This is a genomic window from Niastella sp. OAS944, assembly GCA_024809215.1.
Classification (GTDB): Bacteria; Bacteroidota; Bacteroidia; order Chitinophagales; family Chitinophagaceae; genus Niastella.
This window is the reverse complement of sequence record JANUBW010000001.1, coordinates 115344-173014: the sequence shown is the minus strand read 5'-3', so window position 1 is coordinate 173014 and position 57671 is coordinate 115344. Positions and strand designations below refer to the sequence as shown.

The 57671-nt window shown below is 42.1% G+C and carries 46 protein-coding genes (2 of these 46 cut by a window edge); 21 read left to right on the top strand and 25 right to left on the bottom strand.

Annotated elements, in window-relative coordinates; genetic code table 11:
• The 8 genes from GGD38_RS00710 to GGD38_RS00675 all read right to left on the bottom strand — a co-directional run.
• Positions 1 to 484: the 5' portion of an SDR family oxidoreductase gene (locus GGD38_RS00710; RefSeq protein ID WP_375299953.1), read on the bottom strand. Its footprint begins 332 nt before the window's first position; the window shows 484 of its 816 coding nt (coding positions 1-484); its start codon is at positions 482 to 484; the stop codon falls past the left edge of the window.
• 133 nt (positions 485 to 617) lie between these two features.
• On the bottom strand, positions 618 to 2366 hold the full coding sequence (locus GGD38_RS00705) for a patatin-like phospholipase family protein (RefSeq protein WP_375299954.1): 1749 nt from the start codon (positions 2364 to 2366) through the stop codon (positions 618 to 620).
• Positions 2367 to 2748: 382 nt separating this feature from the next.
• Complete coding sequence (locus GGD38_RS00700; protein WP_375303805.1) at positions 2749 to 3735, bottom strand: DNA polymerase; 987 nt, start codon at positions 3733 to 3735, stop codon at positions 2749 to 2751.
• An 86-nt stretch (positions 3736 to 3821) separates the two neighbouring features.
• Positions 3822 to 4175 carry a hypothetical protein gene (locus tag GGD38_RS00695; RefSeq protein WP_375299955.1) on the bottom strand — a complete coding sequence of 118 codons (354 nt, stop codon included), beginning with the start codon at positions 4173 to 4175 and terminating at the stop codon, positions 3822 to 3824.
• Between the two features lie 3 nt (positions 4176 to 4178).
• On the bottom strand, positions 4179 to 4616 hold the full coding sequence (locus GGD38_RS00690; RefSeq protein WP_375299956.1) for a hypothetical protein: 438 nt from the start codon (positions 4614 to 4616) through the stop codon (positions 4179 to 4181).
• A 116-nt stretch (positions 4617 to 4732) separates the two neighbouring features.
• Positions 4733 to 6571 carry an RNA-directed DNA polymerase gene (locus tag GGD38_RS00685; RefSeq protein WP_375299957.1) on the bottom strand — a complete coding sequence of 613 codons (1839 nt, stop codon included), beginning with the start codon at positions 6569 to 6571 and terminating at the stop codon, positions 4733 to 4735.
• Complete coding sequence (locus tag GGD38_RS00680) at positions 6546 to 7559, bottom strand: ComEC/Rec2 family competence protein (protein ID WP_375299958.1); 1014 nt, start codon at positions 7557 to 7559, stop codon at positions 6546 to 6548. Before GGD38_RS00680 ends, GGD38_RS00685 begins: the two co-directional genes overlap by 26 nt.
• A 437-nt stretch (positions 7560 to 7996) precedes the next feature.
• Positions 7997 to 8608, bottom strand: coding sequence for a fibronectin type III domain-containing protein (locus tag GGD38_RS00675; protein WP_375299959.1), 612 nt, complete (start codon positions 8606 to 8608; stop codon positions 7997 to 7999).
• Between the two features lie 1312 nt (positions 8609 to 9920).
• On the opposite strand from GGD38_RS00675, the gene GGD38_RS00670 reads away from it, so the two are divergent.
• Positions 9921 to 10274: a DUF5763 domain-containing protein gene (locus GGD38_RS00670; protein WP_375299960.1), complete on the top strand. Its 354-nt coding sequence runs from the start codon at positions 9921 to 9923 to the stop codon at positions 10272 to 10274.
• A 6-nt stretch (positions 10275 to 10280) separates the two neighbouring features.
• Here the strand turns inward: GGD38_RS00670 and GGD38_RS00665 are convergent, their stop codons facing one another.
• From GGD38_RS00665 to GGD38_RS00655, 3 genes are all read right to left on the bottom strand, one after another.
• A complete protein-coding gene (locus GGD38_RS00665) occupies positions 10281 to 10634 on the bottom strand; it encodes a DUF1801 domain-containing protein (protein WP_375299961.1) in 354 nt (117 codons plus the stop codon).
• A 10-nt stretch (positions 10635 to 10644) separates the two neighbouring features.
• Positions 10645 to 11055: a VOC family protein gene (locus tag GGD38_RS00660; RefSeq protein WP_375299962.1), complete on the bottom strand. Its 411-nt coding sequence runs from the start codon at positions 11053 to 11055 to the stop codon at positions 10645 to 10647.
• Positions 11056 to 11141: 86 nt separating this feature from the next.
• Positions 11142 to 11720, bottom strand: coding sequence for a Crp/Fnr family transcriptional regulator (locus GGD38_RS00655; protein ID WP_375299963.1), 579 nt, complete (start codon positions 11718 to 11720; stop codon positions 11142 to 11144).
• Positions 11721 to 11844: 124 nt separating this feature from the next.
• Between GGD38_RS00655 and trxA the strand changes: the two genes are divergently transcribed.
• The gene (gene trxA / locus GGD38_RS00650) at positions 11845 to 12144 is read left to right on the top strand and encodes a thioredoxin (RefSeq protein WP_375299964.1); all 300 of its coding nucleotides are present in this window, start codon (positions 11845 to 11847) and stop codon (positions 12142 to 12144) included.
• Between the two features lie 116 nt (positions 12145 to 12260).
• Positions 12261 to 13493 (top strand): PQQ-dependent sugar dehydrogenase, encoded by a 1233-nt coding sequence (locus GGD38_RS00645; RefSeq protein ID WP_375299965.1) that lies wholly within the window; start codon positions 12261 to 12263, stop codon positions 13491 to 13493.
• An 83-nt stretch (positions 13494 to 13576) separates the two neighbouring features.
• Here the strand turns inward: GGD38_RS00645 and GGD38_RS00640 are convergent, their stop codons facing one another.
• Entirely contained in the window at positions 13577 to 14473 is an 897-nt protein-coding gene (locus GGD38_RS00640; protein ID WP_375299966.1) for an OmpA family protein, read from the bottom strand.
• A 186-nt stretch (positions 14474 to 14659) separates the two neighbouring features.
• Positions 14660 to 18139: a cache domain-containing protein gene (locus tag GGD38_RS00635; protein ID WP_375299967.1), complete on the bottom strand. Its 3480-nt coding sequence runs from the start codon at positions 18137 to 18139 to the stop codon at positions 14660 to 14662.
• A gap of 174 nt (positions 18140 to 18313) precedes the next feature.
• On the opposite strand from GGD38_RS00635, the gene GGD38_RS00630 reads away from it, so the two are divergent.
• Both GGD38_RS00630 and GGD38_RS00625 read left to right on the top strand, forming a co-directional pair.
• A complete protein-coding gene (locus GGD38_RS00630) occupies positions 18314 to 18652 on the top strand; it encodes a hypothetical protein (protein ID WP_375299968.1) in 339 nt (112 codons plus the stop codon).
• A gap of 153 nt (positions 18653 to 18805) precedes the next feature.
• Complete coding sequence (locus GGD38_RS00625; RefSeq protein WP_375299969.1) at positions 18806 to 19675, top strand: bestrophin family protein; 870 nt, start codon at positions 18806 to 18808, stop codon at positions 19673 to 19675.
• Positions 19676 to 19867: 192 nt separating this feature from the next.
• On the opposite strand, the gene GGD38_RS00620 is transcribed toward GGD38_RS00625, so the two are convergent.
• Positions 19868 to 20785 carry a VOC family protein gene (locus tag GGD38_RS00620; RefSeq protein ID WP_375299970.1) on the bottom strand — a complete coding sequence of 306 codons (918 nt, stop codon included), beginning with the start codon at positions 20783 to 20785 and terminating at the stop codon, positions 19868 to 19870.
• A 99-nt stretch (positions 20786 to 20884) separates the two neighbouring features.
• Complete coding sequence (locus GGD38_RS00615; RefSeq protein WP_375299971.1) at positions 20885 to 22414, bottom strand: lipase maturation factor family protein; 1530 nt, start codon at positions 22412 to 22414, stop codon at positions 20885 to 20887.
• Between the two features lie 183 nt (positions 22415 to 22597).
• On the opposite strand from GGD38_RS00615, the gene GGD38_RS00610 reads away from it, so the two are divergent.
• Positions 22598 to 26380 carry a PA14 domain-containing protein gene (locus tag GGD38_RS00610; protein ID WP_375299972.1) on the top strand — a complete coding sequence of 1261 codons (3783 nt, stop codon included), beginning with the start codon at positions 22598 to 22600 and terminating at the stop codon, positions 26378 to 26380.
• A 75-nt stretch (positions 26381 to 26455) separates the two neighbouring features.
• Here the strand turns inward: GGD38_RS00610 and GGD38_RS00605 are convergent, their stop codons facing one another.
• Positions 26456 to 28144 (bottom strand): S41 family peptidase, encoded by a 1689-nt coding sequence (locus tag GGD38_RS00605; RefSeq protein ID WP_375299973.1) that lies wholly within the window; start codon positions 28142 to 28144, stop codon positions 26456 to 26458.
• Between the two features lie 86 nt (positions 28145 to 28230).
• Between GGD38_RS00605 and GGD38_RS00600 the strand changes: the two genes are divergently transcribed.
• Positions 28231 to 28746 carry a GNAT family N-acetyltransferase gene (locus GGD38_RS00600; protein ID WP_375299974.1) on the top strand — a complete coding sequence of 172 codons (516 nt, stop codon included), beginning with the start codon at positions 28231 to 28233 and terminating at the stop codon, positions 28744 to 28746.
• 5 nt (positions 28747 to 28751) lie between these two features.
• Here GGD38_RS00600 and GGD38_RS00595 read toward each other — a convergent pair whose 3' ends face one another.
• The 4 genes from GGD38_RS00595 to GGD38_RS00580 form a co-directional block, all read right to left on the bottom strand.
• Positions 28752 to 30668 (bottom strand): FG-GAP-like repeat-containing protein, encoded by a 1917-nt coding sequence (locus tag GGD38_RS00595; protein WP_375299975.1) that lies wholly within the window; start codon positions 30666 to 30668, stop codon positions 28752 to 28754.
• A 69-nt stretch (positions 30669 to 30737) separates the two neighbouring features.
• On the bottom strand, positions 30738 to 34160 hold the full coding sequence (locus GGD38_RS00590) for a response regulator (RefSeq protein WP_375299976.1): 3423 nt from the start codon (positions 34158 to 34160) through the stop codon (positions 30738 to 30740).
• A 154-nt stretch (positions 34161 to 34314) separates the two neighbouring features.
• Entirely contained in the window at positions 34315 to 35007 is a 693-nt protein-coding gene (locus GGD38_RS00585; RefSeq protein ID WP_375299977.1) for a DUF434 domain-containing protein, read from the bottom strand.
• Positions 35008 to 35350: 343 nt separating this feature from the next.
• Positions 35351 to 35689 carry a hypothetical protein gene (locus tag GGD38_RS00580; RefSeq protein ID WP_375299978.1) on the bottom strand — a complete coding sequence of 113 codons (339 nt, stop codon included), beginning with the start codon at positions 35687 to 35689 and terminating at the stop codon, positions 35351 to 35353.
• Positions 35690 to 35879: 190 nt separating this feature from the next.
• On the opposite strand from GGD38_RS00580, the gene GGD38_RS00575 reads away from it, so the two are divergent.
• The 3 genes from GGD38_RS00575 to GGD38_RS00565 all read left to right on the top strand — a co-directional run bounded on the left by GGD38_RS00575 (position 35880) and on the right by GGD38_RS00565 (position 39544).
• A complete protein-coding gene (locus GGD38_RS00575; RefSeq protein WP_375299979.1) occupies positions 35880 to 37598 on the top strand; it encodes a pectinesterase family protein in 1719 nt (572 codons plus the stop codon).
• Between the two features lie 103 nt (positions 37599 to 37701).
• Positions 37702 to 38655, top strand: a complete 954-nt coding sequence (locus GGD38_RS00570; protein ID WP_375299980.1) for a S41 family peptidase — start codon at positions 37702 to 37704, stop codon at positions 38653 to 38655.
• Between the two features lie 97 nt (positions 38656 to 38752).
• Positions 38753 to 39544 (top strand): hypothetical protein, encoded by a 792-nt coding sequence (locus tag GGD38_RS00565; protein ID WP_375299981.1) that lies wholly within the window; start codon positions 38753 to 38755, stop codon positions 39542 to 39544.
• 82 nt (positions 39545 to 39626) lie between these two features.
• Here GGD38_RS00565 and GGD38_RS00560 read toward each other — a convergent pair whose 3' ends face one another.
• Positions 39627 to 40595 (bottom strand): TolB family protein, encoded by a 969-nt coding sequence (locus tag GGD38_RS00560; RefSeq protein WP_375299982.1) that lies wholly within the window; start codon positions 40593 to 40595, stop codon positions 39627 to 39629.
• 145 nt (positions 40596 to 40740) lie between these two features.
• On the opposite strand from GGD38_RS00560, the gene GGD38_RS00555 reads away from it, so the two are divergent.
• The 4 genes from GGD38_RS00555 (at position 40741) to GGD38_RS00540 (ending at position 45057) form a co-directional block, all read left to right on the top strand.
• Entirely contained in the window at positions 40741 to 42714 is a 1974-nt protein-coding gene (locus GGD38_RS00555) for a tetratricopeptide repeat protein (RefSeq protein WP_375299983.1), read from the top strand.
• Positions 42695 to 43336 (top strand): response regulator, encoded by a 642-nt coding sequence (locus tag GGD38_RS00550; protein ID WP_375299984.1) that lies wholly within the window; start codon positions 42695 to 42697, stop codon positions 43334 to 43336. Before GGD38_RS00555 ends, GGD38_RS00550 begins: the two co-directional genes overlap by 20 nt.
• A 19-nt stretch (positions 43337 to 43355) precedes the next feature.
• The gene (locus GGD38_RS00545; RefSeq protein WP_375299985.1) at positions 43356 to 44051 is read left to right on the top strand and encodes a hypothetical protein; all 696 of its coding nucleotides are present in this window, start codon (positions 43356 to 43358) and stop codon (positions 44049 to 44051) included.
• A 190-nt stretch (positions 44052 to 44241) separates the two neighbouring features.
• Positions 44242 to 45057 (top strand): universal stress protein, encoded by an 816-nt coding sequence (locus GGD38_RS00540; RefSeq protein WP_375299986.1) that lies wholly within the window; start codon positions 44242 to 44244, stop codon positions 45055 to 45057.
• 76 nt (positions 45058 to 45133) lie between these two features.
• Here the strand turns inward: GGD38_RS00540 and GGD38_RS00535 are convergent, their stop codons facing one another.
• Both GGD38_RS00535 and GGD38_RS00530 read right to left on the bottom strand, forming a co-directional pair.
• Positions 45134 to 45757 (bottom strand): methyltransferase, encoded by a 624-nt coding sequence (locus GGD38_RS00535; RefSeq protein ID WP_375299987.1) that lies wholly within the window; start codon positions 45755 to 45757, stop codon positions 45134 to 45136.
• Positions 45758 to 45964: 207 nt separating this feature from the next.
• Positions 45965 to 46894, bottom strand: coding sequence for a hypothetical protein (locus GGD38_RS00530; protein WP_375299988.1), 930 nt, complete (start codon positions 46892 to 46894; stop codon positions 45965 to 45967).
• A gap of 889 nt (positions 46895 to 47783) precedes the next feature.
• Here GGD38_RS00530 and GGD38_RS00525 point away from each other — a divergent pair.
• Together GGD38_RS00525 and GGD38_RS00520 are read left to right on the top strand one after the other, a co-directional pair.
• Positions 47784 to 49262: a serine hydrolase gene (locus GGD38_RS00525; protein ID WP_375299989.1), complete on the top strand. Its 1479-nt coding sequence runs from the start codon at positions 47784 to 47786 to the stop codon at positions 49260 to 49262.
• A 156-nt stretch (positions 49263 to 49418) separates the two neighbouring features.
• Positions 49419 to 49988 carry a carboxymuconolactone decarboxylase family protein gene (locus tag GGD38_RS00520; RefSeq protein WP_375299990.1) on the top strand — a complete coding sequence of 190 codons (570 nt, stop codon included), beginning with the start codon at positions 49419 to 49421 and terminating at the stop codon, positions 49986 to 49988.
• 5 nt (positions 49989 to 49993) lie between these two features.
• Here GGD38_RS00520 and GGD38_RS00515 read toward each other — a convergent pair whose 3' ends face one another.
• Entirely contained in the window at positions 49994 to 50842 is an 849-nt protein-coding gene (locus tag GGD38_RS00515; RefSeq protein ID WP_375299991.1) for a sigma factor, read from the bottom strand.
• Positions 50843 to 50943: 101 nt separating this feature from the next.
• Here GGD38_RS00515 and GGD38_RS00510 point away from each other — a divergent pair, with 101 nt between their 5' ends.
• The 3 genes from GGD38_RS00510 to GGD38_RS00500 all read left to right on the top strand — a co-directional run bounded on the left by GGD38_RS00510 (position 50944) and on the right by GGD38_RS00500 (position 55341).
• On the top strand, positions 50944 to 53154 hold the full coding sequence (locus GGD38_RS00510) for an outer membrane beta-barrel protein (RefSeq protein ID WP_375299992.1): 2211 nt from the start codon (positions 50944 to 50946) through the stop codon (positions 53152 to 53154).
• Positions 53155 to 53401: 247 nt separating this feature from the next.
• Positions 53402 to 54070, top strand: a complete 669-nt coding sequence (locus tag GGD38_RS00505; RefSeq protein WP_375299993.1) for a FadR/GntR family transcriptional regulator — start codon at positions 53402 to 53404, stop codon at positions 54068 to 54070.
• Between the two features lie 38 nt (positions 54071 to 54108).
• A complete protein-coding gene (locus GGD38_RS00500) occupies positions 54109 to 55341 on the top strand; it encodes an MFS transporter (RefSeq protein ID WP_375299994.1) in 1233 nt (410 codons plus the stop codon).
• Here GGD38_RS00500 and GGD38_RS00495 read toward each other — a convergent pair.
• The gene (locus tag GGD38_RS00495) at positions 55338 to 55730 is read right to left on the bottom strand and encodes a hypothetical protein (protein WP_375299995.1); all 393 of its coding nucleotides are present in this window, start codon (positions 55728 to 55730) and stop codon (positions 55338 to 55340) included. The genes GGD38_RS00500 and GGD38_RS00495 overlap by 4 nt on opposite strands.
• Positions 55731 to 55891: 161 nt before the next feature.
• Here GGD38_RS00495 and GGD38_RS00490 point away from each other — a divergent pair, with 161 nt between their 5' ends.
• Positions 55892 to 56044, top strand: a complete 153-nt coding sequence (locus GGD38_RS00490; RefSeq protein ID WP_375299996.1) for a hypothetical protein — start codon at positions 55892 to 55894, stop codon at positions 56042 to 56044.
• Between the two features lie 191 nt (positions 56045 to 56235).
• Positions 56236 to 57671: the start of a family 43 glycosylhydrolase gene (locus GGD38_RS00485; RefSeq protein ID WP_375299997.1), read on the top strand. Its footprint extends 1927 nt past the window's final position; only the first 1436 of its 3363 coding nucleotides appear in the window; it begins with the start codon at positions 56236 to 56238; its stop codon lies beyond the right edge, outside the window.

Genomic DNA, 57671 nt, shown 5'->3' with positions numbered 1-57671 from the left:
ACTGAAGGGACTCGGTAAGTCCCTCTACGGCAAACTTTGTAGCATGGTACAGAGTGCCAAATGGGAAAGTAAGCCTGCCGCCGACCGAAGAAACATTGACAATGACACCGCTTTTGCGTGCCCGCATGCCGGGCAGAACGGCCTTGGTAACTTCTATAAGCCCAAATAAATTGACCTCGAACTGCTGCCTTATCACATCCTCCGAGGCCGCCTCCAGGGCCCCAAACGCTCCATAGCCCGCATTGTTCACCAGTACGTCAATGGCGCCAAATTTACTGATCCCAGCTTCAACGGCTTTTTGGATGCTGCCCTTATCGGTAACATCGAGGCGGGTTACCAGTACGCCATCAATAACCGAAAGCTCCGTTTCCTTTTCAGGCGAACGCATGGATGCAATAACATTCCAACCCTTTTCAACAAAAAGTTTGACGGTCTCTCTGCCGAAACCAGAAGAGGCCCCTGTTATTAAAACTGTCTTTTTCATACAAATTTTGTGTTATTGTTTTATAACACAAAACTCGTAAGCGCAATAATGGAGTACTTATACGATTCTTCGAAACCCTTGAACATTTCTTAGATCAGGGGGGCAAGAGGCAGTGTAGATATCCTGATATGTTTTATGGCATCAATCTGTTTTCTTTCATCTCTTTCAACAGGAAAAGTGGTTCCTGCTTAAAGCGCGTCCAATCCTGAAGGCATTTTTCATGAATTTCTTTCAACGTCTTTTTCGTTGTATTATCCAGTTCGTCGTATCCATTGCCTGGTGTATACATTAGCGATTCAATATAATCGAGCATGTTATAACACATAGTAAACTGACCTGTTGCTATTAGTTTACCCAACATATCATCCAGCTGCTCTTTCTCGGTAAACCATAAGGTAGTACCGAAATCGGCAACTTCCTCTGCTATTATTTTTATTTTATCTCCAATCACTGCCTTGTAGGGGCCAGTCAACGTTTTCTTTACAGCTGTGCTTTGCGTTATTTCTTCAGAGAGATTGTTATCTGTTGGTTTATTAGGCTGTTTGACAGGCTTTGTAAAATCCTCTTCGGTGAGTTCGTGAATTAAATTACTTATGCGGCGATACTGCCATTTGTCGTTTTCGTATACCATCTTATAATTTAACCGGCGTACCACCTTTAAGAATACATTAAGCAGTAAAGAAAGGAGAGAATTAAACCGGTCGGCCAGTAGCGGTTCTATTCTGTGTATAGAGAGTTCTTCTATTTTCAATAAGGATAGTCGTTCATAATAAAAATCCAGCTTTTTGTTTTTTATCCAGGCCTCCAGATTTTCCAGTTGTTGACGGATAGTTTTCCTTACAGCAGCAAATGCCCATAGTTTTATGCTCCAGCAGGCTAGCAGGGTAAGGGATATGCCGAGTGATAAACCCGTAAGCCAGTGGTTGGTATATCCCTTGAGTAAGGGTAACAAAGCAAACAGAGTTATTAGTGCAATTATTACCCGGTTAACAAGCCGGTTGTAATGCATAATTTTTTGGCCAAACTCCCGAACGGTCATAGTGCGCCAACCTGTTTTAGGTTTCTCGGTTGCAGGTTTAAATCCATCCATATAGGGAGATGTGACGTCCGAAATGATGATAAGATCAAAATATGGCTGGTCGCTTTTCTTATACAACAAAATGCTGTCAATGCCCTGGTTATCATAAATGCCACCATCCATAAGACCAGCGGGTTTTAACGTATCCCGATTTTTCTTAAGTGTGTTGGCCTTATCGTGAACAAAATCTGCCGGCCACATAATTGGCTCAAAACCTCCAGGAAAGCAGGAAGAAGCGGCAATTGCATCAGCTAACTTAATTTCACCGGCCACGTCGGCAGGAACCCGGTTAAAATTATTGCCGATAATACCTGTGTTCTTGTTACGAAATCTGAAATTTATTGCATTGTTAAATTCTGTACTATTGAATGCCACTGCTTCGAGGTGGCTGTTCATGGAATCAAAAACAGCAAGGGTTTCACCTTCGGTAAAGTGCTCATCGTATAGCTCAGCAAACGCATTGATCAGGTTTTTTCTTTTATGAGTATTATGCCATTTACCGTTTGGGTTCAGTTTTTCAATCCCTAATTTCACGAGATCGAGTTTACTAAGCTGATCAAGCATGAAATGATATATCTCTTCAAAACTCTTTTTCCGTTGTTTGTGTAAAGCATAAACAACACCGGTAAAAGTACCTCCTGAAACGGTGGAGATCATTTTTACGTTTTCAAGCAGGGGCCTACCGTTGTATTGCAACCGATTCAGGTACGACATAGCGCCCAAATGAAAGCTGGCGGCCCGGTAGCCGCCGCCGGAACAACTTAATGCAATTTTTTCAAGCGGGCGTTCAGGTATTTTGGACATATTGTTTTTAATGGGCTTGGGATTAGGTTCCCTTGTGCTCTTTAAAACGCTGTCATTTTCCTGAGTATCCATAACACGGTATAATAGGTTAAAATATGATTGAAAGGAAAAGATAATAAGAATTAATAATGCCGGTAGCAGGTATTTTAACGGTATTTATTAAGTGGCTTTTTTGATTAATCGTCAAGGTGCTTAAATGCAAATTACAATAATGCCCAAAAGCATAGTAAACTTTGTTTTTTTGCAATTTTTTGGTATGGCGATGTGAGAATTGTGGGAGGGAGGGATCGCTTACGGTTATAAAACTGGCAACTTTGCTAAATGTCAAAGCTGCCAGTTGAGTTGTATGTCGCGACTTCTTTTTAATAGACTATCTGACGAGTTACTCGAAACTATCTTTGATTTTAACAATTGGATTTAATTGTGGACACATTTTTTTGAACTCATCTTTATAGATGGCTTCAATTTTGTTTTTTGATTCATCAAAATTAAATTGTTTTAATTGATAAACTGTGCCATCATGCATAGGAATTAAAAGCTGTGCAGTTTTGACTTCCTGATCCACTTTTATTAGAGCTGATTTGTAGATGTATGAAGCTGTAGATTGAATTACATGGCTAAGTGCCCAGGAAATGTCATTATCAAATGAACGCCTGTAATTACCATTAACGGTACCTACTTTATTATTCAATAATACTTTATTTTCAATAGACATTTTAAAATTTTGCAAGCCTTTGAACCTATGAAAATAATCAATTGCGTTTTTAGGTAGAGTTGTATCTCCATATATAAATCTATAAAAAATTATCTTTGCTTCATTCCTATCCTCTTTATTGTTTAAGACTTTTTCAGCTATATCGGAATATATATCCGAGTCATATAGCTTAATTAAATGTTTGTCATTGCTGAGCGAGGCAAGTATCCCTGCCTCAAATTGTCCATAGTCAATATAAATCAACTTTGTTCCAATATCCGGTATAATAAGGTCTCGATTTGACTTGCGTAAGTTTTGTAAAGATGGCTGCCGTAAAATAATTCTTGACGTAATTGTGCCAAACCCTAAATAAGTAGGGTGAGTACGGGTTTGTCCCCATCTAGATAGCATAAGTAATAAACTATCTAGGTCTCTTTGATTGCTCAATAGGTCATAAAATAAATTACATACAATGTCGCTCTTCCTTCTAATCTTAAAAGAATAAAGAAGTGATTCAACAATTGAATACGCTTTCTTTCTTAGGTAGTTTTTTTGTGTTTCGATGCAATCAGGAGTGAAAATTTCATGCTCCACCTGTAAGGTGTTTTTTATTTCGTATATATATGACTCAAGTTCTTCGCATCTTTTTTTAACAGTTTCAAGATCTACAGCAATTCCTAACTTTTGGGCTTTATATATAATGCTATTAATTTTAATTTCTATTTCTAGAAATCTTTTTACTTCGATTTCATCCCTGTCTATTAATTATAGTATAAAATAGCAATGTGTTCTAAGAATAATTTTATGTTTTCTTTTTTTAATTGAAATCCGGAATCAATTATTTTATGATGTTTAAGTCGATTGAGTAATTTCCAAAACTGGTAATTTCTTAAATCTTTGCCCTCTTGGGACATTTGTATATCTAGGGATTCCAGGTCGATAATTATAGGTAATACTTTCTCTTTTGAGTTTAAGTCTCTAATTAAATCGCTTGTTTGAAACGTAATTACAGTATCCTTAGATTGATATTCAATAGATGTAGCAAAGTTGTTCATGTCATCAATGTCGAGTGAATACCAAACGAGCTCAATGAATACTACTACAAATTTTTTCATTATTTATAAAGAATATAGTTGTTCAAAGTCAAAATCTTCTGTTTCTTCGTTATCCTCTTCGGAACCATAGATATACACTAGGTCTTTGTTTTTATATTTGTTTGTAAACTCTGGAGCGGTACTTAAAGATTCTACAATATTGTTGGTCGGGATTAGATTTGTATTAAAAGATCTTAATGCAATAAGGGCAATCCTGTTTTGAAAATATCTATTAGTAAATCCCTGTCCAAATTTTCTTAAAATCACTCTTTTGTAATCTTCATCGACAGAACAAACATAAATTATCATCGCTCCTATTACTGTCCTATTGGTTTCATCATTTCTTTCAATATTATCTACCGCAAACTTGATCAAGTCTTCGGATTTGTGTTTGTGTTTAGCAATCAATAACCAAATCTGATAAGTTTGATAAGAATAAGAGTTGAATTTTTCGTCTAACACAATTTCTTTAAGAATATTTGCAAATTCTGAATTAAACGTTTCTCTACTGAGTAAATTTAAAACTTTGCATATTTGGGCTGTGAGCCAGGGTTTATCTTTTAGGCTTTCCGTTGCAGTTAATAGAGTCGTAATAAATTGTTGGTTGTCATTGTAAAAACGAAGGTTTTTTTTCCAAGCAATTCTATAGTATTTAATGCGTAGTTTAGTTTTTGAGAAACAATATCTGTACTTTCAATGTCTTCTTGAATGTTTGCATCTAATAACTCAATACTTAAATGGAATGCTTGATTTAAATACGCATAGTTTTCTGACTTTCTTAATCTGGAGATTTTATTCAATTCTATGTCAAACAAATTATCATTAAAACTATTTCTAGTTACCTCGTCTTCGTTTTCTGTCTCATGATCAACGATGGTTCTTATTTTTGTTTTTTGAGAGTTTACTGAAAGGTCGCATCTTCTTAGTTCGAATTCAAATAATTGAAGAATCTTTCTTCCCTCGTATTTGTTTTTGCACAGAATTTTAATATCATCCATAAATCGGTAGTAACCGAATGTTCTATTGTACATATAGGTATCGACCTGATTTAGATAAAAAGATGCTAACAGTGAAGATGCATCACTATTTTGCGGAATTCCTAGGGCTTTTTCTGATAAACCCTGTAATATATTATTTAATAAGTCACAAGCATTTATTTCATTTTCAGTTGTGCATATCCTTTTAATTTTTTCTATGAGTAAAGTCTTGTTTATATTGTCATAGAAATTTAATAAATCAATTTCGATAATACATCCATACTGGTAAATGTCATTTGAATCTTTCAAATGTACTTTTTTGGCTAAAAAATATTTCATTTTCTTCCATTGTTCTACCCCATTAAGAATAAGTTGATTTTTTGAGAATCTATTATATCTTGCTGAATATACGGTAGGAATCATAGCACAGTCCATTTTATCTGCGAGCACACCTACAGCTGCCATATACATTATTCTATCAATGAATGGAGAGACTAACGCTTGTCTTAGGCTTAGTTTCTTTTTGGGTACATAAAATTGCTCTGCTATTTCCGTTTTGTATTTGTTTTCATTGAACAGTTCTTCAAATTGTTTGAATAAAAATTCTTGATTTAGAAGGTCAATGTACTTTAGTGGGTCATGAAACCAGTCATCTACAATATCCGTTTTGAGTCTTCGTCGTGACATTTCTAAGTTCAGACAAACATTGTTTATTGTGGCTTGGTGGATGTCAACAACAATGTTTTTTATTTCTCTTTTGTGTTTGTTAAATGTTGTATCTAGTGGTACTCTTTTAAGTGCGAGTAATCGCTTATTAATTGAATCAAAAGTAATGAGCGTACAATCAATTGTATCATTTTCTAGATTATCATTGGGGTACCTGCATATAATCCCATATAATACAAGTCTATTTTTAATAAAAACTCCTCCGCCTGAAATGCCTTGTATTGCGTCAGGTGAAGGGGGGGTAATTAGTTTAATTCTTTTGTTTTCAGAATCATTTCTTTTGAATTCGAAAAAGTGAAGTTCATTTTCATTTGCGCTAAATACTGCCCATGAGAAAAATTCTAAGTCATGTTCTTCTATTTTATCAGTCACAATTATCGGCTCAAAGCTAATTAATTCACTTTTTTCAATAATTACTATTGCAAAGTCATCGTCAAAGGTTATTAGCCGGTCTTTTATTTCTGCCTTTTTAATGCTTTGTAGTTTTTTTAATTTACCTTTTTCGGAGTAAAAAACATCGATACTTATAACATGTTCTATGACTAGCGGAATTTGAGTATCTTCTTGAAATAGATGTTTTGCAGTTAAAATATAATTGTAATCGTAATTGTTAGAGGTTTCATATACAATTCCAGAACCTGTAGATGGTACTCCACAAACAGATGTTACAATTTTGACAGCACATTTTTTAAGAGTATCTGAAATGTATGCCATAATTTTCATTGTTGGGTGTTACAATAAAGTTGTAATCGATTTTTTCTTTGGTATGGATCTCGATGTTGTTTAAAGTTTCTTCATAATTAAAAAAGAAATTTGCAGCCCCGCCGTTGATTCTCTTAGAATATTTTGCGACCTTTAGTAACGCTCTCTTGTTTGGTAAGAAGTATTTTTTGCCATTTGTTGAAATAATAAATGTATTGCACTTCAATTTTTCTAAAATTGATTTATTTAAACTTCTATAACTTCCATGATGTGGAAGTTTAACTATATCGTATTGCACTGGAAGTCCTCCATTCTCTGCTGATAGTTGATCTAGAATGGTCTGTAATCGTCCTGGTGTTACGTCTCCAGTAAGTAGTAGCTTTTTGTTATCACAACTGATTTGAAAAACAATGCTACTTTTGTTAGAAATTGATTTGTCTTGGCTCTTATCAGTAATGTAGGGTTCTAATCTCCACATTGGAATCTTCCAATCACACTTCCAATCGCTTGTTAGGTATGCTCCTTTTTGAAGGCTATACTCCTTTAGGTCTTCAACGGCTGGGGACAAAATGTTTATTATTAAGTCCTCGAAAACTATTGGTTTACTTTGATCTGTATATTGAGTCCAGTTCGTGTTTATCTTCTGGAGAAGTTCTTCTACTATGTGCGCTTGGCGGTAGGATAGTAGATTATTATCGTCTTTGGGTAATTTTCCTAATATTAGCCTAGGGGAATTAAATATGACTTTCTCGATAAAGGGCCTATTAATATCATATTTAGATTCAGAAACGTGGTTTAATAAGTCAATTATTCCCTTGATATGATCATCGTCGTGGTGAGTAATTACTAATAAGTTAATTACTTCATTATTTTTATAAATATTATCAATTTCAGAAAGCAAATACTTACTATCATTTCCTCCATCAATAACTATATTATAAATTTTATGGTGAATTATAATTGAATCACCGGATCCTGCTTTTAAAAATTTTACTTCCATTTTTGTAGGGGCTTAAGATTATAGTATAGGGGTTAGCAAAAAGCCAATATGCCTGAAATCTTCTAGGTATAAATGCTATATGAAATCAATTATTTAAGTAGTAAAGTGATATAAGAAAGCGGATAATTGCAGTGAACATATAAAGTGGGGAATCGGCACTTGGTGTATATGCCGGAAGGGGGAGAGGGAAAAAGAGTTATCGTCAATTTAAAAATATTTTCTACGGTTATGGTTATATATAGTTAGCGTTAGGCTGGTCAAAATACAAAAAAAATCAATAAGCTAATAATTTAATTATATATTGATCTTGATCAATGGGTTTAATGATATTTAATATTCTAACTATGCAAAAGAGTCATTTAGCCCCTTTAAATATCCTCCATAAAAAAAGCCCCATCCACCTCTCAGCGAACAGGGCTCCTGTTAATAATAATTGTTTACTGTATCACCTTCGACACAACAGCCGAGTAAATACGCTGGCCGTTTTTGCCGATGGCTACCACACGGAACCAATAGCGTTTGTCGGAACTTAAGCCTGCGAACTTGTAATGGTTCTCAGATGTTCCTTCGCTTACCCAGGTGGTATTGGCGTTAGGTGCCTCCATGGCGTACTCATGTACAAAGGCTATAGCAGCCGTTGCTTTTGTAATACGCGTTGTTGCTTCGCCATGCTCACCCAGTTCAACCACCAACTTTTCGATGGCCAGTTCTGGTGTCTCGGTAACGATGGTGCCGTTAACATCAAACCCGCTGCTTAGCAATATGGTTTTGTCGCCCTTGGCAATTAAGGTTACATAATCGGCTAATGCTATCAGCAATCGTAACGCATTAGCTTTCTGATCATCTTTGATAGACACCTTGAACTTGTCCCTGCCAATGGCATTGGCAAGAGAGGTATCGTACTCAGGCACTGCTTTTTTAAGTTCGTCATATTCTGGTGGCAGTGTTGGGAAATATGGATTGTTTTCCATGTTTTCTAATACCCGTTTACAAAGCACACTTATTTGACTTTGGCGGGTTCTCTTGATTGATTTGATTTTGATCTTCATAAAATTATTTTTTAAAAAAGTTAATAATGAGTTTTAAATACACGCTACTTATCAGGCAAAACCTTCCCATCCAGCTGCGCCACCGCGCTTCGGTAAATAACTTTGGCATAACTGCCTAAAGCATGTTTTGACGTATGTCAGTTAAGTTTAGTGGAAACAGGAACGGATAGAATGGGGATTGGCCAATGTAAGTGAAACACAAAGCGCTTGTTGGCAGACTTTCTTCCCTGGCAGATCTTCCAAATTAAATCAGTCAAATTGAGTATACCGGTATTGCAATTGAACTTATTTGACCAGTTTAATCTTGCTACGTAGGGGCCAGTGAATTCGTTTGTTCTTCTGAGCGCCTTTGTTAAATCGAAGATACGGTGGCCGGCAAGCGAAATCCAAATTTTGGCAACTTGACAACATTTGACAACAATTTATAGGGTTAACACTTAGCGGCACTGACCATCGTCATCGTTTTATAACGCAGTTCGCTATCCTAAAATTGATTGTAAAACCGCTTCACTCGTATCGTTCGAATTAACAACTCGAAGATAGGAAGGTCGAATACAGTTTCAATCGGGGGCCTTTCAAAATTGAACATTCTTGAACAATATTGTACATAATTGTACATTTTTTGCGTCATAAAACTGATCGTCGTCAGCGAATTTGATGCGAATTTTGGGATGTTTTTGCTTTGAGAAGAGTATGTTTGATGAAATAGCAGATGGGTTTAATCCTGAAATGGCTATACTGACCATAATTAATCCTGAAATTACTTTACAGGTATTATGAGACCGCTTTCATCATTACTATTGCAAGCCGTCCATTATCATTTCACACAGGCAAAGAACTTAATTCCCAGGGCAGCAATGCAATGCTTTGAGGCGGTGATCAATTGCGCCTGAACAATTTTCCAATTCCCTGGGGCTGCGTATTATTGTCATAAGGCAATTGTCATCTGTAAATGGGCAAAGAGCTTTTGCAGTTAGGAAATAGATAATTGCCCGCGGACAATGGTTCTTTGCCCGCGGGCAATTTTATTTTTGCCCTTGCAATTGGATAATTGCCGCGGACAATTATTCAGTTGCCAGTGGCAATTATATATTTGCCACAGACAATTTTATAATTGCCCCGGACAAATATGTTTTTGCCCTGGACAGGAACATAATTGCCCCGGGCAATTTTATATTTGCCAGGGGCAAAGCATCTTTGCCCGCGGGCAAAATATCGCTGCCCACGGGCAATTCTGACTTACCCATTGATTATGAATACACATCCAATCTAGGCTCTTGCATTCACCAACTTTTTTTACTACTTTTTACCCATGCCCCGGCCCCTCAAAACATATACTGTTTTGTTATTCTTACTTCTATTCTCCCTTTTGGCGAATAGCCAATCCATTTATAAAACACCATACGGTAAAAAGTATCACCTCGGTAATTGCCGTTCAGTAAAAAATGTATCGGAGAAAATAACGCCCGCGCAGGCGATAGAGTCGGGGCTTGAACCTTGTAAAATATGTAAACCGAATATAAACCAGTTGAGGCTGTCTTCCGAAAACAAGGCAGTAGGGGAGAGCAGGTCTGTTCAATGCAAAGGTCTTACTAAAAAAGGCACCCGCTGTAAACATACCACTCATATTGCCAATGGTTATTGTTTCCAGCATCAGCCGCGTTAATCATACTTACGCATCCATCAACTTTATCCAGCCCTTTACCACTTTTTGAAGATTTGCCTTGTGCTTTTTCACATCATCCATTGAGCGGAATTTAGCATAGGCTTTACCTTTAGGCCCCGGTTCAAGCAACCCGGTTTTGTCGTTTAGCAGCTCGCCTTTATGAAAGATAAGCGCCACATATTCAGTTAGCCGTGGGTTGAACGTTGCCATTGGTTCTTTGTAGTCGAAACTGGGGCCGCCCCATTTTATATCTTCTTCCAGTTTATTACTGCTTTCACGGATGATCTGTATTACCGATTGCATTTCCTTTTTTAAAGGATGTTTAAGTTTGCTTACAAACTCATCTATTTTATTGCTCATGGTTAATTGTTTAGTCTTGTTTTGGTAATTGTGATTCGTCCATATAAACAAATTCCCATTGGTGTCCATCTAGGTCGGCAAAGCTATGCTGGTACATCCAGCCATGGTCCTGTGGTTCGGCATACACCTGCGCGCCATTGGCTTGCGCTTTGCTTATGGTTTGTATTACTTCTTCTCTTGAGTTGCAATCAAGCGCTATCAACACTTCGGTCGACTGCATAGAGTCACATAACTTTTTGCGGGTGAATGTTTGGAAATAATTTTCAGTGAGCAGCATCACATAAATGGTTTCGCTCACTACCATACAGGCGGCTTTGTCGTCGGTGAATTGTGGATTGAAATGAAAGCCAAGGTTTTTAAAGAAGTCCATCGACTTGCCAAGGTCCTTCACCGGAAGGTTAATGAAAACTTTTGTTGCCATCGTTATTTGTTTTAATTGTTATTGATGACACAAAGATGGGCCGTTGGGTTTTCAAAAACCTTTACATATGTTGAGAAACGAAAAAATTATTTATTGGCGAAGAATATTCTGCTCAGCTGGGTGGGCGTAATGCCAAGGTAGGCGGCTATATGATGTTTTTTTAACCGATTTACAAGTTGCGGGTATTTTTTAAGGAACTCATCGTAACGCGTTTTGGCCGAGTCGTTCCGGAGCGAGATCTCATAGGGCTCTTTATCTATGACCCAATGTTTTTCCATATACCTGATATAAAATTCTGCAATGTCTCTGTAGCTTGACACCAGTTGTTTAAACTCATGAAAATTATATTCGATCACAGTAGTGTCTTCCAGCGCCGTAATGGTAAAAACACTTTCTGTTTTTGTTAAGGTAGCGGGTATCGATCCTGCAATGGCGCCCTCGGCAAAGAAATATTTTATAACCATATCGCCACTATCGGTGATATAGTATTGTGAAAAAAGTCCTTTGGTAACAAAGGCAGCATTCCTGGGCACTGTACCTGTACTGATAAAGTTTTCGCCCCGGCGATAGGTCTTTTCTTTTAACAATGCCAGCCAGGCCTGCTCAGCTGCTGAACTAAGCGGGGTATAACTTCTGATCTTTTGAAAGAATTGTTCCGTATCCATTGGTTCAAAAATAAAAAGTCGCTTTCATATAAAAAAACGTCTAATTAAGGCTCAACTTCAATATGCCCTGGCGCTGAAGATCATTTGATGAATTTCGGTAAATTTGCATGGTAAAACTTTTATCATGAAAGAGAGTTTGCACACTTTACTGAACGACAGTACACCGGTGTTGGTTGATTTTTTTGCCGAATGGTGTGGCCCCTGCAAAGTACAGGCGCCTGTACTTAAAGAAGTGAAATCTGATATTGGCGACTCTGTTCGAATTATAAAGATAGATGTAGATAAATCGCCCGCCATTGCGCAACAATACCAGGTGAGCGGCGTACCTACGCTCATTCTGTTCAGAAATGGCCAGCCTATATGGCGGCAGAGTGGTGTGGCTTCCAAAAAGCAACTGGTTGATGTTTTAAGGCAACATATCTAACGCACCTCACTATTCGAGCTGCTTGTGAATATTTTGTGGTGGTAAAAGCGCTGTCTGGAACGATTTTTTATCATGTAGGCATAACTCTAATTTATCCACCACAAAAAGGAAATTACATGAAATGTGTTCGCTGGTCTATCACCCTTGCAGTTGCGTTGATAGTGCTGAATGGCTGCAAAAAGGATGATAAAGACGAAAAACCTGACTCGCCCTCTACAGGTAAGCCTGTGGAGACCAAACCTGCCAATACGAATTACCCACCCGCATTTACGGGCCAAACCCGTATCAATGGTGTTCGTACTTCGGCCGCTATTCAAAGTACTGTACTAACCTCTTCACTTACTGCACCCTGGGGTATTACCAGTTTGCCCGATGGGCGTTTGCTGATAACGGAAAAGGCAGGCCGTATGCGTATTGTTACGAGTACCGGCGCTGTGGGCAACGCCATCACCGGCATTCCGGCTGTAAATGCTTCGGGTCAGGGTGGCTTGTTAGGCATTACTATTGACCCGCAATTCAGCTCAAACAGAATGTTATATTGGGTTTTTTCTGAATCTGCATCGGGCGGCACAGTAACTGCTGTTGCCAAGGGCAGGCTGGCCGATAGTGAGACAAGTATCGAGAATGCCACTGTAATTTATCGCGCCAATCCCGCCATTGCCAGCGACCTGCATTACGGCGGCCGCATATTATTCGATAAAACGGGTAATTTGCTAGTAAGCACTGGCGAGCGCTCTATATTGGCTTCAAGGCCATTGGCGCAATCGGTAACGGCTGCATTGGGAAAAATTGTCCGCATTACTACCAGCGGATCGGCAGCACCGGGTAACCCAACCTTTAGCCAGTCTGGCGCATTGCCCGAAATGTATAGCATGGGTCATAGAAATCCGCAGGGCATTGCTATACATCCAAAGACCGGTGATCTGTGGCAAAGCGAACATGGCCCTCGTGGCGGAGATGAGATCAACCGGGTACAGCCAGGCGCTAATTATGGCTGGCCAACTATTACTTACGGTATCGAATATAGCGGAGCGGCCATAGGTAATCCACCCATTCAACAGAAAGACGGCCTGGAACAACCGGTGTATTACTGGGACCCTGTTATCTCGCCCAGTGGAATGACGTTTTACAAAGGCAATCGTATTGCTGAATGGGAGAACGATCTGTTTATTGGTGCGTTAAGCGGTACCCATATTGCACGCCTGGTTATAAAAGATAACAAAGTAGTAGGGGAGGAAAGATTGTTGGAAAGCGAAGGCCAGCGGTTCAGGGATATTACGCAAGGTAAAGATGAAGCCCTGTATGCCATCACAGATGGCGGCAGGTTGTATAGGATAGATAAACAATAATAATTGATAATAAAAAAACGTAAGGGGCTGTCAATGGAAAGTGACAGCCCCTTACGTTTTTGTTATGGTGGTATACTACTTTACTACTTGGAAGAAGGCGCTTGCAGCAACTTAAACAACTCATCTAACTTGGGCGATAAGATGATATCTGTTCTTCTGTTTTGTGCTCTTCCTTCTGCTGTGCTGTTCGATTGAATGGGTTCAAACTGGCTGTGGCCGGAAGCAACAACTCTTTCAGGCGTTACTTTGTAATCGATCGTAAGTATTCTTACAATAGATGCAGCGCGTGCCAGGCTCAGGTCCCAGTTATCCTGGTATTTACCACGAATGGGAATTGAATCGGTATGGCCTTCAATATCTACAGTGATGTCGGTATTTACATTCAGCACTTCAGCCAGTTTAGCCAGGGCTTCTTTTCCTTTAGGGTTCACTACCGCGCTACCTGAAGGGAACAGTAAGTTTTCCTGCAGGCTCACATATACTTTACCATTTTTAGTTGATACGGTAAGTTCGTTCGACTTAAAGCCATTGAGGGCGTCGGCCATTTTTTTCCTGATCTCTTCGATGGCGGCTTTCTGTTGGTCCATCAGTGCTTGTAACTGTTCCAGCTTTTTCTTTTGACTAAGCAATTCCTGACCACTCTTAGTAAGTTGCGATTGTTTGCTGGAAGCATCATTGATCAATTTTACCTTTTCCTTGTTCAGGTCAGATATTTCTCTGGAAAGTTTGTCAATTTGCTCTTCCTGCTCGCTAATGCTTTTTGATTTTGAATCGATCGTTTTGAGGTGATCGGCTATCTGTTGGTTCAGTTGTTTAATGTCACCTTCCAGTTTGCTCACTTTTTGAGCAAGTGAAGCGCTGTCGTTTCTGGCGCTTTGTAATGCCGACTGGGATGCTTTAAATTTTTTAGTGGGAACACAACTACTTAACAGGGCCAGGGTACCAATAAATACCGTTGTTACAGGAATAATTCTCTTCATAAAATAGTGGGTATACGATTTTTTTTCGCAGGGAGTACAAGAATTGTACCGTTTGACGTTAAAAATATGGGCAAAGATATAAATATGCGCTTATGTTAAATTAAAAAATGGTTAGAACTGATATAAAACGGGCAATACCCTGAAAAGGTTCAGCAGCTGCTAAAATTTTTGCTCACCTGTGATGATCTATGAACCTGAGGTTTTGGGGCCCGGCTGTTGTTTGCTTCCACCCAATACACTTATAATAAGTGGCGCCAACGTGCTTATGCCGCCGGCCAGTATCAACAGCTTATCGAAGATATACTGCTGGGTGAAAAAGATAATAACGGCAATGCCTATTAATAATATCATCAGCGGCATGCGGATCAATTGCCACGAAGAGTTTTCAAGATACTTTTTCTGAATGCGCACCATATCGGCATTATCTTCAGTACATACGCTGAGAATATAAGCGCGAAATCCCCGACTGAATGGCTTTATTCTTTCTTTATCAATAATAAGTAAGTCCATTTTTATAAGCGAAATGATCTCCATGGTGTTTTTATAATTGATCAGTCCGTCACGGGCCATATTGTACAATAAGAACTTTTCTTTTTCAGTACAGTTTTTCCAGATCTCATCGTATTTATCCTCCTTGTTATTAATGTCGTCTACAATTTCTTCTTCCATTTGATACAGTTTCTGCTGGTTGGGGTAAATGGTATCGTTGGTAAATGCACTAAATGAAAGCGGGGGATCTTTTTTACCATAAATGTGTTTGATCAAAAAGATCTGGTGCAGGTTTATTCGCAACCAGGCAAACAGTGCGTATATTAACAGGCCAACCATCACCAACAAAGGAATAAGGCTTTCGGGGGAGTTAAGGAATATAAATCGTGGTGGCAGTTTCGATCTAATAGTTAATATTTTCTTTTCCGGCGTATTTGTTTGCCTTTTCAATGCAGGTAAAGTAGTGTAATAATTGAAATATATATTGGAACCCTGCCGTTGCCAATACCAGCTACTATCATCAGCAACATTAGTAAGGGCGGCATAGGGCTGCTGTTTATAATAGGGGTTACTCACTTTTTCTGCAATGGAAAAATAAAAGCTATCATATTTATTTTCTTCTTTTTGATTTGTTACAATGCTGTCTTTGTATTCCACGCTATCGGTATAAATGGTATAAATGCCATTCTGTAATTGTAAAGAGTCGAGGTAATGAGGGGGCATGGGTATAGAAGTGCTTTTTACACCTTTCATTTCCTGTAATACATAGCTTCGGTCGCTAACGGCATGGGCAAGATGCAATTGCTGCCGTTTTACCGATTGTATTATTTCCTGGTTATGTGCGTACCAGGTAAACATGGCGCTGGGTAACACGGCCAGCACAAGCACCATAATAGTGGCCAAACGATCGTACCAGTTTAAGAAAGATCTTCCTGAGCCAATTTCAAATAAACGCGAACTGCTTTTAGTAAGGGCGTACATCCAAAGCAAAGCATTAATGGCGAACTGATACAGCAGAAATCCAATAGTAATGGGAAATTTTTTGTATGTGGCATAATAAATAAAGAGACTTATTATAAGGTGTATGCCAACGTTGATGAATACCGGTATTCTTTCTTTTAGATTATTGTCTTTTAACGGCTTTATAAAACTGGTGCGCATTGTACTTAAACTGATGGCAATGTTCACCGGGGTTAATATAAGGAACATCAGAATGCTAAAATTGCTTATGTCGTAATGATTGTGATAAAACACATAGCCCATCAGTACAACCAGGTACATTAATACAAACCAGAACGCATGAAAATAAAAGCTTCCTTCGGCCGGCCGTGGAATTAGCCAGGAAATAGTATCCAGTTTGCAGAATACAAGCTGATGCATGGCTCTGTATTTGGGGGTCATTATCCACCATAGCGCCATACAGGTAAGGGACGATAAAAAACAAAACGCAAGCGCAAATATCAGAATGCGCATATTTACCGGTACAATAAATCCTTTATCATAGAAAGTGATCAAATAGAAAGGCATGTTTTCGAGTGGTAATACCAGCATCTGGTGCGTTTTTCCATATGCTACCACATCGTTTATTTCTTTTTCCTGGCGCGTTATCACGGCGCTTGATATATCCGAGGCCGGTTCTATCTTCTCAAAAAAATTCTCATTCAGGTTGCGGTTCTTATCGGAATGCACCTGTACATTTCCCTGTTCATCAATGATACAAAAACCATAGCCGGCGGGCAGTATCGAATTTATAACGGAGTTAGGTTGTATGGCCAGGGCTACAATATAACCGCCGGGCATCGTGTCTTTTTTGCTTATAGTAATATTGAAATCGGCATTCGTGATGCTGTAAATAGGTTCCATGCCTATTTTCTTTTCACGGTCGCCGGGTAAGGAGTAAGGGGCGCCTTTTTTAAAGACGTCGAAATATTTTCTTTTTGAAACGTTGGTGAAAACAGGTTTTGAATAGAGGTCTGCTTTTATTTTTTGATCGCCTGAACTATCGACCCAACTAATGCGGTCGAAGTAAAAATAACTCGCAGGGGCGCTGACGCGAACAAAGTTCCTGATCGTATTGGAGTAATCGGACTGTTTTTTAGTTTTGAGGCGAAGATCGATCTTATATTTATCAAGGATGGTAAGCTGTTCATATGATCGTTTGATCTCGTCGGTAAAACTTTTTGCAATTTGCTTTGATAGTGTGCACAGGTTTTGCCTTACCCGGTATTCTTCTCCTTTCCAAAGATAGTAATGGATGATTGTTAGGGTAATGAGCGCTGCGCCTGTAAACACCGACATGCCAAAAAGAACGACGTCATTAACGCGTACCTGCTCATTGGGGTCCATTACGTAAAATTTGATAATGGGTAACAAAACCAGCAGTAAAAGAAAGGTGATCACCAGTGGGTAAAGAAAGTAAAAAGGTACTTTACGTAATGCAGTATTGTATTCTTTTGTATCAACAAAACCGCAGATCATCAGCTGGGTTTGGTAAAGTCGGAATGGATAAAAAAATACCTTTTGACTTACATCATGCAGGTTTAATTCGCGTATTCCTGTTAAGTAGGCTTCCTCGCCTTTAGGTAACAGACTATCTATGCCTTTGTCTGAACGAACAGCCAGATCTTTATCGTAATAAAGTAATTCCGTTATGGAGTCGTTCATTTTTCCCAACAGGTACGATTTAAAGAGCTCTGACCTTTTCGTTGACAAAATTGATTCCAGCAGGGGTGTTATATCTTCCGAAAACTCAGCTTTTTCTTTTAACCTATCATCGATGATGGATACCAGCAGCTTTCCATCTTCAACGCGGATGTCATCGGCGGCTTTATCAACCACCTTCATTTTGCGAACCTTTACCTTTGCATTTAGTAGCTTATTATCTTTCAGCAACGAGTCTATAATAGATTCCCTTTTTGTTGTCAATTGCGGGTTTCTGTTTGTTTTTGAAAGCGCGTTCTCGTAAAAGTTGCTAAAAAGTGACTTGCGGATAGATGACAGATCATTGATATTGCCGGCAATGGTTTGCAGTATCAGGAACCCGTTCTTATGAATTGTTTTTCTGTTACTGGGAATGAAGTAATACCAGTAGGTTAATATAAAAATGCTTATTACAAGCAGTATTACAGCCGAATAGGTGAAACTTCTTTTTGTTTTAGCAGTTTTAAAACCCATCATAACCTGAAGTTTTCTAGATCATTCCATTCAAGTTACGACAGCAATCATGGCAAAAACAGGGTAAAAAAACGGTATTTTGCTTTGTGCTGACCGCCATCAGCATCTGGCTGAAAAAATATTTTTATTACCGTGTGTAATTGGGCGACCGCGTGCATCGTGTTAAAAAATCACGTTATGCGGAACCCATTTATTTGGCTGGTGGTATTATTTATAATGGCGACAATAACGACTTCTGCGCAGCTTCGGCAACCCTTTGTAAGGGTCATAAAGCCGGAATCAGATTCAACCGCCCGTAAACTTTCAATTATCAATGCTTTAAATAATAGAAAATGGTATTATGCAGGCAAGCTGGTTGACTCTGTTGCCATGGGTAAAGTATACCAGATGCCGTTCGACAATATGTTATGTATTGTGCCAGATGAAACCAAGAATGCGCGAATGCCGGTACAGCGAAACAGGAGAATGCCTGAAAAGATGCCGAATGCGTATAGGGGACCTGGAATGAACAGATAGCTATCTGAAAAATTTTCAGGCTGCCTGCTATTTAAACAGGAAGAATTTTCAGCAGCATACTTTCATACCTGACCCGGCCCATTCTTTGCAAGGGCCAATCTATAAAGTTGGATATTATAAAAATACGGTATGCTGTTAGATAATAGATTTCCAATGGCCTACATGATCAAAAAAGTATGGTTTGATCTTGTAGTGGTATTACTGGTAGGACTTTTTGCTCAGTATTTTAGTGAGCGTTATGATAACCTGTTACCTAAAATTCCGCTTAACATTCCAATATTTTTGGGTACTGCCATATCTGTATTATTATCTTTTAAAATGAACCAGTCGTACGACCGCTGGTGGGAAGCCAGGAAGGTGTGGGGTTCTATAGTCAACGATTCGCGGAATCTGGTTATTCAATTACAAACCTTCCTTAGCGGGGAGCATCATGAATTTATACGCACTATAGCCTACAGGCAAATAGCGTGGTGTTATTGCCTGGGGCGGTCTTTAAGGGGGCTGGCGCCTTTGGAAAACCTTGCTGAATATTTAAGCAAAGAAGATATTGAGGTATTAAAAAAGCATAATAATAAACCACTGGCTATTGTTCAGCTGAGTGCAAAAGACCTGCAGCAATTAAAAGAAGCAGGTAAGCTGGATTCGTATATGTATGTTGAATTGAATGGTACCTTATGTGCGCTTGTAGATTATATGGGTATGGCTGAGCGCATCAATACTACCGTGTTTCCTGTTACTTACAGGTATTACCTGCATTTAATCATCTATATTTTTGTGGTCACTTTATCCATAGCATTGGATAATGTGAACGCCCTGTTTGAAATACCAATGCTGGTGGTTATTTCTGCCTGTTTTTTCCTTATTGAAAAAAGTGCGTTTCATTTACAAGACCCGTTCCGCAATCGCCCAAGCGACACACCGGTTACCACCATTGCGCGTAATATTGAAATAAACATCAGGCAATTGCTGGGAGAAAGCAGTGTACCGGGGCCAATAGCCGCGGAAAGATTTTATACCATGTGAAGAAGGCTAAACGCGAAACGCTTAAGGCTGGCTTCTCGAAAGGCATGCTCGCGTCAAGTATTCATCCTACAGAATATACAGCGTTTTTAGACCGGCCTTTGCTGAACTTTCACGAGGCATCGGAAAGTAAGGATGGCCGGAAATTCGGGTTCAGGCGTTCAGCCTTAAGCGTTCAGCGTTCAGCTTTTATTCTTATTTCCCTTCATAAGCCGCCTTCAGCTTTGCAATGTCAAACTTCTTCATTTGCAAAAATGCCTGCGTTACCCGTTTTATTTGTTCCGGTGACCCTTTACTCATCATTTCCTGCATTTGAACAGGGGTGATCTGCCACGATACGCCATACTTGTCTTTTAACCAGCCGCATTGTTCTGACTGTGGAATTGCTGATAGTTTTTCCCAGTAATAATCTATTTCAGCCTGATTGCTACAGCTTACGAGAAATGACACAGCTTCATTGAAGTCGAACTTGTGTTCACGGGCGCTGTCCATAGCGGCAAACCATTTATTCTCCAGCATAAAATCGGCAAACATAAGGGTGCCTTCTTTATCTGGCGCCATGCCGGCGGGATAACGATGCAGGTTGCCTGCTTTTGCATCTTTAAAAACCGATAAATAAAAATTGATCGCTTCTTCTGCTTTGCCGGCTTTCTCTTTTACAAACATCAGCGAAGGAATAATGGGTGGCCGTTTTTCGCCTTCAGGATTGGTGAGCATCAGCTGCCACGACAGGCCGTATTTGTCCATCACCCAGCCATACCGTTTGCTGAAAGGGTATTCACCAATTTGCATAAGTACCGTTCCGCCATCGGCCAGCTGGTTCCATACTGCATCAATTTTTTCCCGGGCTGCATCGGCCGATGAACCAAAGAACAAGGGATCGAAGTTTACGATAAATGAAGTAGCTGGTGTGAACTTAAAATATGGCCCGGCGCTGATGGCCATAAATTGTTGGTTCCACAACTCAAAGCTTATGATATCGCAATCGCCCGAGGGCGTATTCTTAATTACGCTGGCATGCGTGATCTTTGATTCGGGAAACACGGTTGTATAAAACTGTGTAGCTTCTTTTGCTTCTTTATCGAACCATAAATGGGGAATTATTTTTGGCATAAGATCGTTTTTAAGTGGATGAAATAGTTGGTACAAATGTCGCCAACAATATTATACAAGATGCGGGGTATTTGTGACAATCAGGGGGGTAAAAGCGACTCATATAACGGTTGCCTCAGGCAAACGCGGATCACCGGCCGATATAGCCGGCAACCAAAGCCCCAGTTTCTCACGTATCCACCACGCACCCTGTGCATTGCCGGGTTTGGCAAACCGGTAGCGATATAATACAGCTCTAATGTAGCGGGGTGGGGTTGCGGTAAATGGATTGTGGGCAAACAAACCGGTAGCCAACGCATCATTGTGCAACAATTTATTCACGAGCGTCAACGTCCATGGATAGTCATCGGGTGTGCCCATGGCGGCAAACCACATTTGCCAGTCGAGCCGTAACTGATATGGCGCAATTTGCGCCGGGCGCCGGTTGGTTAATACCGGTAGTCCTTTATAGATGTAGGGTTGCCAATGTGCGTTGTCGGTTGAATCGTTATCTGTTGTTCCTTCAAATACTACATTTAGCCGTTCAAGCCCTACACTGCCGAAAGCGCCATAGGTATTAACCAGGTCAAATGGATCGAAGGAGGTGTTCATGATCTGCCTCGGCGACAAAAGATTAATTGCCGGTTGAAAGCTGAGAAACCCGATGATCATAGTTACTACAAAGGCCGTCATTTGCATAGGCTTTGAATATTCAGCGGCTTCGCGGGCTTCATTGGCTTTGCGCACAAGCTGTTGGGGAAGCACATGCGCCCAAAAGCCATCGTCGAAGCAGGCCAGTGCCGGAATGATGGATAGCCAGTTGAGAAAAGAAAGATTGCCACTGATAATAAGCGTAAACTGAAATAAGATGATCACAACACCCGCCATATGCCGTGCCGGCCGGGGCCAGAAAACAAAAAGCGGGGCAACCAATTCTGCCAGCCAGTTGAACCATACACCCATCTTCAGAAAAGCATGTGGCAGAAAATGGAACCAGCGGCTGAATGGGCCGGGAATGGGTTGTGTTTCGAAATGATAATACAGCGCGGTGCCGTTGCGCCATATTTCATCACCGCGAAGCTTTATAAGTCCTGCGCCCAGCATAAGCCGGCAAACCAGCCATCGGAACAAAACAATAATGAGAAATGGGGGCGCCCGGCGGGGAAAGGGGCGCATGTTGAGCAACGGGCAAAGGAATATAGCCAGAAAACCGGTTTCAATTAATTGAATTTCCCAGCCGTACCCATACCATTCCTGCCCTATATGCACCAGCGACATATACAGCACCCACAAAAGTACCATGATAATGGCATTTGCATAACCTGCCGCCACCAGGCACGATAAAATAAAGCCTGCCCACGCAACTGTTAAAAACGCTGTATCAGAATGCCAGAACCAGAACAAGGAGGGTAGTCGCATAAAAGCGCCGGTTGAACCAAGCCATTGGTTCACGTTCTTAATGTATACTTCTGCCGGAAGTAAACCATGTGAGCCAATGAGCGGAAGCACCTGGTTTATGGCCACCAGAAAAGCAACGGCATATATAACACCCAGCAAACGAAGTATCACAAAACGGGTAAGCCAGTAATTAGGGGCAACCTGTTCCCCGGCGGATGGTTGTTGCCACGCATTGTCTGTTTCGTTGTTCATATACTAAGCTTGGGCATAACAAGGTACTTACTTCAATGCAAACGAGGTGCCGCTGAGGGGGAATGAGTTCCGCTTAGTTGGTCACATGGTGCACTTTATTGCAATACCTGTATATATCTTTGGAAAGTATATTGGTAAGATCTATAGTGTAAATAGATCCCTGCTATGGTAAAACCTTATTGTATGCATCAATCAAAACAATGGGGCAGCATTTATGTGCCCGTACCTCTCGTGTTTTTCTTTTTTCTTTTTGTTTCTCAACAGGTAAAAGCGGTAGATTCCATTCCTTCCCATACCGTTCATTTTACATTTACTTTACCCGCCGCTGCCAAAACAAGCGCAGGCGTGTATACGTCAGACAGTATCCTTATTAAAACCTTATGGAGCGGCGTTACTTATACTGCCGGTACGCATACCGGTAGCTGGAATGGGACTACCGACGACAGCGTGCTGGCCGCAAATGGTACGTATTATATCAAGGTATTAAGCAACAATGTTAGCGCCGTTTGGGAGGGAACCATCGGCAACAATTCCGATTCTGTAACCGGTGGCACCATACAGCGTGGTTTCGACCGCATATCGGGTATGGCCATTGCCGGACAGTATGCCTATTATTCAAAGAATTATTCCGAAGGCAACCCCAGCCAGTTAAAGTTCAACCTAAATACACCGCGCCAGCGTATTCAAATAATGCCGGCAGGGCAGGGCATGGGACAGGCCACCCGCTTTGTGGCTACCGATGGTACTAATGTGTATTGGGCAGGGTACGACGCCCGTACCAACTATTACTTTATTTTCGCTACCAGCACCGGTAATGATTCGGAGGTGCTGTTCAGCGCGGGGCGTTCGTACAAATGTTATGCAGGCAGAACGTACCCCAGTGTAATAGATACCATCAACAATGCCAGTGGGGTGGTGGCCGGTTTGGCGGTGCAATACAACGGTAATTTTTTATTTGCATCGCATTCCACGCTCAATGAGCTGCATGTATTGAACAAGACCACAGGCGCCGTTGTGCAAGTTCTTTCGCATACCAATGCCGGTGCGCTGGCAGTTGATTCAAGTGGTAATTTATGGATGGCTTATACTTCGGGCGGCGCGCGGCGGGTTGAAAAATTTTCGGTTGATATCAATGGTATGCTTACCCCAACGGGTGTTGTGTTGCCGGCAATTGTTGAACCGGTAGCTATTTCCTGTGCCCCCGATAATGAAACCGTAGTAGTAGCCGATGCCGGTACCAGCCAACAGTTAAAGGCTTACAATAGCATTACAGGCATTGCTGTATGGACCTTTGGCCAGGCAGGCGGTTATTTAACCGGGCCCAACCTCAGCAACGACAAGTTTTATTTCAGCGATATGCGGGCCGTACTGGGCAGCTTCATTGCTTATCAGCCCAATGGCAGCTTTTGGGTAGGCGACCTTGGCAATGCACGTGCGCAACACTATACCCCATCGAGGTCATTCCTCGATCGTATTCAATACATTCCGCATTTCTATAGTTGTTTTGTTGATCCCAATAACCCTGAGCGCGTGTTCGCCGACTATATGGAATACAAGGTTGATTATACAAAACCACTGGGGCGTAATAACGGTTCATGGACGATGGTGCGTAATTGGGGCTATAATATCACCACTGCACATGAAGATCATAATAACCGGCTGCGTTGCGTAACCACTCTTAGCAACGGGAGAACCTATGCGCTGGCCTACGACAGCATTACGGCCGTTACCGATAAATGGCAGGTGGTGGAATTGCCGGGCGCCGGTAACCTGCGTTATACCGGTGTATACATTGCTATTAATACTGGTGACCTCACTCAGTTGTATCCCGATGGTTCGCTGCGTAAATTAACAAGAACGTTGACCCTGGGACAGGTAAGTACCTGGAGTAAAAAGAACCTTACCGGTTTCGATGCAAACAACAATCCCATATGGGGCGTAGATTCAATACAGGCTACCACCCCGCCTGCCACCAGCAAGGACCCCGGCTGGTTTGGCAATCAGCTTAAAGTAAGAACAGGCGAAGTGAGCAGTACCGGTGTGGTGGTTGCTTTTGATGGCGGCAATGTACATCCGGGTTGGGATAATTACCATTTGGGCGGTATTAAAAAGGGTACAAACAAATGGTTATGGCGTACGGCCATGAGCACGTTGCGTGATTATACCGGCCCTTTTCCACCGGAAGGCACATACGATATTGGGAATAATGTACAATACTCGGGCGTTTCCGCCATGGCCAGCGGCCGTACTATTTTCTGGGGTTATCATGGTGAATTCTGGAAGAACAGCCAAACCAACAAGTGGAATATTGTATACGACAATGGTTTGTTTGTAAACCAGTTTGGCGTAACAGGTGCCGATGTAGCAGGGCAGGAGGCGCCCTATGGTATGGCGGGTAATGCCTATAGCGCCAATATAATCAGAATGGGTGATACTGCTTTCCTGTATCATAACGATGAAGGCCATCATGGCGGCATTCACCGCTGGCGCATTACCGGGCTCAATAATATTCAGCTGCAAACCATACCCGTAAGTTTTTCCGATACCGGCAGGGGATTGGCCACTACATATTACAATAGTGCCGACATGAACAACATGAACAGTGTGGCAAGCCGCATCGACAGCATGGTATTTATAGACCACAGCGGTGTAAGCCTTGCCGATACCAATAATTTTTCAGTGAGCTATACTGGTTTTATTCAACCGGTATACAGCGAGAACTACCGCATTTATACCACCACCAATAAAGGCGTACGGCTTTGGGTGGGCGGCAAACTGCTGGTTGATCAACGAAATGCGGCCACGGCTGCAGAGTACAGCGATACCATTCGCATGACAGCCGGTTTACGATATCCGGTGCGGTTGGAAGTATACCATACTGGTGGCGCATCATCGGCGGGTTTATCATGGAGCAGCGCCAGTCAGACAAAGACGACAATTCCGGCATCGCAGTTGAACCCTGCAGAACTGCCCGATTACAGGAATGGCTACGATCTGCTTGAAAAATTAAACCATCATACCATACTGGAGAATAACATGTATGGTTGGAGCCGAGATCCTGTTAATGAAATAGATTCGAACCAATACACCCGCTGGTGGAATGTTGAAACCGGAACGAAAGGGTACAACCGGTTGCAACCCGATCTTGTTATTAAATACGTAAACAAAACTGCAGCCACTGCTAACGTCAGCAGGGACCTGGGTGTTGCTGCCAATGGCGTACCTGGCTGGCAAATAAGCGGTGTTGTAAATTATGAAGGCAATTCGCCCAATGAAGATGGTGAAAACCTGGGAACCAATACCGCGGGCGGCAGCTTTTTGGAAGTGCTCGACGACCAGGGCAAAATACTGGTGCGCTTTTTCTGGAGCTCCGACTATGGTAGCGGCATTACAAAACTGTACGCCAATAACCAGGTGATTGCTACCGGCGCCAACGCCGCCATGAAAGCCATCTATACCATTAGCCAGCCTCTACAGATCAGTATGACGGGCGATAGCGCTATTGTACAATATGGCCCGTTCACCGCATTGAAAGTAGCCCGTTTAGATAATACCGCGCATTGGAACAAACCTAAAACCATGCGGTTCTATAGCTGGACGGTGAACTGGAACAGCGGCCGGGTACTGGATATTGAAAAAATGAAATTTATGACCCTTGCATCGGGCAGCCGCCGGCAAACCGTGCCCCACAATAACGCCGGTAACGTCATTGCTAACAATACCGGCAGGGCGAAGATCTATCCCAACCCGGTAAACGGCTCCCGTTTCTATATTCAGTACAATGGCGCTTCTGCCAACGCTATGACTGTAACCGTTACCGACCTGAAGGGGCGGGTACTGTTCAGTAAGAAATATGGTGCAACCGAACAGGGATTATACTCCGTTAATTTTAATGTTCGTCCTAAACCGGGAATATATTTGGTGATCATGAATGGCAGGCATGCAGAAATGCTGACCGTGTATTAAAACGGGTCTTATAATACATAGAAATGCAACCGTTGTACACTACCAAGTGCACAGCGGTTGTTGTTTTTATACCCATCAGTTTCCATTGATCACACTCACCGCCTTCTCTACCAACTCATCTTTTCCTCCCTGCACACCTTTGATGGTTGGCTTGCAAACGATGTCGATCTTTACGCCGGTCTTTTGCGCCACGGTGCCATCGGAATAATATACACCGAGGCCCGAAAATCTGGTTAAAATTCCACCCGGTAAGTTTATAAAATCGGTTAAGGAGCCATCGGCGCCTGCTGTTGTGCTGCCAATGGTAATTGTTTTTGCGGCCTCCTGTAAGCCCATGGCGCTGTATTCTGAATGGCTTTTACTGAATACATTTACAAGCAGTATCACTTTGCCCTTATAAGGATTGGTATTGGGCTCACCAAATATGTCGGGATGGTATTTGTAAAGGCCGGGATAACTTGAGTCGGGATAGGCTAAGCGGGGCATTATAAATTTCTTTGAAGTTAACCGGGCCGCAATGATATGCCAGGTATTGTTAGGATAATTACGTAAATCGATAATAATTCCCTTTGTGGCAAAAAGCGAATCCATTACAGCTTTGGCATCTTTTTGCAGTAACAATCCCATATCAATGTAACCTATATTATCGGGCAGTATCTTCCATGTTGGCGTAAAAGGCGGCGCATAAGGCGTTTCTTTCGTATACCTGTTAATGGTAAGTTTTTCTATTTTGCCATTTGGTGTAAGCCTGGTGATATCACAATTGCCGGTATGCCCTGAAAATAAATATGAATTACAAATAGACTGCAGGCGGGCATCATCGTTACTCGCATTATAAACATACGGTAAATATCTTTTTACTCTTTTTTCAACTGTTTCACCATCAACGCTTACAATAACATCGTTTAGTGCAATGCCCTGCTGTTTGCACAATGAATCATTGGTAATTAATGTAACTACGGCTTTCCCTTCTACAATGGAGCACCTGAACGGTAAATGATTAAAATCGCCCGATAGCTGTTGCAACTGGGTCGACCAGCTATTTGTTGCGCAATGGCCGTCGCCCAGGGCTGCTATCAATTTAATTATGCTTACATGATATTGCAAGGTGTCTTTCGCTTCATAAAAGTCAGGAATGAACCGGGTTAGTACATGGTCCCATTTTGTGGTTGTGATGTACTTATAGGGCGAAAAATAATTAACGATATTCCAGTACCTGAACAGGGTTAATAAACGGTAGGCTGGTGAGGGAAATTTAAACTCCTGCGTGTAGTATAAGTCTTCATGGACAACTTTGATCTGTTTAAATTTGCCATAACCCGCATAATAGTTTTCGCCTTGGCTTCTGTTGGCCAGTATAAATTGTAGTTTACTTATTACTTCGGGTGTAAACCCGCTGTTTGTTATCCATGCAGTATCGAGGTTATAACTTAAGCGGCCGGTTAGTGTATTATCGCAGGTAGGGCAGGCATCTACCGGGCCCAGGTCATTCAGCCAGTTCAGTAGACGATCACTTACTTCCTGCTGGCTGCTGGCAGAAAGAAATACAGGTATCTTGTCTATAAGTACCTGGTCCCAGTTATACTTTCCCTTTGCTACCTTTGGGTGGTAATATTTTAAAAATCCCCATGTTTTGCCCAACAGCGCCAGCGACGTTACCTGCTTTGTGGTCAACGGTTTTTGGGGCGCCGCAAAGATTCGGTTACTATTTAAGGTAATGATCAACAAAAAGAAGAAGCAGAGGCGAACAAAGGATTTGTTCATACGTTTTCGTTATGGGTATTGTAAAAGATAGCGTTCAATTTAAATAATTTCCTGTAAAGTTCTAAAGTATCTTGCATCAACTAACCATGAGCACTCAATATCATATTCAACCTGCCACGCTTCCGGATCTTCCTGGTATTATAAAGATCGTGAACAGCGCCTATCACGGCCAGCCAGGCAGTAAAAGCTGGACCTCGGAAGGCCACCTGGTGGCGGGTCCCAGGATCACGGAAGAGAATCTGCAGAGCTATCTTCAACAACCTGCCGTTACCATTCTCAGGTGTGCAGATGAACAGGGAAATATTGTTGGCTGTGTACTGCTTGAAAAAAAGACGGATACTTTATATCTTGGTATGCTGTCGGTTGACCCGCAAATTCAGGCATCGGGCATTGGTAAACTGTTAATGCAGCACGCGGAAACGTTTGCCCGGCACCATCAATATGCTACTATCACCATCTCCGTTATAGATCAACGGCATGAATTGATTGAATGGTACAAACGGAAAGGATATAAGCCTACGGGAAAGCTGATCCCTTTTTCCAATCCATCTTCAAAGGCATTGGGCGAGTTTTCGTTTGTAGAGTTGCAAAAGGAGATATAGATGTATTATGGCGCTTTCAGGATTCTAATTGTTTTTACTGAACTTCCTTTTTTCAGCATTACCATATAAATGCCTGGCGCCAGGTTGTTAACATAAATAGTATTGGTGCCTTGTTGCAACGTTTGTGATTGAATACGTTTACCAACGACGTCTGTGATCACCATACTGATGTTGTTATTACCCCCTGCTGGTTGATCTACCTGTATTTTCAACTCGTTAATAACCGGATTGGGATTTAATTGTATGGTATAACCCTGAAGAACAACTTCATTGATGCCGGTAGCTACATAAGTATAATTATCGGAAGTGTCTTTGCAGCCGTTTATATCGCCAACGATCACTTTGTATACGCCATTTTGCGGGGTATTATATTGGTTGGTGGCGGCCCCTGGTATCAGCACATTATCGCGATACCATTCATAAGATGCAAAACCGGCAGTGGTGCTTAAAGTGGTGCCGTTGGAAGTAATAACGGGTTTTGGTTTGGGCGCACAGGGCGCCGGCACCGTATTTATGTTTAGCTGGTTTTTGAAGATGGATAGTGCGCTGCTTTGAAGTTTGCCGATGGTTATATCGGTAAGGCCGTCATTGTTAAGATCGGCCAGGGCTACCGAACCCAGGCCAGGGTTGGGGCCGTATTTAACAAAAGTTGCAAACGCAATGGCGCCGGGTGTGCTTATGTTCTTTAGTATACTAATAGCAGAATCGGAACCGGAGTGGGAGATTACAATATCCGGTTTGCCGTCTGAATTCAGATCGCTCAGTTCAAGGCCGCGCGGATCGGTAGCTGTCAACAGGTTGATCTTAGTATCAAAGGTCAGGGGATTTGATCCATTAGTTCTGTAGATCGTAATATTATTACTTGTTGTATTAGTAGAGATCATATCGGCCCTGCCATCGCCATCAACATCAGCAATGGCTACTTCATAAGGAGCGCCGTCAGTAAAAAAATGTACCCTTGGGTTAAATGAGATGGTACCGGGTGTACTTGTGTTCTCAAGCAATGATATGCCCCCGGCGCCACCGATGGCGGTTATTATTTCGGGTTTCCCATCCTGGGTCAAATCACCTATTGCAATACCTTCAGCAGAACCGGTAGTGGTAAAGTCTAATTTGGCTGCAAAACTGATATTGGCCCCGGTAGACGTATTTTTAAATACCCCTATACCGTTTACAGAGGCGAGGGAACAGGCTATGTCTGCTTTGCCATCGTTGTCGAGGTCACCAATAGCAATTTTCCTGGGCCCGGTAACGGTGTTCAGGGCGAGGCCGCTGCTAAATGAAATATTGCCCGGCGTGCTGGTGTTCTTTAAGATATATAACCTGAACTGAGAAGGGCAGCTTACTACCAGGTCTAATAAACCATCGCCGTTTACATCGCCGGTTTTTATACAGGTGGGAGTTGTATACCCGTTGATGTCCGTGGGAGAGAACGACAGGGTGCTGCCGGTGGTAGTATTTCTATAGATGGTGATCTTATTGGTTACCGAACCGGCATATATAAGATCTGTACGATTGTCGCCATCGATATCAGCAGCGGTTACATAAGAATCGCCTGTTAAATTGGTAGCAGGGGCAAATGAAGTGGCGGTAAAGTTCATGCCACCGCCTGTGTACGTTACAATAAACGGGCGGGGCGCATAAGCGATCAAATTATTCACCGCAACTGATGTCCTTTGGAAGGTTGCGCCGTAAGGAACGGTAACTGTTAACGAGATGGCGCTGGCCAATTGGACCGTTGCTTTCACCGCGCCAAAATACACGCTATTATTAGCAGCTGTAGGGCTAAAATTTAGGCCGCTAATGGTAACCTGGGTGCCAATGGGGCCCGATGCAGGGGTAAAAGATGAAATAACGGGAACTTGCGCATATGCAAAATGGCACGTAGCAGCCAGGGCCGCCAGCAGTATATACGTTCTCATGGCAATCGTTATAAGTAAAGGGGTTGTTCTACTGAATTTACGAAAAAAACGTATATGTTGTGTGGGATTTTACCGGTATAACCATACCCGCATAAGCGAGATCAACTGGGTCAAGTTTACCGGTTTAGAAATGTAATCAGAAAAGCCGGCCTCGAGACATTTTTCCCGGTCGCCCTTCATGGCTTTTGCGGTAAGTGCAATTACCGGCAGCTTTGCATATTTATCTATTTTCCTGATCTGTTGCATTGTTTCAAAGCCATCCATATCGGGCATCATAAGGTCCATAAGTACAATATCGATGTCTGTATTTTCTTCCAGCTTTTGCAACGCTTCTATTCCGTTACCGGCATTCAGGCATACCAGTTCTTCTTCTTCCAGGGCGTTTGTCAATGAGTAAATATTTCTCATGTCATCATCAACCAGCAGCACCTTCCGCTTTTTTAACACCTCGTCTGACCGATGTACCTTCCGTATCATCTGCTGCTTTTCCTTCGGCAATTTAGATTCGGCATAATGTAAAAAAAGAACAGTTTCGTCTAATAAGCGTTCAATTGAGTTGGCTGTTTTTAATACCACGGTATCGGCCAACTGGTTCAAGCGGGCAATTTCTACTTTGCTCAGGTCTTTGCCGGTATACACAATGATGGGGATCTTTGCAAGTTCGGTATCGCTTTTGATCTTTTCCATCAGGTCTATTCCGCTCATATCGGGCAGGCCCAGGTCAATAATGATGCAGTCAAATTTTTCTATCCGCATTTTTTCATAGGCTTCGGCGCCGCTGTAGGCCGAAAATAGTTTTATATCGCCGTTACCTATCAGTTCTTTTATGGTTTGGCTTTGTTCTTTGTTGTCTTCAATGATCAGGAGTTTCTTTAATTTTTTCAGGGTGAATTCTTTCATGCGGTCAAGGGCCGTTTCTATATCGGTTTGGGTAACCGGTTTTCTGATGAAGTCGAACACCCCAAGTTCCATGGTCTCTTTTTTGCGGTCGTGGCCCGAAAAAATTTGTATGGGAATATGTCTTAGCTCGGGGTCGGCCTTTAGTTTTTTTATTACCTCCGAGCCATCCATTTCAGGCAGGTTCATGTCAAGTATAATACTGTCGGGTTTGTAGTGCCGGGCAAAGCTTAAACCTGCATTACCCTGCTGGGTAATAATGCCTTTATAATTTTTCTTTTTTACAAAATTCAGGAGTATTTGTGCAAAGTCCTCATCGTCTTCAATGATCAGAATTACCCTGTCATGGGCCGTAATAGTATACCTGTCGTCAGTAACATTGGCGGGAATATCAATTATACCTTCAGTGACAGAGCGTTTAATTTCACCGGTTTCAGGCTTTTTTATTTCTATTTTATCATTCGGTAACGTCGAATCCGATTCATCGAATTTCAGCGGAAGATCAAGCGTGAACGTGCTTCCTTTTCCTTCTTCGCTTTGCAGGTAAATTTCACCACCAAGCGCCTGGGCCAGCTTTTTACTGATCGATAGCCCTAAACCGGTGCCGCCATATTTTCTTTTTGTTGAACCGTCGGCCTGCTGAAAAGCTTCAAAAACGAGGGCCTGTTTATTTTTAGCGATGCCAATGCCGGTATCGGTGACGGTAAAGCTAATACGCTGGTGCTGTTTATAAGTTTTTATCCCAATCTCCAGTTGCACCTTTCCGCTTTGGCTGGTGAATTTAAAGGCATTTGAAAGAAGATTGCGCAGGATCTGTTCCACCCGTTGTTCATCGGTCAATAAAATTAAATTTTCCAGGCCGGTTCTATCGTTAATGGAGAATTCAACATATTTGTTCTTTGCCATTTCATTGAACATGCTATGCATGTTGTTCACTATATCGCTGATCCTCACTTCGGTAATATCCAGTTCTATTTTTCCTGCTTCTACTTTCGAAAGATCGAGCACTTCGTTTATCAGGCTAAGCAGTTCTTTACCTGAACTATAGATGCTCTGCGCGTGTTTTTGTTCTTTTTCACCAAGTACTTTTTGTTTATTCTCTGCCAGCAATTGCGACAATATTAAAATGCTGTTAAGTGGCGTTCTTAATTCGTGCGACATATTAGCAAGGAACTCCGATTTATATTTGCCGCTTTGTTGAAGTTCCTGTGCTTTTGCTTCCACTTCAAGTTTGGCCGCCTTAAGGTTGTTTTTTTGCGTTTCAAGCAAGGTGGCTTTTTCCTCCAACGACTCATTGGTTTGTTGCAGTTCTTCCTGTTGTGCTTTCAATTCCATTTCCGATCTTTCAAGCTGTTCTGTCTTTGTATGTAATTCATCATTTGTTTGCCGCAATTCCTCCTGTTGGGCTACCAGTTCCTCCGACTGGCGTTGTGTTTCTTCCAGCAGTTCTTTTGTTTGTTCCCGCGCCTGTGACGACGTAAAGGCTACGGCTATACTATCGCCCACTATTGACAGAAATTGTAAATGAATGGGTGTGAATTCTGTTAGTGTGCCCAGTTCAATAACGCACGTTACACTGTTCTCATAAATAACAGGAAAAGCAATAACACTTTTGGGCGTTACATTGCCAAAGCTGGTTTTTATATCAAAATTACCAGGGGGAATACTGCTTACATGGATCGTACTTTTTTCTGCAGCTGCCTGTCCGGCCAGGCCTTCACCAAAACGAATCAACGGCCAGCCTTCAGGTGATTTGGCGGCAGCATAAGCGCTTATCATTTTAAGGGTGTCTTCGCCGGCAATATACAGGGCGCCTACACTGGCATTTGTATAAACGGCCAGGTAATTGATCACCTTTTGTGCCAGGTGGCTTACCTGTATGTTACCCTGTATTTCTTTTGCCAAACCGCTGGTGCCTTCAAGGATCGTGTTCTTGTTAATTGCTTCTGTTTGCGCCTGCCTGAGTGCTTTAAAGTTTGAGATGATGATAAGGTATACGGAAAGAAGAACGATAGCGATGGTAATTACAAGTATAATGGAGATATTGTTGAAGTTACGGGCATCTGTTTCACTATCCTGTTTTCGTTTAAAAAGTAACCCTTCTTCTATTACCCGGGCATCGCGAATTTCTTTGCGAATATTATCTAAAATATTTTTCGAACTGTCTGTTGCTTCTGCCAGCAGTGCCTTTTCAAATCCGGCTGTCTTTCTTATAGCGATATTTGCTGAAAGGCGTTCTGTTAGCCGGGTAATGAGTTGATGAATGTCCTGTACATTCTTTTGCTGCCGGGGGTTATCTTTTGTCAGCTCTTTAACATTGGCGAGATGTTCATTTATCTGTGTACTGGCATTGCTATAAGGCTCCAGGTATTTTTCATTACCGGTTATAATGAAACCCCTTTCGCCGGTTTCGGCATCAACACAATGAATTAGTATTTGTTGAAACTCATACAATACCTCGTGGGTATGAGTTACCCATTGATTTGTTTCTCTGAATTTCTCACTGTTATAAAAGGAAATAAATGCTATGGAGAATAAAATAACGGAGCAAAAAACAACCCCGCCCAATATTTTTCTGTCTACGGTTATTCTCATATAGGGACATATTAATGGAGATACATTGTTATAGTAAGCAGCTACTAAAACAAATGAGCTTAACCGAGGCGTTCACCCTAAATTACTCTTTTTTATGGAGGTGGTAAAATATAATCGGTATTTGTAATGGGTTATTGTTTAATCAATTAGCGGCTTAAAGGGTTTTAAATACCAGGGAATTTATGTTTTGTGTATTGTTGATGATATGTGCGCCCAGGTTAAACCAGGCGGTGCATTCATTAAGCACCCAGCCATCGGAGCTGCATACAAGGCCTTTGTTGTCTATCAGGTATTTGTCGGGGTGATTATCAAGTATGATCTCCCAGGGAAAGCCATGTTTTTCGGCAATCTCATAACAGGTGCCCTTTAATTTTCCACTGTTCGAGATTGGTGCATCAAATACCCACATCACTTTTTGCAGTTGCAGTTGTTGTAAGGTGTTGCCAACGGTGATCAATGCCTGTTCGGTATGTTGTGCTTTTTTATAAGTGCCGTGTACAGAAGCTATGTCGCGGTAGCAGCCATCGAGGCCTTCAAAAATATAACCGCCGGAGAGTGCTGTTTCAAGTATGATGAGCACATTAAAGCCATCGAGAAGAATGGTTTGGTCTTTAAGGGCAGTGGGCAATAATTCTTTTTGTTTTCGCTTACTCATCTCTTCTGCCGAGCACGACATGCCCTGTAAAGCCTGTAGCTGGCGTTGTACCAGCTGATACCTGTTGCCTGCCAATGCCAGGGTGGCTTTGGGGGGGTAGTTCCTGCTCAACAGGTAATGCATGTCTTCCAGGGCTTGTAGTAAATTGTTCCGTGCTTCGGGTGTGCCGAATAAAGAGTGATCGCTAACCATCGGTCAAATATAAAACATTCCCAGAGACCTTCAGGTTTGGCCTCGAAACGCATAATGTTGAATCCAAAACTCACTATGAGTCATCAGTAGCTCACTTTGTGTGTCAGTACGGTAGTTTAATCTTTCGGTGTTTAAGATAGGGTCGTATGTTGGGAAAAATAGATCAAAAGTCAACAACTGGCGACTTAAAGTTTCAAACTGATATGCATAGCTGCGCAGTGATGCCTTATAGTAGGTAACCAACGCAAATTGAAAAGTCTGGATGCCTTATCATAGCGTACTGATACTTATCAGTAAGTTACTATGACTCATCGGTAGGTTATTATGACTCATCAGTAGCTAACTATAACCCATCAGTAGGTAACATTTGTTCAATTGGTTCGCCTACAATAATTCTCTTTGTGTTTTCCGTTCCAAACGAACAAATTACATTCTTATACACCTGGCCATTTGCTGAATATTCCTGAATGTAAACGCTATCGGAATATTGCGTGAAGATTGTTTTGATGTAATCGGCTGTTTTGTTGAGCTGGTCAATGTTTTTATAGGTGCGGAATTGCCCCGTTTTAGTGATAGCTGTGAGGTGCGTTTTAATAATTGAGGTGTCGGAATGGTCCGTTGCATAACACTGTCCTGTCGTAAGAAGAAAGAGTAGGGGTAACAGTCGCTTTATGGTTTTCATTAAAAGCTAATATATCTGTTTTTAGGGAATATTTGTTTATGACGGTTGTAGGTTATGGATAGTTACTAAAATACTTTTTTTTAAACCTAATAGAACAATAAACGAACCCCGTCACCCACCTGTTTAAATAGCTTTGCTTCAGCCGTTAAAACGATTCCGGCTACATTTTCACACCATTAAAACAAGCCATATGAGAATGATTCTACATTTTTCCCCAACGGGGAAGACCCTTCTGTTTTTTCTAATGTATACCTTGCTGATCTCGCTTTCTGCCGGCTATGCCCAATACGATATTGTGGTGGCCAAGGACGGTTCTGGCAATTACACCACGGTTCAGGCAGCGGTAAATGCCGCGCCTTCAAACAGTAGTACCCGTACAACCATCTATATCAAGAACGGTTCGTACTATGAAGTGATCACGGTGCCTACCAACAAAACCAACCTTACTTTTATTGGTCAAAGCAATACCGGTACGGTGTTAACGTACGACAATTACGCCAGTAAGATCAACCCGGCAACAGGCCAGGCATATGGAACATCCGGCTCGGCCAGTACTTTTATTAATGGGGCTGGTTTTTATGCGTTGAATATTGCCTTTGCCAATTCGGCTGGTCCCGTGGGGCAGGCGGTGGCGGTTCGCTCCACAGCCGATAAGGCCATCTTTAAAAATTGCCGTTTCCTGGGTTACCAGGATACCTATTATGCGCACAGTGGCAGAAGTTACCACGAAGGCTGTTATTTTGAAGGCAGTACCGATTTCATTTTCGGTGGCGCCATTGCCTTTTTCGAAAATTGCGATATCTATAGCAAGGGCGGCTCTTCACTTACTGCCGCCAATACAGCCCAGCATATAGCTTATGGTTATGTGTTCAATAACTGCCGTATTACCGGCGCAGGATCGAACATTACAGACTTGGGCCGGCCCTGGGGACCATACGCTTCGGTTACTTTCAGAAATACCAGTATGACGAATGCCATAAAAGCTGCCGGTTGGAACGACTGGGGCAATGCTGCCAACCAGGCAACGGCCCGGTTCAATGAGTACAGTAATTCGGGAAGCGGGTATGTACCATCTTCAAGGCCATCGTGGGTACATATTCTAACTTCATCACAGGCGGCATCATACGTTATGCTGAATGTTTTAAAAGCCAACAGTGCCAATCCGCAGGTTACCGATAACTGGAACCCACTCACCACTATAAACGCAACACCGGGAAGTGGTGGTACAACGGTAAGCGCCTTCTCAACTATACAGGCAGAAAGCTACAGTGCTATGCAGGGCGTGCAAAATGAAACGTGTAGCGAAGGTGGGCAGGATGTAGGTTTTATTCATAATAACGACTGGATAAAATTTAGTGTAAACTTTGGTTCGGGTGTAACTGGTTTTTCTGCCCGTGTTGCGTCTAACACAACCGGGGGAACCATCAAGCTTCGCCTTGGTTCTGCCGGCGGAACACAAATTGGTACCTGCAATGTTACCAATACCGGTGGCTGGCAAAGCTGGGCAACCGTTACAGGATCAGCCAGCGGCGCCAGCGGGGTGCAGGACCTTTACCTGGTGTTTGCGGGCACTACTACCGACTACCTGTTCAATATAAATCATTTTGTATTTACGGGCAGCGGCAGCCGGTTACAGACCATAACGCCACCGGCCACCATCAACGAAAATGAAAACCTGGTGAGGTTATATCCTTCGCCTGCCGGTGAGGAAATGACCATTGATATAAATGGGTTACTGGATAAGAATGCCCGGTATTTAATTTATGATAACCTGGGCCGCCAGGTACAGGCTTCAACCATTACAGGCAATAAAAGCAGCATAGGCGTAGCCAGCCTGGCCTCCGGTGTTTATACCATGCGATTGTTCAATGGTAAAGACCTCATCATTAGAAAGTTCCTGAAGAAATAGTATTGCGGTTAAGCATACAGTTGGGCAAGTTATCCGCCAGATGGCGGATGGCTTGTCCAATTTTTTTTGGTGGGTTGTAATACAAATAGTAATATAGAAGTGTATGAAAAAAAATATTATAACCATCCTGCTTTGCTTGTTACACATTGGCGCATTTTGTCAAAGCGCCGAGGTTACAAAATTTATAACCGAAATAACCACCATCATCAAAAAGAACAGTCTTGTAACCGGGCAAATTAACTGGACAGAATATGAAAAAGAAATAGGGGAAATTTCCCGGAACATTAACAGCATTGACAGTTGCAAACCGGTATTGAACTATATTATAAATACATTGCGAAAAAGCGGAGACCGCCATTCATTCTTTATAGATAAACGAGGTGTAGATAAGTTAAACAGCAGCGCACCGCCTATGAAATATGCAGAGGGCCGGTTGTTGAACGCTCGTACAGGTTATATTAAAATACCTTCAATGGGTTCTTTTAATGAACAGGTGAAACAATCATTCACCGACAGCATTCAGCAATTGATAAAAAAGATGGATACTGAAAATGAGATCACAGCCTGGGTGGTAGACCTGAGAGGTAATACCGGCGGTAGTATGTGGCCGATGGTAGCCGGTTTGAATGCATTGATAAAAGATGGTATAGCCGGTTATTTTATAGATGTAAGAAATAAAAGATCGAAATGGTATTCATACGGTCGTGCCTTTCTGGGAACAGGAAAGTTTTATAAAGTAAAAAGAATGACGTCACCTATAGCAGTTCTCATCGATTCTTTTACTGCCAGCAGCGGTGAAACAACTGCCATCTCATTGATAGGGTTACGGAATGTTAAAACCTTTGGTTTGCCGTCGGCAGGTTTTACCACCTCCAACGGTATTTATCAGCTTTCCAATGGTACTATGTTGGCATTGGCCAATGCTTATGCCGCAGACAGAAAGAAGAATATATATAAGGAAAGAATTTATCCCAATGTTTACATCAGGGAAAATACGAAAACCGCCGACGATACCATAGACGCTGCCCTTCAATGGGTACTAAAAGAAGGGAGTTAACGGTTTGCTGCATTTTTAACACAGAATATTTTATTCAGGCAGGGGAGAAGTTTACCTTTATGTGGGATTTTATTCCTTTCAGCCAAATTATACTGTTATGAAAAGAACTTTTACACTCTTCATCAGTTGTTTATCTTTTTTTATCGCCCAAAGCCAGCCATTTAAAGTAGCCCTCGATTATGGGCTGGGTCTCCCTCAAAGTGCAATGGGAAGTAATATTCAGGCTATACATAGTTTTCACGCCGGCGGGCTTTACCAGTTGCCGGGCCAGTTCAGTAAACTATCGGTAGGGGTTGAACTGGGAGTTGGTGTTTATTCTCATAAAAAGATCGACCAGACCTTTAATTTTGATGCCAATACCTCAACGGTTGTGCCTGTTAATTACAATAGCAATGTATTTAATACCAACCTGCAGGCAAGGTATCAATTGTTAGACGAATCACGAAATTTCATCGTTCCTTATGTTACTGCAAAAGCAGGCTTGTATAAATTTTACAGTAATGTAGTTATCGAAGATCCCGAAGATCCTGATGGTTGTCATGCTCTCGACAGAAAAAATCTGATTAACGATAATACAATGTACTGGAGTGCAGGCGCCGGTTTTGAGATCAACCCACTGATGTTTTCAAAGCGCAAGCATAAAGATGGCCCGGTTAGGATCGATCTTAGTGTAAGCACCATCCGCGGGGGCAACCTCGATTATATAAATACAAAACACCTGAAAGACGAGCAGGATATGCCGCAAACAGGTGGTAAACCGCTTTATGTGAGGTTTATTAATGTGAGTACCCAGGATATTCATGAACATAAGGTTGCCCAGGTATATAATTCGGCCCTGCGGGCGCTTGAGGTTAGAGCGGGGGTTATTCTCAATCTTGGTAAATGGTAATTTGAAGACGTAGGAGGTAAGAAGTAGGAGGTACGAATTTTGCGAGCCTCATACCTCATACTTCCTACTTCTTACTTCAACCTTATCGCCACCGCACACCACCATCCGCAGCTTCAGTCCTTGTTTCACCTTTTGTAATGAATGGGATTACCCGTTTGTCGGCTTTTTCCTCTACATTGTATTTACCAAAATCAGCAGGAATAATGGCCATATGCCAGTACCGGCCATACTGGCCGGTGATCGTGTAATCATAGCCGATGAGGAGGTATTTTGAATCGGGTGAGAACACGGGATATACCTCTTTGTCATTGCTTTCTGTTATCTGGGTAAGATTGCTGCCATCGGCATTCATCATCCACAAATGATTGCCGCCACGGAATGCAATCTTTGTTCCATCGGGACTCGCCGAAAGATCGGCCCATTCGTCGAATTTGAGCGTTGTTACCAACGTGGCTTTTGTAAACTCTTTATTGGTGCGGTAAATGCTTTTATCCAGGGTGAACAGGAAAGTATTGTCGGGCATCCATTCCACATCGCTGTACTTCAGGTCGTTTCCCTGGTACGAGGTGAAATTAAAAAGAATATTTCCCTGCAGGTCCATTATCATAATGCCGTCATCATAGGTAGGCGGCACCAGGATAAGTTTTTTATCGTATGAGAATATGGGAAATGTAGAATTGGCGTAGCCAGATAGTTTTTTGAATTTCGATACAACGGTATTGTCCTTCACATTGGTGATTGTGTATACCTCTGCATCATAGTCATCCGGATCGTCTTTTGCTTCGAGTATGAGGGTATTGTCGCGGCTGATATCCCAGCCACTGCGGCTGGTATTATAGGCCAGCGCCAGTGATTTTACCCCTGTTTTCAGATCTACTTTACTTACACCTTCTGTAGCCCAATTGAAATAAACAAGGCCACTACCCAGTTGCCCGATACCATTGCCATTGCCTGTGCCGGGCGTTGTTCCGGTATCATCATCACCGCCCTGACTTTTTGAGCAGGCAGAAAATAACAGGATCAGGGCCAACCAGTATACATGCTTTTTCATGATGTTAATTGATTAATGGTGGAAATTGGTGAGAATTGCTTTCACAAATTTCAGCTGGCGGGCCTTGCAAGGCAATACTCCCAAAGGTGTATTTTTCAGGTTGTATTTATCCCTAATTTTAAAGCTCCGTTCAAATACCTGTCAATTGAAGAAAATTTTTTATTGCATCCTGTTATGTATTTGCGTGAATGCCTCTGCGCAACATGTGGTTGACGATCGCAGATTCCCCGACAGTCTGCAACAGGTGCTGGAAAGATCTGCCAAATTAAAAGATAAACTCGATGCGCTGTTCCTGCTCTCCGATTATTACAGTAACCGCGATACTGCCAGGGCGCTGGGATATGCCCGGCAAAGCATTGAATTAAGCAAACAGGATGAATATCTTTCTGCCATTGCTCATTTCTATTTGGCCGGTGTATATTTTGAGTTTGATACCGACCGCAGCCAGCAGGAATATTTATTGGCTGAAAAGTTATTGAGCAAATTTCCGCAGCAGGAAGCGTTGATCTACCGGTCGAGGGCATGGAACAATTATGGCGCCATTGAACAACGGCGCGATAACTCACGCGAATACCTCAATATTCTTATCAATAAAGCATTGCCGCTTGCCCAACGGGCCGGCGATAGTACACGGGTGGCGTTGAATTATCACAACATTGGGCTGGTGCTGCTGAATATGGGTGAGTATGAACGGTCGCTTCAATATTTTCCCCGCGCCATTGCTGTTATGGAAGCAGGTAATACTGTATATGCCGATCTGGCCGATGCCTATGTATTATCTGCCCGTGCATATATCCTAAGCGGCAGACCAGAACAGGCGCTTCCTTTTTTAAAGAAAGCAAAAAAGATACTGGAACCCAATCCTGATTCTTACTATTGGCCCTTGTATTATTCTGTTGAAGGCGCTTATTACAGAAATACCAATGCTTATGCGCTGGCGCATCAAAGCCTGGAACGCGGGCTCACACTGGCAGAACAAATGAACGATATCTTCGAGAAACGTTCCCTGTTGTATGAACAGTTCAATGTATATAAAGCTGAAAAGAATTTTGCAGCAGCCAAAAAGTTTTTACTGCAGGGGCTGGAAATGGAAGCCAGTTTTCCGCTTTCCAAAAACAAAAAACAATTGCTGTTCGATTTGGCCGAAACTGAAAAGCAGAGCGGCAATACAGAAGCTGCTTACCGGTGGTTGATGCAGTATACTCAGCTATCAGACTCAGTTTATACCAAACAAACCCAAACCGAAATTGCGGCCATGGAAGCCCGTTTTAGAACGGCCGAAAAAGAAAAACAGATATTGAATCTGGAACGTGAGAAAATGATCAGTGCCCGGGAGAAGAAATTCCAATTGCTGTTGTTGCTGGCTGTAATTGCCATTTTGTGCCTGGTGGCCGTACTTGCCATTATGCAATTACAATACAGAAAGAAAATGGCTGCGAAGCGCGAGGCTGAGCATAAGGCCGAACTGGAAAGTATAGAAAAGGAAAAACAGCTATCGAATTACACGGCGTTGATGGAAGGGCAGGAGCAGGAGCGCCGGCGACTGGCGCGCGACCTGCACGATGGATTAGGTTGCCACCTGAGCGCCCTTAAATTAAATCTTTCACGTGTGCCAGCCGAAAACGCACTACAGGAACAGCAGTTGCTACAGGTTACAGATCAGTTGGATACTTCTATTCGTGAGCTGCGTTGGATCTCACGAAATATGATGCCGGAAGCCCTGCTTACCCTGGGTTTGCAGGATGCGCTTAAAGACCTGTGCAGTTCGGTTATGAGCCCGCAATTGCGATTGGTGTACAATGCCTATAATATCGATGCGGCATTGCCGCTTTCAACGCAAACCACTATTTATAGAATGATACAGGAGATCATTAATAATGCGGTGAAACATGCCAACGCTTCTATGATCATGCTGCAATGCAGCCAGGAAGAAGATCGCTTTTTCATTACCGTTGAAGATAATGGGAAAGGCTTTGATGTAAGCAGCCGGCAATCAGATGGCATCGGACTTAAGAATATCCGTAACCGGGTTGATTATTTTCACGGCGATCTGCATATTGAATCATCACCCGAAGGAACCATTATAAATATAGAGTTACATGTTGCCCAACAATCATAAGATCAGTATTGCTATTGTAGACGATCATCCCATTGTGTTGCAGGGGTTCAGGTCATTGCTTGAGAATAACCCGCTGTATGAGATAGCAGGTTGTTTTACCACCGGTAACGAGTTTATGAATTTTCTGCAAGAAAATTCTGTAGATATCGTGCTGCTCGATATTACCCTGCCCGATGGCAATGGGGTTCATTTTTGTAAAGAAGTAAGTGAGCGGTACCCTAAAACCATTGTTGTTGCGCTTAGCAACCTGAGTGAGCGAAGCATTATCTCACAAATGTTCAGGAACGGCGCCAAAGGCTACCTCCTTAAAAATACATCAGCCAAAGAATTGCTCGATGCATTAAATACCGTACTGGATGGAAAAACAGCCATGAGCCTTGAGGTGAAGGAGATCATGCAACAGCCCGACCTGAATACATTGCAACCTGTGCCCGAACTTACCAAAAGAGAAAAACAGATACTGCAATTACTGGCCGATGGACGAAAATCAGCAGCCATTGCGGAAGAATTGTTTATTAGTCCGCTTACTGTTAAAACACATCGCTCAACCCTGCTGGCGAAATTCCAGGTAAACAATATAGTATCGTTGATCAACCGCGCAAAGGAAACGGGGTTGATCTAAACTAAATAAAACTACAGGTATGACATATTTTCAAAAGATCAGGCATTTGTATAATGTACCGGAAAATGAAAATTTTGGTTTTGAGGAAAGCGGGATCGCGGCATTGGAAGAACAGTTGAATATTGCTTTGCCCGCTACACTACGTGCGTACTATCTTACATTGGGCAGGCATGAGGCCATTAATTATTCGCACAACCGGTTATTACAGCCGGGTAGTAAAATAGGTTTTTCGCCCGATGAATATTGGGTCTTTTATGAAGAGAACCAGGGCGTGGTACATTGGGGAATAAAGAAGGAAGATCTGTCAAATGCCAACCCGCCTGTATATGGCAATTATTCTTCTGCCGAAAACCCCAACTGGTACCTTGAATTACCAACAACCGACGCCTGTATGTTGATGCTGGCGGTATACAACGGGGTATTAGGCGGTTTGAAATACAATGGCAATTCTCTTGAAGCGGTGAATGCCGAAGTGGTTGATCATATTAAGCGAAACTGGCAGGAGCTGGAAGATATTTCCAGCACAACGCAACGCATTTTTACCCGCGATTATGCTGAAATGATCAGTTTGTCATTCGACAATGAACAAAACTGTTCCGGTATTTTTATTGGCACCAACGACAAAGACAGGTTTGATAATATGTTAGATAACCTCGAAGTAGACTGGTTTTATTTGAGTACCGAGGATATGGATGATGATGAGGAGGAGGATTAAAGCTTCAGCGGAAACTCTTGTCGTTTCCGGCAGTATCCAAAATCATTCGTCCACATGAGCGCGGTCAGCCTAAACCGGCTTTATTAATTGTAATTTCAACAAACAATATGAAAAAGCCGTGAAAATTAGAAAGTACAGTCAACAATTTCGATCCTCTCATGTTTTAAATGGGAAACAATCCCTTCCTTATATGAAGAAAATAATTGTAGCTACCGATTATTCAGCTGAAGCTGAAAATGCAGCCGAATTTGCTGCAGCGGTAGCAGCCGAGCAAGGCCACGAACTGATCCTTTTTAACTACAGCGAAATTTCCATTCATGTTTTAAATGCCCGGGTTAACGGCAATGCCATTGACGAAATACTGGAAATTTACCATGCCAACCTCAATAAGGCGGCGCAGGCGCTTAGTAAAAAGTACAACGTAAAAGTGACCCCCCATTTGGCCTTCGGCAATTTTTACGAGAGCCTGGTAGGCTGTATCAATCAGTTTGAGGCCAATGCTGTGGTTATGGGCATGGCCAACAGATCGGTTGAACAGGATCTGTTGGGTAATACCACCACTTCTACCATTCACAAGCTGCAATTCCCTATACTTGCTATACCCATTACTACTAAATACCATGGCATTCACAAAATACTCTTCGCCTGCGATATGGAAAAAGGGGTAGAGGAGAAGGTGCTGGAGAACGTACATGAAATAGCCGCCACCTTTGGTGCAACGGTTGAAGTGTTGTACGTAAAAGATAAAATAGAAGAATTACAGGGAGCTGAAGAAGCAGAACATGCGGTTATCGATAAATCCTTTGCGGGTATTAACTACTATTATAAGAATGTACAAAGCCGCAGGATCATCGATGCCATTCAGGATGAAATAAAAGAGATCAATGCCGACCTGCTTATTATGGCGCCGTATAAATATGGGTTCTGGGATAGTATGGTGCACCGCAGCAAAACAAGGATGATGGCCTCTGGCAACAACGTACCGTTGCTGTCGTTGCCTTCATAAATAAGAGTGTTCTTCGTTTTTTATATGTTTGTTTATAGAATAGAGTTAAGGCCCTGGCTGTTTAGTTGGGGCCTTTTTATTTGTGCAATACCAATAAACTGATAGATGTATTATCTGCAGTCATTTCATACTGTTGTTTGCAAATGGGCAGTAGCTTTTCAATAAAAGGTTTGGCCATGAGCCGTTGCGGCGTGGTTAGTATAATAAACGTACCCTGTTGTATAAACCGTTGCAATACCTGGCATAACTTATCAAATTGTTCGGGGTCGTAATTGATATCGCTAAGCAATAATACATCAGAAGTAAGATCAGATGGCAGATGGTTCCAGTCTAATAATTCACAGGAAACATTGGTAAGTTGTAAATGCTGAACTGTCTTATTCATTGCATCAACCGCTTCTTCCAAATAATCGCTGCAACAAACCCTGTTTGCGAATCGTGCGGCTACAAAAGAAGGAAGACCAAGGCCAGCCGCCAGTTCCAACACTTTTTTATCTTTCACCACCTCAGGGTGATTAAATATAAAATCACTCATAGCCAGCGCTGCAGGCCAAAGTTTGGTCCAGTGCGGAAAAGGCACGTGCGCCTGTACCTGCCTTTGTTGAAAGTAAATGTTTTGCACTTCCTGTGCATTAGGTATATACAGGTCAATAGTATAACCTGGTCGTTGAAGGTGTTGTAGTTGTAGTGAGGCTGACATGATTATTATACTGCAAAAGTAAACTATTCTATACGGGCAATTGACGCTATCGGTTATTGGCTTGCTTTCAGCCTGCTTTAGTGGTAGGGTTGCCTGATAAAAAAGCCAGGAATGCGAAGAAGAATATTGGGTGTAGCATTTAGGGCATTTTAGTTTATAGATAATCGCACCGCAACGTCTTTGCGCAGAGTGTATTTGCCTGTTAAATTATTTAATAGGCACCGACTTCGTTTTTGTGACAAGATCATCATCTGCCATGTCGCTATACCTGATCAATACATTGCCATTTTTATTAGGGTCTATTTCTATTGGTATAACGCCTTCTTCCCATTGGTTGCAATGCGTTGAAAAAGGTTCAACAGCATATATCCATTTGTTTGTTTTAAGCGTGTAAACCTTGTATCCCCGCCAGCAGCTTGTACACCAGTCGGGCAATAAACCAATCTCGTCAGTTCCGTTTTTGTTAAGATCGCCTAAATTAGTTGGATTACCGCCGATACACGATTCTACTTTTATAGCAGGAATAGCAGCATTGGAAAACCTTATATAGCTTGTACAATTACCAGAACAATCGCCGCATTCAGATTCTTTTGGTGGAACCAGCCATGCGTAATCAGCAACTCCGTCGCCATTAAAATCTCCTTTTATTGCATCTTTAGGAATTTTGATGTCTTTGGCCTTTGCTAAATTTTTGTCGGTAACCAGGTCGCCTTCTGTTGTAATTTTCCAGGCATCCTGTTCTTTTGTAAAGACTAAATAGGAGGGATAATCGTTTGTTTTTTTATTAAAATTGACCCGTTTTATAAATGAACATTTGAATTCAGTTTCACTTATTTTTTCGAGTTGGATATTGCCAAATATCTGTTGATAGTAGTCGGGGTACTTTTTGAATAGTTCAAGCTTGCTTTCTACGCAATAGTTCTTGTCTTTCTGTTTTCCATAATATAATATGGTCTTACTATAGAGATTCGAAAAAATTCCCACGTCTTTTGATGCATGCGCTTTGTTCCATTTATTTACAAGAGCGGAAACATATGCACTGTCTGATGATTGCCGGTGTGATTGAATGGTGCCATGGTTTTTAAAGCTTGTCAGAAATGCAGTAAAGGATACGAGGGCAAGTATGCCTAACTTCATATGATTGGTTTTCTCAGGCAAATATTAGTTTTATTTATTGATTCACAAGTATTTTAAGGAGTTAACAGACCAAACATAGCACCCCAATTCAGTATTTGAAAGGTTTTGCGAAATACAGCCCTTTCCAACTCAGTTTTTGAAGTGTTTTTTTCAATATGTTACCTTTGCCAGCTCAGTTTCGGAGCATGTTTGTCAGGTATTGGGCTTTCCTTGTCAGGAATTAGGGCTTACCCGACCAGGTATTTGATTTCACTAATTACGTATTGACCTCACCCAGGTAGTTCTCTTGCGCTCTTTAATAAGAAATCCTCAAAATCCGTTGAGAAAAAGTGCTTTCCCAATAAGGTGTAGGCTATTACTCGACAGGTGTTCACGATGACTTTCTTGGCGAAGGCTTTTACCAGATTGACGATGGACATTACCTGATGGGTATAGGGTTTAACCTGATTGGTTTAAGGGTGTAACCTGATTAGTGAAAGCTATTACCCGACTGCCGAAAGCCATAACCCGACTGGCGAAGGCAATGATCCGATTGGGAAAGATCATTACCCGACTGGGAAACACCATTTCCTGATTGGCGAAGGTTATAATCCGACTGGGAAAGACTACAACCCGATTGGCAAGGCAATAACCTAATTAATGTAGGCTGTAATCTGATTGGTGTAGACAATAACCTGATTGGTAAATACCTAAACCTGCCTGGTGAAGTGAAAAACTTAATTGGCGGAAGCTTAAACCTGAGTGGTGAACGCCTGATTTTTGAAAAAACGGTCAAAACGGATTGGTTACCTCAAATAAAGCCACACCCAGTTCATACTTTTAAAACCATTTACTAAAATTAACGTTCTGCTCTCCATGTTTTCGGTATCTTTTTGCCAAAATAACTACAATGCCCAAATACTACCTGCTTTTAGCCTTGCCTATAGCTCTCAGTTATAACTGTCTGGCCCAAACTAATCCAACTTATTCAAAAGAGATAGAACAAAAAATAAAGCAGGTAGAAACGCACCTGGCCGGCTGGGTGCAAATACAGAATAGTAGTTTATGGCATCTGCAGGATCGTATGGCCTATTACCGTGTACCGGGAGTAAGCATCGCAGTTATTAAAGATAATAAAGTAGAATGGGCCCGTGGCTATGGCCTGGCCGATTCGGCAGACAAACGAAAAGTGACCACCACTACCAGGTTTCAGGCCGCCTCTATTAGCAAATCGTTGAATGCAATGGGCGTGTTGCGATTGGCCGTAGATAAAAATTTAGATCTTAATCGCGATGTCAACGATTACCTTACCAGCTGGAAATTACCGGCCGATTCGTTTACAAAGGACCAGAAAGTAACCATAGCGCGACTGCTGAGCCATACCGCCGGTTTGAGTGTACACGGTTTTAGAGGGTATAATAAGAGCGATTCAATACCCACCGATAACGAGATCCTCGATGGAAAACGACCATCTAACTCAGCGGCTGTTCGCTCCATTTTTGTGCCGGGTACAAAATACCAATATTCGGGCGGTGGCACCATGATCACCAAAAAGCTGATAACAGATAATACCGGATTACCATATGATAAATATATTGATCAGTTCGTACTGAAACCACTGGGTATGGCGCATAGCAGTTTTGCCCAACCCCCATCTGACAAAATTTTACCAGAACTTGCCTCTGCTTATAATATGACGGCGCCGGTGCCGGGTAAATTCAATATTTATCCCGAACAGGCGCCTGATGGTTTATGGACAACACCCGAAGATATTAGCCGGTTTATAATCGAAACTCAAAACGCGCTTGCAGGAAGATCGAACAAGGTTTTGTCAAAAGAAATGACTACTACTATGCTTACACCTGTTCTTGAAAAAAATAGCGCAGCACTGGGGGTATTTGTTGAAGAACGGGGCGGACAAAAATACTTCCGCCACGGCGGTTCAAACAATGGGTTTAAGTGTGAGTATGTTGCCGGTATGCAAAATGGCAATGGGGTAGTGGTAATGACCAATAGCGATGAATACAGTATTGTTCCTGAGATCATCAATAGTGTGGCCACCGTATATCAGTGGAAAGATTTTTATAAACCGGTTGTAAAAAAAGTGGTGCATCCGGATACCAGCAAACTAAAAGATTATGTAGGTGAATATAAACTGATGAATATGATCATCCGGTTCAAACTGGAAGACGGCCATTTATATATCAATCAAATGAACAGTCCGTACAGCCGGGTGTATTTTGAATCTGATGATACTTTTTTCATTTATATGGCGCCCAATTCTACCGTACGCTTTGTGCGGAATGAGCAGGGTAACATTACGCATATATCTATAAAAGAAGGAGAAGGCAAGGAAGTAAAGGCAGAAAAGAAGATAACCGGCTCTTAACAAACGTCTAACAGTTGTCTTTTATGCACTTTTCCGGGAAGATGGAAGTAAAAGCCAGGCCGGAATAGGGGCAGCGAAATTTTTTTAAGATTTTTTCTTCCCGGTTGTCACAAAACAGGCAATGCCGGATCATAGGTAAGAACAAATCTTAAATTTATGGACACTTCGTTTCTTACTCCTATTGAAAAACCCAAAGGCCTGTTATGGAAATTGCTTTATTTCTACGCCAAAAAGAAGTTTGGCAAAGTAATGACCCCCATAAAAGTAATGGCTGCAAGAATGCCCTTTGGCTTTGCTGCATTCAGTGGAAAGATCAACCAGCTGGATGGTAAACTGCAGCTGCCGGCAGAAACTGTAATGCTGGTTCGTCAGAAGGTAGCTGAAATTAACGTATGTCTTTTTTGTATAGATATCGGGCGGGCAAAAACAATTGCGGGTTCTATGGACCAGGGAAAATTTGATGAACTGGCCGAATACCAAACAAGCAGCCGTTTTTCTGAAAAGGAAAAAGTGTTACTGGACTTTGTTACCCGGCTTGCACGTGACCGGAAGATGGAACAGGAATTGTTCGACAAGCTGGCAAAACATTATGATGAACGTTCTATCTGCGAGATCGTTTGGGTCACGGCTACTGAGTTTGTTTATAACATCAGTAATATAGGGTTAAATATTCATTCCGATATGTTCTGTGATATTACTAAAATGCGAAAACTAAAAACCGCATGACCGTATCAGTTTGCTCTGAGCTGTAATTTATCGGGATTGCGCACAAGCAGCAAACGGGTAATTACAGTGTCGTCACATTCAAAATATTGAATTGAATCCAATGTTTGATCAGCCTTACGGAGTATCAGCGCTGCTGGTACTCCGTTCACAAAGGCGGGTTTAAATTCAAACTCCTCACCCTGGTTTTCGGTAAGCTGCATTACACCAAAGAAGAACTTGTGTACTTTTTCAAATCCAAAGAGTGGTTTGAGCGCCGCATTGCGTTTACCACCGCCATCGCTAAAGAGTTCTATATCGTTGCGAAGGATCTGTTCTAATGAAGTGCGGTCCCGTTGAATAACTGATACCAGGAACGCTTCTATCAGTGCATTATGTTTTAATGTATCAACCGCACGATTAGGCTTACGGTCTAATTTGTCATAGGAACGATGCAGGGTTTGGCGGCAATTATCTGGGGTAAGCCCGGTAAGTTCTGCAATATAATTGTAGTCTTCATTAAAGCTTTCGCGTAAAATAAATACCGCGCGCTCAATGGGGTTAAGCCGTTCAAGTAAAAAAAGCAGACCGTACTCTATAGTTGGTGAATCAGTTGCTTCAAGCGTAATAATAGGTTCAGGCAGCCAGGGGCCGGTATAGGTTTCACGTAATGTTTTCAGTTCGTTGAGCCGTTTTATACTTTGGTTTACAACCATGCGAGCCAGATAGGCTTTGGGCTCTCTTACATTTTCAGCCGCTATCCATTTTTCATAAACATCCTGCACCATATCTTCTGCTTCGGCAATTTCACCAAGCATGCTATAAGCTATTTTGAACAGGTAAGGACGCAGTTGTAAAACTTCTGTGGTTGTTTCCATTTTGTATAAATGCTAAGGCAAAACTATAGAAAAACTGCTAAGAATTTGTTATCACTAAATAAATAGTTGTATAACTAGTTATTTAGTGATAGCTTTGTTTCATGCAAATATCCTTCAGATGCGCATTGGTTTGCGGCATCCTGTTCGTTGTATGCAGTAACGCGTACAGCCAGGAACGCAAAACCCGCAAAGACGCCGTATCCGACTCCGTTAAAGTGTTAAAAGCAGTGGCGGTAACCGCTCAAAAAAGCAATTATATTGAATACCATTTAGATAAGGTAGTGGTGAACGTTAGCGGCCTTATTGGAATGGCGGGCAGTAATGCGGTGGATATTTTAAATAACGCACCCGGCGTGTTTGTTGATGAAAGCGGCAGTATTAATTTAAAGGGCAGGGGTGGGGTATTGGTATATGTTGATGATAAACCTACGCAACTTGCGGGAACAGACCTGGTAAACTATCTGAAGTCGCTTCCCACAGCTATGATAGATAAAATTGAGCTCATGAGCAATCCATCGGCCAAATACAATGCCGATGGAACGGCTATCATAAATATCAGAACAAAGAAAAATAAAATTGCCGGTTTTAATGGGAGCGTATCGCTGAGCGCAGGTTCTGGCAGATATTTTAAATCAGCCAACAGCATACTGCTCAATTACAAGACCAACAAGCTAAACTTTTTTTTGAATGCCGGGTTTACCGCTTCCAATGTCTACTTCGATTCGCACCGGCAACGGCAATATAATTATCCCAACGCAATGAAGTCCTATACATTATGGCAGCAGGTAAATGAAACCAGTCACGAACGATCTGCCAATTATAAAATAGGGGTGGATTATGAACTAACTAGCCATACCACATTAGGCATCATGTACAACGGTAATGTATCGCCATATAAAGAAATGGGAAAATATAATAACCATTTTTTTAATACTTCAGGCAAGCTTGATTCTTTTACCTTATCAAATAGCAGGTATACCCTTAGCTCCGTTAGGAATGCGGTGAATGTAAATGTACGGCATCTGTTCCTTGGTAAAGAAATAACGGCCAATTTAGATTATTTAAAATTTGTAACGCAACCTGTACAAACACTTGAAAGTAATTTTTTCCTTCCTGCCGATTCTTTGGTAAAACAAAGTACGTTTGTAACCAGGCTGCCATTCACTGCACTTATATATAGCGCCAGGGCCGATTATAGTGATACCATCTTCAACCGGATCAAGGTGGAGGCCGGTATTCAAACCATTAACTCGCAAAGAAGCAATAGCGGTGATTATTTTACCACATCGGCTGGTGGTTTATTGCCCGATGCGGTTCTTACAAACAAATTCAGGTACCGTGAAAATATTCAGTCGGCTTATCTAAATCTGCAGGGGAGTTATAAACGATTGTCGGCCCAGGCGGGGCTGCGGGTAGAACACACCCAAGGCAATGCGTTACAATATGCGATGCAGGGTAAGGCCGATACGGCATTTAGTGTTGACTATACCAATTTGTTCCCCACGGTATACTTTATGTATAAAGCCGATAGTAGTGGGAATAATCTTATTTCATTTTCAGCGGGGAAAAGAATTGAACGCCCTGGCTATTACGACCTGAATCCATCATCATTTTATTTCGACCGAAATACATCCAATACCGGCAACAGTATGTTGCAACCGGCTTTTACAAACAACTTTGAGCTGCAGTATATCTATAAAGGCAAATTCATTACTGGATTAAATTATAGTAATACCAAAGGATATATAACCCGCGGTTATAAACAGGTAGGCGATGCTTTTATTGGCATACCGGTGAACATACAGCGATATACTAACGTTGGTCTCAATATTACCTGGCAGCCCAATATTACCCGCTGGTGGAATTTAAACCTGTACCAGGAGCTGACCGGTAACGGATTTAAGGGAAGTATCGATGGGAATGAATATGAAGCTGCTATTGAAAAACGGATCACTTATAATGTGCGGGCATATAACCGGTTTAACTTTAATAAAGGATGGGCGGCCGATGTTACCAATACCTACCGCACCAAAATATATTTCTGGCAGGCCTCGTTGCGGCCAATATGGCAAATGCATACAGGTGTTCTAAAAAAGCTCAATGAAAAAACAACCGTTACTTTTGCTGTGAAAGATATATTCCACTCCTGGAAACTACAAAGGGATATTGTGATACCATATGGACAGGTATACTATCACCTGGAGTTTGATACACAACGAATTAATTTCACTTTCACCTACCGTTTTGGCAAGTATACGAATAGTAAAGAAAGAAGAACGGGCATTGATGAAGAAGCGGGGAGGGTGAATTGAATCGGCAATCGGCAATCGGCAATCGGCAATCGGCAATCGGCAATCGGCAATCGGCAATCGGCAATCGGCAATCGGCAATCGGCAATCGGCAATCGGCTTGAGTTTTGGCGCCGCAAGGTAATTATTAATCTTAAAGTTCGCGAGCCATTCACGATTGCCGATTGCCGATTCACGGGTCGCGAGACGATTCACGTTTCACGATTTTGAATTCTCACCAGTTTGTGTATCTTTGCAATCATCAGATGATATGACGACGAACTTAATTCCCCGCCGCTCGCTGGCAGATGAAGTGGCTGCTCAATTGCAACAGCAAATTGCCCTTGGTAAATATAAGACCGGGGACCAGTTGCCTATTGAGCCTGAATTGATGCGCACCTTTGGGGTGGGGCGTTCTACCATTCGTGAGGCTATTAAAATATTAGTGAACTCGGGATTGCTGCGTGTGCAGCAGGGGCTGGGAACGTTTGTAGAAGGCGGCGAAGGAATAAAAGAACCATTAACGCAGCGGCTGAAACGCGCCGATTTTGGCGACCTGGAAGAAGTTCGACAACTGATTGAAATAAAGATCGCCGAAAAAGCAGCCAATAACCGCACCGAAAAAGACCTTAAAGAAATACGCCAGTGGCTTGCTGCGCGTAAAACAGCAGCCACCGGTAATAAGCTGGAAGAATGTATAGATGCAGACATCAGGTTTCATACTGCCATTGCTGTTGCCTCAAAAAACGAAATACTTGCCGACCTGTATAAAACCTTCTCAGTACAAATAAGGAACGTTTTTTTGACCACTCATAAAGACACTACTGATTTTAAGGTAACACAAAATCTACATGAACAATTGCTTAAAAGCATCGAGGCAAAAGATGCTAAAAAAGCCTGGAACACAGCTGCAAAAATTATAGGACATACTGCTCAGTAAAAATTTTTGCGAACAAACATCAGATGATCTGATTAATTATGATGAAAACAACCAATTCCCCCGCAGTGGCCGATGCGAAAGTTTTGACGCAAACGACCGTGTATTCAATTTTGTTCACTATTAGTTTTACCCACCTGTTGAACGATATGTTGCAGTCGGTGATCCCGGCAATGTATCCGCTTATGAAGGATAGCTTTCATTTATCGTTTACCGAAATTGGGTTGATCACTTTTACCTTTCAACTTACTGCCTCCCTGCTACAACCTTTTGTGGGGCATTATACCGATAAAACACCCCAGCCGTATTCGCTTGCCATTGGTATGGGCTTTACACTGGCAGGACTTATCTCTTTATCACTGGCCACCAACTTTATAGCCATTCTTATTTCTGTTAGTTTGATTGGTATGGGGTCTTCGGTATTTCATCCTGAAAGCTCGCGCGTGGCGCACCTGGCTTCGGGTGGTAAAAAAGGCCTGGCGCAATCAATTTTCCAACTAGGTGGTAATGCCGGCAGTGCTATTGGGCCTTTGCTGGCTGCGCTGATCATTGTACCGCACGGACAATTTTATGTTATTTGGTTTACCCTCATCGCTGTTCTGGGCATTATAGTGCTGGTAAAAGTGGGTAATTGGTACAAAGGTCATTTAGAACTGAGAAGTAAGAACAAAGCGGCTGTAGCTGCGCCACAACGCACCTTGTCAAAAGGCCGGGTTACTGCGTCGTTGATCATACTGCTGGTGCTTATTTTCTCAAAGTATTTTTACATGGCCAGTATGAGCAGCTATTTTACTTTTTATTTGATCGATAAATTTCATGTAACAAAACAACAGTCGGTGTTTTACCTGTTCCTGTTTTTGGCATCGGTAGCTGCCGGTACCTTATTAGGCGGTGGACTGGGCGATCGTTTTGGAAGAAAATACATTATCTGGATCTCCATTCTCGGTGCAGCGCCATTTACCCTGCTATTACCATATGCTAATTTGTTTTGGAGTGGCGTGCTTTCGGTGATCATTGGCCTTATCATTTCATCGGCGTTCTCTGCGATCTTAGTATATGCTACTGAGTTGGTGCCTGGCAAAGTGGGCATGATCGCCGGGTTGTTCTTTGGTTTTGCCTTTGGTATGGGTGGCCTTGGTTCTGCCTTATTAGGAAAACTGGCCGATGAAACCAGTTTAACGTTTGTATTCAGGATATGTGCGTTTTTGCCATTGCTTGGTATTATCACCGGCTTTTTACCAAACATCGAGCAGCCAAAGAGAACGAAAGGTTAGGGTTTATTTACCTGGTTTCTGGCAGCCCGCCATATGCCGATGCGTTGAAATAATTTGGGAAGGTTTTTACTGTTGCCGGCCAGGTCGGCTTTGGAATCTTCTTTAACGTTCGACCAGCAATGGCTACAGGCCCTTCTTTCATAAATGTAGGCGGCTGTATTTTCATCGGTATAAGCAATACCGGCCCTGGTGTTTCCCATGCCGGTACAATTAGGTGAACTATGATAAGTAGCGGCGTTTGATGCCAGACAGATGTATACTATTTGATTGGTGCTGCTAAGAAGAATTTCCGGCCCCATAAATGCATTTTTAGTGTAAACAAGGTCTTGCGATCTTGAATAATAGGAGCTACATAGGAATAACAGTGCTAAGAGTAAAATTCTTGGCATAGGGTACGTTTGAGTGGATTATACAGGTAAAGAACGTTTTTAGAAGGGAATTATTTCACTTTTTTGCGATGCTGGTATATTTACTAAGCAGAACCACTCATCAAAAAAATAAGGTAACCTGTAAGGTATTTCGTAACTTATGAGAATTAAATCAAAAGGTTATGAAAAGAATTTTGGTTGTCATTATTCTCATTGCCTTTATAGGGGCGGTTGCATTTGCCAGTTTAAGAACAAACAAAAATCAAAAGGAAAAAGCCCCTGCAAAACAGGAGCAAAAAACAGAGAAGAAACATCACCACTGCATCTTCTCTTAAGCCCAATGAAAATATTTATACTTTAATTCCCCTTCCGGAAATTCCGGAAGGGGTTTTTTTTTGACTAGTTCGTCCCCCTGATTTGATCAATATCTCCCTTAATTTAGTTGTAGCTTTCAATACATTTGCCAGCTATAACATTTCCCCATTTTTTATTAACGAAACTTAGCCAGGGCATCAGCCCGATGTGTATGAAAAAAATATTGATTGCATTACTCGTAATTCTGACATTTAAACATGGTCAGACACAGACATACCCCAAAGCTATCCTGAGTGGCGATTATCCCGACCCATCTATTATTCGCGATGGGGAAGATTATTACATGACCCACTCTCCATTTTATTACGCTCCCGGTTTTTTGATCTGGCACTCCAAAGACCTGATGAATTGGGAACCGGTTTGCAGGGCCATCACAGACTATAAGGGCTCTGGTTATGCCCCCGACCTGGTAAAGTATAAGGGTAAGTATTACATCTATTATCCGGCCGACAAAACAAACTGGGTTGTTTGGGCCGATAATATCCGCGGGCCGTGGAGTAAACCCATTGACCTGAAAGTAAGTGGCATTGACCCTGGTCATATTGCCGATGAACAAGGCAACCGCTACCTGTACGTTGATAATGGAAAGGTTATTCAACTTACCGAAGACGGGTTGGCTACCATTGATACATTGAAAAAAGTATATGATGGCTGGGAGTATCCCAAGCCATGGGTAACGGAATGTATGTGTCTTGAATCGCCCAAGCTGAATTACCATAATGGCTATTATTACCTTACTTCAGCAGAAGGTGGTACCGCCGGACCCGCCACCAGTCATATGGTTGTAACAGCCCGTTCAAAAAGCCTGCTGGGGCCCTGGGAAAATTCCCCCTACAACCCCATAGTGCATACCTACAGCGCCAATGATCCCTGGTGGTCGAAAGGGCATGGTACCCTTATTGACGATGTAAATGGCAACTGGTGGATCGTATATCATGCCTATGCTAATGGATATCATACCCTGGGCCGGCAAACGCTTATTGAACCTATTGAGTGGACGAGCGACGGCTGGTACCGTATCAAAGCCGCTAATGCGCCAGTTACAACAAACCCGGGCGCAACGATAAAACATGGGCTTGCACTTTCCGATGATTTTAAAAGCGATTCGCTGGGCCTGCAATGGACGTTTTGGAAAGAATATGCACCGCAGTCGATTGCCATTAAACAGCAAAGCCTTTTTGTGGAAGCAAAAGGAAGAACCCCCGCCGATGCCCGGCTGTTGCTTGCAACGGCTACCGATAAAAATTATGAAACACGGGTTGAGGTAACAACAGAGCCGGGCAATACCGCCGGCCTGATGTTGTTTTACAATGAGAAAGCATATGCCGGTCTGGTATCTGATGGAAGCCGGTTCACTATTTATAAAAATGCCAATGATTCAATAACTATCCCCAATAAAATTGGGAAGCATTTTTTTGTAAAGCTTCATAACAAAGGCAACAACCTGAACCTGTTTGTAAGCAAAGACGGAAAGGTGTGGACCCCGCTTATTGAAAATGCAGATGTATCGGGTTTGAATCATAACAACTACAAGGGATTTTATGCATTGCGTATAGGGTTGTTATCGGCCGGTAAAGCAAAGGCAAG

Coding starts and splice junctions, on each gene's coding strand:
- trxA (WP_375299964.1), top strand. CDS start 11,845: ATGAAAGAGAGTTTGCACACTTTACTGAACGACAGTACACCGGTGTTG.
- GGD38_RS00640 (WP_375299966.1), bottom strand. CDS start 14,473: ATGAAGAGAATTATTCCTGTAACAACGGTATTTATTGGTACCCTGGCC.
- GGD38_RS00600 (WP_375299974.1), top strand. CDS start 28,231: ATGAGCACTCAATATCATATTCAACCTGCCACGCTTCCGGATCTTCCT.
- GGD38_RS00540 (WP_375299986.1), top strand. CDS start 44,242: ATGAAGAAAATAATTGTAGCTACCGATTATTCAGCTGAAGCTGAAAAT.
- GGD38_RS00705 (WP_375299954.1), bottom strand. CDS start 2,366: ATGTCCAAAATACCTGAACGCCCGCTTGAAAAAATTGCATTAAGTTGT.
- GGD38_RS00520 (WP_375299990.1), top strand. CDS start 49,419: ATGGACACTTCGTTTCTTACTCCTATTGAAAAACCCAAAGGCCTGTTA.
- GGD38_RS00505 (WP_375299993.1), top strand. CDS start 53,402: ATGACGACGAACTTAATTCCCCGCCGCTCGCTGGCAGATGAAGTGGCT.
- GGD38_RS00510 (WP_375299992.1), top strand. CDS start 50,944: ATGCAAATATCCTTCAGATGCGCATTGGTTTGCGGCATCCTGTTCGTT.
- GGD38_RS00645 (WP_375299965.1), top strand. CDS start 12,261: ATGAAATGTGTTCGCTGGTCTATCACCCTTGCAGTTGCGTTGATAGTG.
- GGD38_RS00630 (WP_375299968.1), top strand. CDS start 18,314: ATGCGGAACCCATTTATTTGGCTGGTGGTATTATTTATAATGGCGACA.
- GGD38_RS00500 (WP_375299994.1), top strand. CDS start 54,109: ATGATGAAAACAACCAATTCCCCCGCAGTGGCCGATGCGAAAGTTTTG.
- GGD38_RS00625 (WP_375299969.1), top strand. CDS start 18,806: ATGGCCTACATGATCAAAAAAGTATGGTTTGATCTTGTAGTGGTATTA.
- GGD38_RS00610 (WP_375299972.1), top strand. CDS start 22,598: ATGCATCAATCAAAACAATGGGGCAGCATTTATGTGCCCGTACCTCTC.
- GGD38_RS00665 (WP_375299961.1), bottom strand. CDS start 10,634: ATGAGCAATAAAATAGATGAGTTTGTAAGCAAACTTAAACATCCTTTA.
- GGD38_RS00575 (WP_375299979.1), top strand. CDS start 35,880: ATGAGAATGATTCTACATTTTTCCCCAACGGGGAAGACCCTTCTGTTT.
- GGD38_RS00695 (WP_375299955.1), bottom strand. CDS start 4,175: ATGAAAAAATTTGTAGTAGTATTCATTGAGCTCGTTTGGTATTCACTC.
- GGD38_RS00685 (WP_375299957.1), bottom strand. CDS start 6,571: ATGGCATACATTTCAGATACTCTTAAAAAATGTGCTGTCAAAATTGTA.
- GGD38_RS00670 (WP_375299960.1), top strand. CDS start 9,921: ATGCCCCGGCCCCTCAAAACATATACTGTTTTGTTATTCTTACTTCTA.
- GGD38_RS00515 (WP_375299991.1), bottom strand. CDS start 50,842: ATGGAAACAACCACAGAAGTTTTACAACTGCGTCCTTACCTGTTCAAA.
- GGD38_RS00680 (WP_375299958.1), bottom strand. CDS start 7,559: ATGGAAGTAAAATTTTTAAAAGCAGGATCCGGTGATTCAATTATAATT.
- GGD38_RS00660 (WP_375299962.1), bottom strand. CDS start 11,055: ATGGCAACAAAAGTTTTCATTAACCTTCCGGTGAAGGACCTTGGCAAG.
- GGD38_RS00615 (WP_375299971.1), bottom strand. CDS start 22,414: ATGAACAACGAAACAGACAATGCGTGGCAACAACCATCCGCCGGGGAA.
- GGD38_RS00585 (WP_375299977.1), bottom strand. CDS start 35,007: ATGGTTAGCGATCACTCTTTATTCGGCACACCCGAAGCACGGAACAAT.
- GGD38_RS00490 (WP_375299996.1), top strand. CDS start 55,892: ATGAAAAGAATTTTGGTTGTCATTATTCTCATTGCCTTTATAGGGGCG.
- GGD38_RS00595 (WP_375299975.1), bottom strand. CDS start 30,668: ATGAGAACGTATATACTGCTGGCGGCCCTGGCTGCTACGTGCCATTTT.
- GGD38_RS00655 (WP_375299963.1), bottom strand. CDS start 11,720: ATGGATACGGAACAATTCTTTCAAAAGATCAGAAGTTATACCCCGCTT.
- GGD38_RS00535 (WP_375299987.1), bottom strand. CDS start 45,757: ATGTCAGCCTCACTACAACTACAACACCTTCAACGACCAGGTTATACT.
- GGD38_RS00545 (WP_375299985.1), top strand. CDS start 43,356: ATGACATATTTTCAAAAGATCAGGCATTTGTATAATGTACCGGAAAAT.
- GGD38_RS00565 (WP_375299981.1), top strand. CDS start 38,753: ATGAAAAGAACTTTTACACTCTTCATCAGTTGTTTATCTTTTTTTATC.
- GGD38_RS00495 (WP_375299995.1), bottom strand. CDS start 55,730: ATGCCAAGAATTTTACTCTTAGCACTGTTATTCCTATGTAGCTCCTAT.
- GGD38_RS00605 (WP_375299973.1), bottom strand. CDS start 28,144: ATGAACAAATCCTTTGTTCGCCTCTGCTTCTTCTTTTTGTTGATCATT.
- GGD38_RS00530 (WP_375299988.1), bottom strand. CDS start 46,894: ATGAAGTTAGGCATACTTGCCCTCGTATCCTTTACTGCATTTCTGACA.
- GGD38_RS00675 (WP_375299959.1), bottom strand. CDS start 8,608: ATGAAGATCAAAATCAAATCAATCAAGAGAACCCGCCAAAGTCAAATA.
- GGD38_RS00525 (WP_375299989.1), top strand. CDS start 47,784: ATGCCCAAATACTACCTGCTTTTAGCCTTGCCTATAGCTCTCAGTTAT.
- GGD38_RS00570 (WP_375299980.1), top strand. CDS start 37,702: ATGAAAAAAAATATTATAACCATCCTGCTTTGCTTGTTACACATTGGC.
- GGD38_RS00620 (WP_375299970.1), bottom strand. CDS start 20,785: ATGCCAAAAATAATTCCCCATTTATGGTTCGATAAAGAAGCAAAAGAA.
- GGD38_RS00560 (WP_375299982.1), bottom strand. CDS start 40,595: ATGAAAAAGCATGTATACTGGTTGGCCCTGATCCTGTTATTTTCTGCC.
- GGD38_RS00550 (WP_375299984.1), top strand. CDS start 42,695: ATGTTGCCCAACAATCATAAGATCAGTATTGCTATTGTAGACGATCAT.
- GGD38_RS00590 (WP_375299976.1), bottom strand. CDS start 34,160: ATGAGAATAACCGTAGACAGAAAAATATTGGGCGGGGTTGTTTTTTGC.
- GGD38_RS00635 (WP_375299967.1), bottom strand. CDS start 18,139: ATGATGGGTTTTAAAACTGCTAAAACAAAAAGAAGTTTCACCTATTCG.
- GGD38_RS00580 (WP_375299978.1), bottom strand. CDS start 35,689: ATGAAAACCATAAAGCGACTGTTACCCCTACTCTTTCTTCTTACGACA.